This window comes from Aminobacter sp. MDW-2 (assembly GCF_014250155.1).
GTDB lineage: Bacteria > Pseudomonadota > Alphaproteobacteria > Rhizobiales > Rhizobiaceae > Aminobacter > Aminobacter ciceronei.
The window spans coordinates 5488347-5545820 of sequence record NZ_CP060197.1 but is presented as its reverse complement, the minus strand read 5'-3'; the positions used below and the strand labels follow the sequence as shown (position 1 = coordinate 5545820).

51 protein-coding genes (2 of these 51 running past the window's edge) are annotated in these 57474 nt (G+C 62.7%); 24 read left to right on the top strand and 27 right to left on the bottom strand.

Annotated features, from left to right (window positions below):
* From H5P29_RS27325 to H5P29_RS27315, 3 genes are all read left to right on the top strand, one after another.
* Positions 1-740: the 3' portion of a tyrosine-type recombinase/integrase gene (locus H5P29_RS27325; protein ID WP_154385294.1), read on the top strand. It extends 775 nt beyond the left edge of the window; 740 of the gene's 1515 nt are visible here — the last part of the coding sequence; the start codon falls outside the window, past its left edge; its stop codon occupies positions 738-740.
* Between the two features lie 34 nt (positions 741-774).
* On the top strand, positions 775-1080 hold the full coding sequence (locus tag H5P29_RS27320; RefSeq protein WP_154385295.1) for a hypothetical protein: 306 nt from the start codon (positions 775-777) through the stop codon (positions 1078-1080).
* Positions 1081-1236: 156 nt separating this feature from the next.
* The gene (locus H5P29_RS27315) at positions 1237-2253 is read left to right on the top strand and encodes a hypothetical protein (RefSeq protein ID WP_154385296.1); all 1017 of its coding nucleotides are present in this window, start codon (positions 1237-1239) and stop codon (positions 2251-2253) included.
* A 333-nt stretch (positions 2254-2586) separates the two neighbouring features.
* On the opposite strand, the gene H5P29_RS27310 is transcribed toward H5P29_RS27315, so the two are convergent.
* From H5P29_RS27310 to H5P29_RS27265, 10 genes are all read right to left on the bottom strand, one after another.
* Complete coding sequence (locus H5P29_RS27310; protein WP_154385297.1) at positions 2587-3393, bottom strand: HEPN domain-containing protein; 807 nt, start codon at positions 3391-3393, stop codon at positions 2587-2589.
* Positions 3371-4621, bottom strand: coding sequence for a DUF262 domain-containing protein (locus H5P29_RS27305; RefSeq protein ID WP_185910211.1), 1251 nt, complete (start codon positions 4619-4621; stop codon positions 3371-3373). The genes H5P29_RS27310 and H5P29_RS27305 overlap by 23 nt, the downstream gene beginning before the upstream one ends.
* Before the next feature lie 123 nt (positions 4622-4744).
* Positions 4745-5431, bottom strand: coding sequence for a recombinase family protein (locus H5P29_RS27300; RefSeq protein ID WP_154385299.1), 687 nt, complete (start codon positions 5429-5431; stop codon positions 4745-4747).
* A 495-nt stretch (positions 5432-5926) separates the two neighbouring features.
* Positions 5927-6283: a hypothetical protein gene (locus H5P29_RS27295; protein WP_154385300.1), complete on the bottom strand. Its 357-nt coding sequence runs from the start codon at positions 6281-6283 to the stop codon at positions 5927-5929.
* A gap of 301 nt (positions 6284-6584) precedes the next feature.
* A complete protein-coding gene (locus H5P29_RS27290) occupies positions 6585-8327 on the bottom strand; it encodes a hypothetical protein (protein ID WP_154385301.1) in 1743 nt (580 codons plus the stop codon).
* A gap of 92 nt (positions 8328-8419) precedes the next feature.
* The gene (locus tag H5P29_RS27285; RefSeq protein ID WP_195763185.1) at positions 8420-12064 is read right to left on the bottom strand and encodes a hypothetical protein; all 3645 of its coding nucleotides are present in this window, start codon (positions 12062-12064) and stop codon (positions 8420-8422) included.
* Positions 12065-12753: 689 nt separating this feature from the next.
* Positions 12754-13128 carry a MarR family winged helix-turn-helix transcriptional regulator gene (locus H5P29_RS27280; protein WP_154385302.1) on the bottom strand — a complete coding sequence of 125 codons (375 nt, stop codon included), beginning with the start codon at positions 13126-13128 and terminating at the stop codon, positions 12754-12756.
* 78 nt (positions 13129-13206) lie between these two features.
* A complete protein-coding gene (locus tag H5P29_RS27275; RefSeq protein ID WP_154385303.1) occupies positions 13207-13410 on the bottom strand; it encodes a hypothetical protein in 204 nt (67 codons plus the stop codon).
* Positions 13411-13644: 234 nt separating this feature from the next.
* The gene (locus H5P29_RS27270; RefSeq protein ID WP_154385304.1) at positions 13645-14619 is read right to left on the bottom strand and encodes a DUF535 family protein; all 975 of its coding nucleotides are present in this window, start codon (positions 14617-14619) and stop codon (positions 13645-13647) included.
* Positions 14620-14849: 230 nt separating this feature from the next.
* Positions 14850-16400, bottom strand: a complete 1551-nt coding sequence (locus H5P29_RS27265; protein ID WP_154385305.1) for a phospholipase D family protein — start codon at positions 16398-16400, stop codon at positions 14850-14852.
* A gap of 172 nt (positions 16401-16572) precedes the next feature.
* On the opposite strand from H5P29_RS27265, the gene H5P29_RS27260 reads away from it, so the two are divergent.
* The 3 genes from H5P29_RS27260 (at position 16573) to H5P29_RS27250 (ending at position 19283) form a co-directional block, all read left to right on the top strand.
* The gene (locus H5P29_RS27260) at positions 16573-17409 is read left to right on the top strand and encodes an endonuclease/exonuclease/phosphatase family protein (RefSeq protein WP_083948692.1); all 837 of its coding nucleotides are present in this window, start codon (positions 16573-16575) and stop codon (positions 17407-17409) included.
* Between the two features lie 207 nt (positions 17410-17616).
* Positions 17617-18474 (top strand): CoA transferase subunit A, encoded by an 858-nt coding sequence (locus H5P29_RS27255; RefSeq protein ID WP_067965297.1) that lies wholly within the window; start codon positions 17617-17619, stop codon positions 18472-18474.
* Positions 18471-19283, top strand: coding sequence for a CoA-transferase subunit beta (locus tag H5P29_RS27250; RefSeq protein WP_067965295.1), 813 nt, complete (start codon positions 18471-18473; stop codon positions 19281-19283). Before H5P29_RS27255 ends, H5P29_RS27250 begins: the two co-directional genes overlap by 4 nt.
* Positions 19284-19338: 55 nt before the next feature.
* On the opposite strand, the gene H5P29_RS27245 is transcribed toward H5P29_RS27250, so the two are convergent.
* Positions 19339-20190, bottom strand: a complete 852-nt coding sequence (locus tag H5P29_RS27245) for a sulfite exporter TauE/SafE family protein (protein ID WP_067965293.1) — start codon at positions 20188-20190, stop codon at positions 19339-19341.
* Positions 20191-20471: 281 nt separating this feature from the next.
* Between H5P29_RS27245 and modA the strand changes: the two genes are divergently transcribed.
* The 4 genes from modA (at position 20472) to H5P29_RS27225 (ending at position 23535) form a co-directional block, all read left to right on the top strand.
* Entirely contained in the window at positions 20472-21272 is an 801-nt protein-coding gene (modA, locus tag H5P29_RS27240) for a molybdate ABC transporter substrate-binding protein (protein ID WP_067965292.1), read from the top strand.
* A 100-nt stretch (positions 21273-21372) separates the two neighbouring features.
* Complete coding sequence (modB, locus tag H5P29_RS27235; RefSeq protein ID WP_067965290.1) at positions 21373-22068, top strand: molybdate ABC transporter permease subunit; 696 nt, start codon at positions 21373-21375, stop codon at positions 22066-22068.
* On the top strand, positions 22068-23180 hold the full coding sequence (gene modC / locus H5P29_RS27230; RefSeq protein WP_371818593.1) for a molybdenum ABC transporter ATP-binding protein: 1113 nt from the start codon (positions 22068-22070) through the stop codon (positions 23178-23180). Before modB ends, modC begins: the two co-directional genes overlap by 1 nt.
* 13 nt (positions 23181-23193) lie before the next feature.
* Positions 23194-23535 (top strand): winged helix-turn-helix domain-containing protein, encoded by a 342-nt coding sequence (locus tag H5P29_RS27225; RefSeq protein WP_067965287.1) that lies wholly within the window; start codon positions 23194-23196, stop codon positions 23533-23535.
* Here H5P29_RS27225 and proC read toward each other — a convergent pair whose 3' ends face one another.
* The 6 genes from proC to H5P29_RS27195 all read right to left on the bottom strand — a co-directional run bounded on the left by proC (position 23536) and on the right by H5P29_RS27195 (position 29133).
* Positions 23536-24351, bottom strand: coding sequence for a pyrroline-5-carboxylate reductase (proC, locus tag H5P29_RS27220; RefSeq protein WP_067965285.1), 816 nt, complete (start codon positions 24349-24351; stop codon positions 23536-23538).
* Between the two features lie 65 nt (positions 24352-24416).
* Positions 24417-24581 (bottom strand): hypothetical protein, encoded by a 165-nt coding sequence (locus tag H5P29_RS27215; protein ID WP_154385306.1) that lies wholly within the window; start codon positions 24579-24581, stop codon positions 24417-24419.
* Positions 24582-24723: 142 nt separating this feature from the next.
* Positions 24724-25617: a hypothetical protein gene (locus tag H5P29_RS27210; RefSeq protein WP_154385307.1), complete on the bottom strand. Its 894-nt coding sequence runs from the start codon at positions 25615-25617 to the stop codon at positions 24724-24726.
* Between the two features lie 13 nt (positions 25618-25630).
* Complete coding sequence (locus H5P29_RS27205) at positions 25631-26062, bottom strand: hypothetical protein (protein WP_154385308.1); 432 nt, start codon at positions 26060-26062, stop codon at positions 25631-25633.
* 790 nt (positions 26063-26852) lie between these two features.
* Positions 26853-28166: an O-antigen ligase gene (locus H5P29_RS27200; RefSeq protein ID WP_154385309.1), complete on the bottom strand. Its 1314-nt coding sequence runs from the start codon at positions 28164-28166 to the stop codon at positions 26853-26855.
* Complete coding sequence (locus tag H5P29_RS27195; RefSeq protein ID WP_154385310.1) at positions 28135-29133, bottom strand: glycosyltransferase family 2 protein; 999 nt, start codon at positions 29131-29133, stop codon at positions 28135-28137. Before H5P29_RS27195 ends, H5P29_RS27200 begins: the two co-directional genes overlap by 32 nt.
* A 167-nt stretch (positions 29134-29300) precedes the next feature.
* Here H5P29_RS27195 and H5P29_RS27190 point away from each other — a divergent pair, with 167 nt between their 5' ends.
* Genes H5P29_RS27190 through H5P29_RS27180 form a run of 3 tightly spaced genes read left to right on the top strand, consistent with a single transcriptional unit; the run spans position 29301 to position 32130 of the window.
* Complete coding sequence (locus H5P29_RS27190; RefSeq protein WP_154385311.1) at positions 29301-30476, top strand: glycosyltransferase family 4 protein; 1176 nt, start codon at positions 29301-29303, stop codon at positions 30474-30476.
* A 2-nt stretch (positions 30477-30478) separates the two neighbouring features.
* Positions 30479-31243 carry a WecB/TagA/CpsF family glycosyltransferase gene (locus tag H5P29_RS27185; protein ID WP_154385312.1) on the top strand — a complete coding sequence of 255 codons (765 nt, stop codon included), beginning with the start codon at positions 30479-30481 and terminating at the stop codon, positions 31241-31243.
* Positions 31244-31254: 11 nt separating this feature from the next.
* A complete protein-coding gene (locus H5P29_RS27180; protein ID WP_154385390.1) occupies positions 31255-32130 on the top strand; it encodes a DUF6492 family protein in 876 nt (291 codons plus the stop codon).
* 1 nt (position 32131) lies between these two features.
* On the opposite strand, the gene H5P29_RS27175 is transcribed toward H5P29_RS27180, so the two are convergent.
* Entirely contained in the window at positions 32132-33427 is a 1296-nt protein-coding gene (locus H5P29_RS27175) for a lipopolysaccharide biosynthesis protein (RefSeq protein WP_154385313.1), read from the bottom strand.
* A 161-nt stretch (positions 33428-33588) separates the two neighbouring features.
* Here H5P29_RS27175 and H5P29_RS27170 point away from each other — a divergent pair, with 161 nt between their 5' ends.
* From H5P29_RS27170 to H5P29_RS27145, 6 genes are all read left to right on the top strand, one after another.
* Positions 33589-35868: a GNVR domain-containing protein gene (locus tag H5P29_RS27170; RefSeq protein WP_154385314.1), complete on the top strand. Its 2280-nt coding sequence runs from the start codon at positions 33589-33591 to the stop codon at positions 35866-35868.
* A 111-nt stretch (positions 35869-35979) separates the two neighbouring features.
* Positions 35980-36876, top strand: coding sequence for a bifunctional methylenetetrahydrofolate dehydrogenase/methenyltetrahydrofolate cyclohydrolase FolD (gene folD, locus H5P29_RS27165; RefSeq protein ID WP_154385315.1), 897 nt, complete (start codon positions 35980-35982; stop codon positions 36874-36876).
* 71 nt (positions 36877-36947) lie between these two features.
* Positions 36948-37910: a GlxA family transcriptional regulator gene (locus H5P29_RS27160; RefSeq protein ID WP_067967057.1), complete on the top strand. Its 963-nt coding sequence runs from the start codon at positions 36948-36950 to the stop codon at positions 37908-37910.
* 73 nt (positions 37911-37983) lie between these two features.
* Positions 37984-39633: a VWA domain-containing protein gene (locus tag H5P29_RS27155; protein WP_154385316.1), complete on the top strand. Its 1650-nt coding sequence runs from the start codon at positions 37984-37986 to the stop codon at positions 39631-39633.
* Positions 39634-40087: 454 nt separating this feature from the next.
* A complete protein-coding gene (locus tag H5P29_RS27150) occupies positions 40088-41617 on the top strand; it encodes an ABC-F family ATP-binding cassette domain-containing protein (RefSeq protein ID WP_154385317.1) in 1530 nt (509 codons plus the stop codon).
* Between the two features lie 83 nt (positions 41618-41700).
* Positions 41701-42051 (top strand): MliC family protein, encoded by a 351-nt coding sequence (locus H5P29_RS27145; RefSeq protein WP_154385318.1) that lies wholly within the window; start codon positions 41701-41703, stop codon positions 42049-42051.
* Between the two features lie 40 nt (positions 42052-42091).
* Here H5P29_RS27145 and edd read toward each other — a convergent pair whose 3' ends face one another.
* The 4 genes from edd to H5P29_RS27125 form a co-directional block, all read right to left on the bottom strand.
* Positions 42092-43915, bottom strand: a complete 1824-nt coding sequence (gene edd, locus H5P29_RS27140) for a phosphogluconate dehydratase (protein ID WP_154385319.1) — start codon at positions 43913-43915, stop codon at positions 42092-42094.
* A gap of 153 nt (positions 43916-44068) precedes the next feature.
* Entirely contained in the window at positions 44069-44770 is a 702-nt protein-coding gene (gene pgl, locus H5P29_RS27135; RefSeq protein ID WP_154385391.1) for a 6-phosphogluconolactonase, read from the bottom strand.
* A gap of 5 nt (positions 44771-44775) precedes the next feature.
* Positions 44776-46245 (bottom strand): glucose-6-phosphate dehydrogenase, encoded by a 1470-nt coding sequence (gene zwf / locus H5P29_RS27130; RefSeq protein WP_067965256.1) that lies wholly within the window; start codon positions 46243-46245, stop codon positions 44776-44778.
* A 225-nt stretch (positions 46246-46470) separates the two neighbouring features.
* The gene (locus tag H5P29_RS27125) at positions 46471-47817 is read right to left on the bottom strand and encodes a hypothetical protein (protein ID WP_154385320.1); all 1347 of its coding nucleotides are present in this window, start codon (positions 47815-47817) and stop codon (positions 46471-46473) included.
* 224 nt (positions 47818-48041) lie between these two features.
* On the opposite strand from H5P29_RS27125, the gene H5P29_RS27120 reads away from it, so the two are divergent.
* Both H5P29_RS27120 and H5P29_RS27115 read left to right on the top strand, forming a co-directional pair.
* Positions 48042-48728, top strand: coding sequence for an SDR family oxidoreductase (locus H5P29_RS27120; RefSeq protein WP_246670781.1), 687 nt, complete (start codon positions 48042-48044; stop codon positions 48726-48728).
* Between the two features lie 109 nt (positions 48729-48837).
* Positions 48838-49962: a beta-ketoacyl-ACP synthase III gene (locus H5P29_RS27115; protein WP_154385321.1), complete on the top strand. Its 1125-nt coding sequence runs from the start codon at positions 48838-48840 to the stop codon at positions 49960-49962.
* Here the strand turns inward: H5P29_RS27115 and H5P29_RS27110 are convergent.
* The 3 genes from H5P29_RS27110 to H5P29_RS27100 are packed head-to-tail and all read right to left on the bottom strand — an operon-like array spanning position 49959 to position 51629.
* The gene (locus H5P29_RS27110; RefSeq protein ID WP_154385322.1) at positions 49959-50654 is read right to left on the bottom strand and encodes an RNA polymerase sigma factor; all 696 of its coding nucleotides are present in this window, start codon (positions 50652-50654) and stop codon (positions 49959-49961) included. The two genes, H5P29_RS27115 and H5P29_RS27110, sit on opposite strands and share 4 nt — an antisense overlap.
* A 28-nt stretch (positions 50655-50682) precedes the next feature.
* A complete protein-coding gene (locus tag H5P29_RS27105) occupies positions 50683-51210 on the bottom strand; it encodes a plastocyanin/azurin family copper-binding protein (protein ID WP_185910209.1) in 528 nt (175 codons plus the stop codon).
* On the bottom strand, positions 51207-51629 hold the full coding sequence (locus tag H5P29_RS27100; RefSeq protein ID WP_154385323.1) for a DUF5602 domain-containing protein: 423 nt from the start codon (positions 51627-51629) through the stop codon (positions 51207-51209). The genes H5P29_RS27105 and H5P29_RS27100 overlap by 4 nt, the downstream gene beginning before the upstream one ends.
* Before the next feature lie 269 nt (positions 51630-51898).
* Here H5P29_RS27100 and H5P29_RS27095 point away from each other — a divergent pair, with 269 nt between their 5' ends.
* The 3 genes from H5P29_RS27095 (at position 51899) to H5P29_RS27085 (ending at position 54515) form a co-directional block, all read left to right on the top strand.
* Positions 51899-52282: a hypothetical protein gene (locus H5P29_RS27095; RefSeq protein WP_067965241.1), complete on the top strand. Its 384-nt coding sequence runs from the start codon at positions 51899-51901 to the stop codon at positions 52280-52282.
* 86 nt (positions 52283-52368) lie between these two features.
* Positions 52369-53043: a response regulator transcription factor gene (locus tag H5P29_RS27090; protein WP_067965239.1), complete on the top strand. Its 675-nt coding sequence runs from the start codon at positions 52369-52371 to the stop codon at positions 53041-53043.
* Positions 53040-54515: a HAMP domain-containing sensor histidine kinase gene (locus tag H5P29_RS27085; protein ID WP_154385324.1), complete on the top strand. Its 1476-nt coding sequence runs from the start codon at positions 53040-53042 to the stop codon at positions 54513-54515. Before H5P29_RS27090 ends, H5P29_RS27085 begins: the two co-directional genes overlap by 4 nt.
* Positions 54516-54717: 202 nt before the next feature.
* Here H5P29_RS27085 and H5P29_RS27080 read toward each other — a convergent pair whose 3' ends face one another.
* Both H5P29_RS27080 and H5P29_RS27075 read right to left on the bottom strand, forming a co-directional pair.
* Positions 54718-56004: an FAD-binding oxidoreductase gene (locus H5P29_RS27080; protein ID WP_154385325.1), complete on the bottom strand. Its 1287-nt coding sequence runs from the start codon at positions 56002-56004 to the stop codon at positions 54718-54720.
* 113 nt (positions 56005-56117) lie between these two features.
* Positions 56118-57474, bottom strand: partial view of a glutamine synthetase family protein gene (locus tag H5P29_RS27075; protein WP_182574789.1) — the 3' portion only. It continues 80 nt past the right edge of the window; 1357 of the gene's 1437 nt are visible here — the last part of the coding sequence; its start codon lies beyond the right edge, outside the window; the stop codon is at positions 56118-56120.

Here is a 57474-nt window from a genome sequence, read left to right as displayed (position 1 = left end):
TGGTCTCGGCCGGCGAGATCGGCAATCGGTCTATTGCAGACAGGATTGTCAGCCTAGGGACCATCATCAATTGGGGGAAGCGCCAACGCGAGCACCGGGAGGCCATGGCGTCGGCTGAGAGCGTATCTGGTCGCGTGGAACTGCCCTCGTATGTCGAGAAGCCCGCAAGTGACACCTCCTATACCCTTGAGGAGGCCCGTAAGGTCCTGCAAGCAGCCCGCAACGAGGAGGACGCCAGCAAGCGGTGGTTACCCTGGGTTTGTCTATATGGCGGCCTACGTATCAGTGAGGCGGAGGGCCTGAGGGGGGAGGACTTCTTCCAGGCGGAGGGTGAATGGTTTTTCCGGGTGACGAGCGCCGGCAAGCGTTCCCTCAAGACGGCAAACAGTGAGCGAGTGGTCCCTGTCCATCCTGCCCTAGTCGCGGAGGGGCTCATGGAGTGGCTTAAGGGGCGGCCCAAGGGCCAACTGTTCCGTCCGTCGGCGTATTCCTATATGGGGCGTTGGGTTCGCTCCAAGTCGGTCGGGATCATCCGCAAAGGGGTCTCGCCCAACCACGGCTTGAGGCATCTGTTTGTTGCGTTGTGTCGCCGCTATGGCGTGAACTCGGAAGCGGCGGAATACCTTGCGGGCCACGCAACCGCGAAGGTTCACGCCAAGTATGGCTCGACGGAAGTCATGTTGCCGGGGCTTGCGGTGGAGATGCGGAAGATTCAGGCCTTGCTGCCGTTACATATTTGACTAGGCTGTGGAGCTATTGAGCTTGGGGGATTCAATGCCAGCATACGAACTTGGTCTGGCCGCCGCTACGGCGGCTTGCGCAGCGGCAGGTGAGGTCACGATCAACCAGGACCTCGATCCATTGAGTGCCGAGGATGTCGTCAACTGGGTCAATGGCGTCATCGACGGCGTTGCTGCCACAGGGCGAGCGATTAAGGGCATTCGCGTAGAGACGCCGACTTTTCATGCGTTGGGGATTCATCGCGATGTTCAGAACAGCGGGCGCTACAGGGGGATCATTGTCGTCGAGACGATGCTCGGCGCTATTGGCACGCCTGTCGAAGTAGTTATCGCGGCGTAGGCCAGATGGGCTGGGCCTGCACGGCTGAGCTTCCATGCGTACCGCTTTCCGTAGCTGGCCTTTGGTTCGCTCGTAGTTCACAGGCTGGAGGGGGGGTCTCGACCACATCCCTCTACTGTGAAAGCTGGGTCTCGGTTTGCTGGGTGGGAGGATTGAATGGCTGAGTCGAAGCTTGCGGAGACTGGAAATTCGCTGGCTCGCGTACAGAGTTTCCCGACTGAGACTTTGGCCCGCCAAACTGCGTTGGGTTCTGAGTTTAATTTTTCCGAAGCGATTGAGCCCGCTGAACGGCTTGTCGGACTCTTCAAGCAGATACCGGCCCAGTATCTGGGTGAATTGCCCGAAAGCAAAATTGAGGTAATTCGCTCGACCGCAGATGCCACCTTTAGCCTTTTCCAACAAGTGGATCAGTTTGACCCCAAGCAGACAGACTCCTTTGCGAAGCGGACAACGCTGATCGATACCATTAAGGCCCAGTATGATCCGCTATTCAGCCAGCTTTCGCCTCTAATTGCATTTACCTCTTCGCGGCTTCGGGACTTTGGAGCCCTTGAGCGGGAGGCTCGCGCCGCTGTGCAAGTGGCAAAGGACCGGGCTGACGAGGCCACGAGCCAACTGCAAGCTCAGAGGGACGACGCTGAGCGCATACTAGATGAAGTTCGCCGGGTCGCAGCCGAACAGGGCGTATCACAGCAGGCCATATACTTTCAGACGGAGGGAGCCACCCACGAGGAAGAGGCCAAGACCTGGAGACGGTACACAATAAACGTCGCAATTGGTCTCGGAATTTATGCGGTAGTCTCGACCTTGTTTCACAAGGTGCCGTGGTTGGCTCCAGCCGGACCTTATGAAGCCTTCCAACTGGGACTCAGCAAGGTCCTCATTTTCGGCGTAATCGCCTATATGCTTCTGCTCTCAGCCAAGAATTTCTTGGCCCATAAGCACAACGCCATTGTGAATCGACACAGGTATAACGCGCTGCTCACCTTCACGGCGCTTGCTGACGCCGCAAAGGGTCCGGAGAGCCGTGACATTGTTCTGACCCACGCGGCGGGATGCATCTTCGCTCCACAGGATACGGGCTACACCAAGGGCAATACGCAGCCGGAAAGCGTGGCGAACATCATCCAAAGTTTGCCACGGGCGCTGACTCAAAGCGGCACCCAAGGATGACCAAACTGCTGTTCCGCCAAGCGAGTGAAATTTGCGTTACACCAGTATGATCGCTGCGGCGAGTAGTGCTGTGCTGCCAATAATAAGGAGAGCATTGCGGACAATCGCATTCTCAGCCTTCCTAAGGTCTGTCTTGGTGGCAGGTTCGCGCATTGGCGTGGCCTCTACGATGTTGCTGCGAACTATGTGCTTACTGGCACGAGTGTTTGCAAGCTGCCCGCTCGCGCTTGCCGCGAAACCCCCATCCGCTAGTCCGTGATCCTCCTGGTCTGGCGCAGGATGATCCCTGTATAGGGACACTGCCGCGTTTCAACCTGCCACCAGCGGCCTTCATCAAGTTCCTGCTGAAGCGAGTTTTTCTTTGTTGCGCTTGATCCTGTCAGCAAAGTCCACGTAACACGCTTCCACGGCGTCGGCAAACGCAACAGAGAATGTCTTGAAAAAATCGATCCAATGTCGGAATATAGTTGGACCAATTCCAGACGATTGTGAAATAGAGTGAACTATTTCGTTCCGCATGGTATAAAACTCATTCAATCGCAAGCGTATGGCAGGCGCAAATGCGTCCTTCTTCGGGTTCCCAATCTGTGCCTTTAGCGCCGAGGACTTAAACAGCTTGTCTGCTAGTTTTTGCGCTCCAACACGGGCGGTTAGTTCAGTAATTGTGTCCCAGCGCATGTTGTTTTCGTGTTCTGCAAGCATGCCCGCGATAAAGGCTGAGATGTTTTGCCGGATGGGATATTCGAGGAGTTGAAGGAGCAGCCGTTGTGCCCCACTTGCCCAGGCAGGGTCACCCTTGGGTCGAATTCTCCCCATTCGCCCTGAGCCGGCTCTCCAATAGTGATCTACAAGTTTCTCTTGCTGATCACGGTCCATGTGGGCGTACTCGGATATTGTTGACTTTGCGAATTCCTCGATCTGCTGACGGATATATTCCTCAAAGTGCGCAGCAAGGAGCACTACGGCTGCGGCAGCCATTGTGTTCTGGCCTCCGGGGGGCAGGGGCTCAACTGGCTTGCCGGCAATTACTGTGGGACTGGTCTCGTCCTGCTGGCCGACCAACTCTATTGTTTCCAAAAGAGCCTCTAATATTTGAGCCTGCCGGCCGAACTCTGCTTCAGCCAGCTTGAAGTCCGCCATCTTCGAGTACCTTGCCAAACAGGGAGGTCATGGCTGCAATTCGCCTGCGAACATCCGCCGCGGTGTTGGCGCGGCCGCTAAATTGCTCAATCTTTTCAGGGGTATCCAGCGCCTTCCAATATCGCTGCTGTACTTTCGAACCTGCCTCCAGCAGCCTATGACGATTGGCCCAGTGCCGATCTACAGCCACCATTACGGCGTCGTACATGCTCTCCGAAGGCTTGTCGGTTTCGCCCTGCGTCAGGCGGAATGGCTTTTTGCCGAAGAGATCGTACGCCACTTGAAGTCGCTCGTAATACTCCTTCTCGGCGGCCGTGGCCTCCTCATCGGACATCGACATACCTTCTTCCATGCGATCATCTAGTATGGAGCGCATGGAGCCTTTGATGCGGTCTTCGTCACGCAACGCGAAGTACCTAAGAACAATTTGGCAGTCTCCCATAGTTTTGTAGAGGTTATTCTTCTTTCGCTCGGGACTTTCGTAGTCGGATTCTCCAGTGTTGGCATCGTATGGGGGTATTCCCCATATAGTGGTGAATAGTTGGTTCTTTGCTATCCGGATGATTAGATCATTGAATTTCCCGGAGTAAATAGCATTGCGTATTTCTTGAGCATTCAACTGTTTTCCGCCGGTATTAAGTCGTTCGAAGACGAATTTCTTAAGCTCCAGGACCCGGCTGGTATTTGAATCGCGTAGCGCGGCGCGAGACTCTTTCAGTAAGACTATCGCCGAAAGTGAGGCTCGTTCCAGAGTTCGCTTTGTCCGTGGCGGTAGGAGGGCAAATGTTCGCCCATTTAGCGGTGAGAGAACTGTCAAAGAGGACAGCTTGAATTGGTTCGTCAGGAACTCGCGGATTGCCAATAGTCTTTGCTGTCCATCCATAACTTCATAACGTGCAAAGTCGCCTTCAAACAAAAAGATTGGCGGAATAGGTATGTTAAGTATAAAAGATTCTATAAGAAGAGATTTCTGCTTTGTTGTCCACCTAGAGCGTCGCTGGTATTCTGGGCGAAGGTTAACGGTCCTAGATTCATCTAATACATCAATGACCTGTGGTAATAGAAAATTGTTTGTCTGATAAATTGCCCTAAAAGGCGTCTCGACGATTGATTTCTCAATCTCCTCAACGGACTTGAAGGAAATTATCTGAAAATCATCGTCCCCATTGACTGCACCGGTTTGATTGTCAGTCTGGTTGGGGTCTGGCTGTTCAGGGCTAGCTACCACGGTACTTCCTCTTCCGGCGCGGGAGTTGGCGGCTCCAACTGTCAAGAGCCTCGCAACATTCTCGGTCCAAGTCGTTCTTGTTTCGGAACACTGTCGTATCTGCCTGCTGTGCGTAGCTCAAGCCTATGAAGTGCCATGCAAAGTGTCTAGCATTCGGAGGCCGCTTACTCTGTCCAAGACCCTCTTGACCTGCATAGGGGTCCACTGGCCGCCCCTTGATGTGTCCACATTCATGGCGTTCAAGGCGTCTGCGATGTTGGCGAGCGTCTGTCCTGCCTCGCGCATAGGCCCGGCTAACCGATAGACCTTCTCGGCCTCCCGCTTGGCTTTGGCCTGGATGGCCTCATTGCGTTTCAAGGTCGCATCCCGGAGGCCGCCGAGCTTCGTGCCGCGGGCCTTTGCTGCTTGGAGTGCCGCCTTGGTGCGTCTTCCTATGGCCTTGCGCTCCTCCTCGGCCAATGCCGCATAGATGTGCATTTGGAAGGGGTCGGCCTGGGGCATGGTCGCCACGCGGATTGTGGCCTGCTTCATGGTCCTGGCTATGAACTCAACGTCGCGACTGAGGCGGTCCAATTTGGACACCAAAAGCTCCGCCCCCTTTGCGCGGGCCATGCGGAGGGCCTCAGTGAGTTGGGGCCTGTCGCCATCGTTGCCGGATAGGATGTCGCGAAACTCCCCCAGGACTTCCCACGGGATGTCCGAGTGGTGGTCCAGATAGTGCTTGATGTCCCGCTCTTGGGCCTCCAGGCCCAGGCCGCTGCGGCCCTGCTCCTTGGTGCTTACCCGAGTGTAGACCACGTATCGCTTCATCACCTTGTCTGCCTCTGGATGGCTTCCCGATGAGTCTACGCAGGCATTTATCTAATGTCAATGTTGGTTGTGGCTGTTATGGGCACGTTGAAGGGCTGGATCGATGGGGATGGCGCATCAGTGCGCTGTCGGTGGGTGCCGAATGCCTCCGCCAAAATCCTGGAGCCCCACCAGGGGGGAAGCCGCGCAACTGTCGCGTATATTCAAGCGCTCGCGTGAGGCACCCTTGCAGTGTTCCGGGAACCTATTGGAGCGGACGTGTCGCCCTTCAAGTGGGAGGGTCGGCCGGCCTGACATCCAGCCTCATATGTGCCCCTCGGGAATAGCCAAAGCTAACCGCCCTCACTGCTCTGCCTAGCTTCTCCTCAAGCTCCGCATTGGCCTCAAGTAGCGCCTTAACCGCCTGCCTTGGATTACCATCATACGCCTTGATAGCCTCCTCGGTCGCTTCCTCCAGGGAGTCGGCATGGGTCTTCGTAGCGGATATTGCCGAAGTCATGCCGCCAGCCGACCTATCTGAGGGCCAATGCGCTTATGGTGGCGCGGGTGGACCGCTCTCTGACGACGATACTCGGAGGCGAACCTGTCGGGGTCAATGCAGCGGACAGCCAGGAGGGGTTCCAAGCTCCCCTCAAAGAGCCACCTTTCCGATGCGCTGAGGTCATCCAAGGTGCGAAACATGAGGCTCTGCGCGAGGTGGTCTTCAGGCCTACCCTCACTGAACAGACCCTCGTCCACCAAATCGCGGATGACATCAAGGTAGTCCATATGGAACTGCCACTCCCAGGTGTCGTCGTGAGGGAACAGGGGCGCGGCGGCCTGGGCTTCGTACTGGACTTGGCTGGTCGGCATGCTGGCCTCCTCAACGTGTTCCCGGTATAGAACAAAAAGAGAACATAAGAGTCAAGGGGCAACGCCTAGCAGGCTTGGAGACACGAGAGAGGGAGGCTATCGCTTCATCCCCTCCCTATCCCGATGCAACTCTGTCCGGTGTCTTCACGGTCACCTTAAGCACTAATAGTCAGGACGCCGGCCTAGGTGGGCATCATGTACGGCCGATGATGAGGCGGAGCCTCGGCCAGTCATCCAAGCTTGAAGCCGGCCCCAGAGGGCCACCCGTAGGCCATATAGGGGCGAGTTATGGCCTCGACAGTCAGATGTCTTTGCGGACCACCGGTAAAGCCGTGCCGACAATCAGCATTGAGCCTCTCGCCATTGCCCGCCGCGCTGCTGCTTCTTGGGTAGCCGCCATCATGATTCCGTCGTGCATCGGGAGCACCGGTATGCCTTGCCCGATGAGGATGCGGAGTGTTGCCAGCATGATTTCGCTTTCGGTGAACATGAGGCGAAGCCCGATGCCAACGCCGAAGAGATGCGCGATGGCCGGATGGCGCTCCCGAATGGCGGCCTCCACCTTGCGACCGGTCCACTCGGGGTCAACTAGCTGGCGGAGGTCTGAGGGCAGGCGGACCATAGCCCCCTGTCGGCACAGGAGCGAGGCGACGGCCTTCTTGACGGCCTTGCGGGGTAGCCCGTCGATGTCGCCGTATGGATCGCTGTTCGGTATGGCCGCGCCAGCATGAAGGTAGGCGAGTTGCACGAACATGGCGGCAAAATCCAAATCCGCCACCGGCTCCCCATCAATCCTGAGCAGATGCCGTCTGGCCTTCGGGAGCGACTGCCAGAAGCCGCCATATAGCCGTCCATGCCGGTCGAATACGTGAGGGGCTTCGGGGCAATCGATCTGGAAACGGCGGGTGAGGAATACGGGGACCAGCGGACGCTCCTCGCCAAGCCGGATGTCCGCTTTGGAAAGAAGGGTGTTAAGGGCCTCCATATCTTTGCGCATGGCCCTCGTGCTGTCGGTATCGGCATAGTTGATGAGGAGCTTTGGGCCATCGCTACGGGTCTTGGCCTTGAGGATAATCGTTTCGGCCCCCGCCCGCCGAGCCACCTTAATCGGCCCTCGGTGCCGCGCCTCCGCAATGCGCCCTACTAGGACGGCGGTAGGAGCGATTGTGGTGCGCCACTGGCCGCGACTGCCGGTATGCACGACGAGGAGGCCAAGCTGTTCCATTGCCCTACAAGCGCCGCTGAGAACATCAACGGGGAACTTCGGGCGGTCATATCGGGTCGCGCCGTCCTTCCGCGCGGACAGGGACAGCAGTGTCCCCTCGGGGTAGTGGGCTACAAGGCAAGCGATGTTCGCCAGGAGGGTTCTAACCGCCTCCCTGCGGCGCTCGGTGGCGTCCCGGCGTTTCCGTCCATTTGCGTGGCGTAGGCTCTCAGTCCCCTCAAGTATGGCGTCCGCGAGGGTCACGAGGGAAGCGCTCGCGGGGACCAGGAAGGGGCTGAAAGGGATGTTGCGATGACATTCGACCTTCTCACCATCATGGGAGGGTTCCTCGGACGGGGACGCTGGGGTAGCTTGGGGGATGCGGGCCATTCCGCGCGGAGTGTGGGGGATGGGCTTGCTGAGCTTCTCCCGGAGTTCCAGATGCAGCCGCTTTTCATCGATGGCGCGGGCGACCTCGGAGAGCGGCTTGAAGCCGTGGTAGTTCCTGGAGTTGTTGCGGCGGACGTATCCGTCCCTTGGTGCGACGTGCTTCCAGAACTCCTTGTGGACATGCGCGTGAATGACGGTTGGACTGGGGAACCTGATGAGTAGCCGTACAAGCCCTTCGGCGATGAGGGGCTCAGGGTTCCGAGCGAAGCCTCCGCCCCACAAGGTGCCCACGTAGCCTCCCCCTGCCCAGGTGATGCCGTAGGTTCCCATGGGCTCAAAGAAGCCTCCAGCCTTCTGGTTGGGTTCCTTCCAGGTCTCCACAAAGGCCGTAATGCCTCCAGGGTTATCTATATGCTCGGCGGTGAAGCCGTATGTGGAATTGTATGCCATTTGCATGGTCCTCTGGTATGGACGAGCGCGGGCCGGCACCGGGGACACTGCCCGGTACTGGTGCTCGCTCATGATTGCTTTGGTGCCTAGCGCTACGGCTGGAGCATCTCTGAGAAGGTCGCAGGGACATCCCCCTCACGCTGCCGGCGCTTCTCCAAGCGGGCCGCGCTGGCCTCCCGTTGACGAGCCCCAATCAGTTTTCGGAGTTCGACATTTTGGATGACGAGATACTTTCGGGCCGCCGTGCGGTACCTTTCGGCTTGAGACCCCAAGGCCCACAACCGAGTCCCCTTCACGTCTGGGTCCCCATCCGGCATGTCCTGGTAGGCCTCACTTTCGATGATCCCGCCCAGAACGTACTTAAGGCTCGGCTGCCCAGGTATCTGCGCGGAAAGCTCCTGGAGCACCTCATAGGCGTTCCGCCCCTCGTTTGGCCCCTCGGTGAGTGTTATGTCTCGTAGGTCGAGCCCTTCGAACGTAGGGCGTGGCGAACCGATGCCCGCCTTACCCGTCTCCAAAATCATACGGTTGTGTTCGGCCTCTACCGTCCATGAGACATCGCGGGTGATGAGGCCCACGCGGCGGAATAGCGGCTCCCCGAAGACATCGCGGCGGGCTGGAAGGGTCTGAGAGTAACCAGGAACATCCTTGAGGGCCGTGTCTATGACAGAACGGGCCTCCCTGAGATATGGGTCGGGATTGGTCCCTCGGAGAAGGCTGGAAGCCGGCACTAGGTTCCCCAGCGTATTCCCCACCCACTTTCCGCCGCGCTTCTCGGGATCGCTGAGAGCCTGGACGGCCCGGTTGACGTTTGCCAGGAAGGTGCGGTCTGCGAAGTTCCTCGCTAGGGCATAGCCTAGCGCCGAAATGGGAACCTCCATGTCGGCCTCGGGGTCCACCTGCATGGCCTCAACGATGGTGGCGACCATGGACAAGGAAAGGCCCACTGGGTCCGCCTTGCTTATGGGTACGTAGGTGTGGGTGCCTTCCTCGTTCTCGATCACATAGCTGAAAGGTTGCCAGCCGGAGGCCGTGAGGTGCGCCCGAAGTTCCGGGTCCGTAGGGCCTGCCCCGGTGAGCTTACCGGAGAGTGCGAGGGTTGCTGCGAGCCCCATAAAGATGCTGCCAAGGGCCATCTGACCGACCGCTTGAGCCTGTGCTTCCGGCCCTGCCGCACCCCGTATCGCGCCAAGATATTCCTTCTGGATGAGGTTCAAGCCGGGGGTCATCTTGACGCCGTAGCGGAGCACGTTGATGGGCGTCTTCACGAACGGCAGCACTAGGTGGAGCAACGGGTGGCGGGAGCGTACCTGTTGAACGGTGGCCCCAAAGGTTTGCGGCAGAAGCTCCTGCTGGAAAGTGGTCACCTGGGCCTCCCGGAGCGCCCGCTCGTCCAGCGCCCTCCCTGTCGCCGGGTCTATGGCGTCCTCTAGTCGCCTTGCTATGAAGGCCTGATAGTCCTTTCCAGTGAGACCTCGCTCCGCCGCCTCCACCGCTGCCTCGGCCTGCACCACTGCCCTATAGCGAAGTGTCTTGAAGAACTCGTCCACTGCCCCAAGAGTGCGCGTGGGGAGGCCGACAACGTGCCGGTAGTTGGCTGCGTTGAAAGCGTTCTCAACAAAGTCGGAAACCGTCTTAATGGGCTTCCACTGGATGCGCGGTAAGGTGGTTCCTAGGGAGCCGCTCTGAAAGACTTCGGTGTTATGGGGACTGAGGAGCGAGTCGCCCCGCTTGAATGCCTCCACCATGGCCGTCCAGCCGTCGCCCAGAGCCGCTACTGTCGCGGAGTATTCCTTAAGCGCTTGACGGCGCATGATGTTGCCCGTTTGGGGACCCACGGCGAAGGAGCCTATCAGCTTCTCGGTAGGTCTGCCGACGATCATCATAGCGGAGCTGGTGATGTTCATCAGGTGCGTAGGCCAGAGCCAAAGGAGATTGTTGGACAGTAGGAAGGCTCCCTCATCCATCACCCTCCTGAGGAACCCCGGACTAACCGCCTGGGCGAGCTTTTTGGGGTCTCCACCCGTAGCATAGAAGACCTTGGCGAGTTGCTCGGGGTCCATCGTCTTCACCTTTGCGAGGTCCCCGGAGGTGATCTTGAAGCCACCCCGCATCCGCCTCAACGCCCGCCCACTGTTGGACGATATGGACCGCGCGGATGCGAGGAGGGTCATCGAGGTGAGCACCTGGGAGCGAAGCGTTTCAGCCGCCTTCGCAGTGTCTCCACCCCATTCCTCCAGAAGCCCATGCCGTAGCTTGGTGGCTGTCGTGTAGGCGTCCTGTGTCATGGCATTGGCCGTCAGGTAGCCGGCCTCCATCCTGGACACCATCTGAGCGGCCCCCGCGCCAGCCTCGGTGATCTGGCCAATGAGGATGTCCGGTTCGTCCCCGAAGTAGTCGGCCATCTGGCGGACCTTGGCGTTGACCGCGGCGTCCGACATGATCGCGCCGCCCTTCGCCGCGTCCATCTGATCTCTGAGTGTCTGCTCTGCGTTGGTGAGGAACGCGCGTAAGCCCTCGGTGGTGCGGAGCTTCTGCCACGGAAGGCGATTGCCCTTGGTCAGGACCTCGCCGGCCTCGGCGGCGGCCTCCCGACTGCCGTACTTCGAGATCGCAGCTACATCAGATTCGGTGCGCTTCAGGATTGTCTCCATGTCCACGGTGGAGGCTTCGACGGGCGCGGTGGGGCGGTGAGGATCGTTCGCCCCTGGAGCCTCGCTGGCCGGCTTAGGCTCAGGTCCGGTTGGCACCCCCTCCTCGGCGCTGGACGCCCCCGGGCGAGTCACTGTGGGCGTTGCAGGGGCATTGGGAGCCGTTTGGCCGGGGACTCTGAGGGCCGTAGCCGGTTCGTCCCTCGATGCGGACTGCACGGTCGGCGTGAAGTCCATCCCGAACTCGTTCGCGTTCGCCTGCCGTGCCTTGTCTATGTCCGCCTGCTGCCGAAGCGCTGCCTCGTCGGGGGGAGACCTCTCGGCAAAGTCCATACCGAACTCATCAGCGTTGGCACCTCTGGCCTTCTCCAGCTTGGCAAGCTCTCGGGTCGCCATTTCCTCTTGGCCACTGCGAAGGAACTTGATGACCTTGACGGCACCTATCAGGGCGAGATCGGCCCCAATGCTCTCCAGGGCGTTCTTGAGGCGGCCCTCGGCGGCGGTGTCATCAGGAGCGGCGGCAAGGAATGCCGTCACGGGGTTCTGGAGGTCCGGGAAAGACTCGATGAGGTTGGACAGGCGCTCCTCGTGAGGGTCCAGGACGATGCCGCCAGCGACAGCACCACGCCCCACCTCAAAGGCCGAGGCTGCGAGCTTACCGCCCTGCTGAAACTTCTGGGTTGCCCTGAGCGGAGCCATGAGCTTGCCTGCCCCGATGAGCCCCACAGCAAGCTGAGAGACCCCTGAAGCGAGCCCGTAGCCGGCGCTCTTGCGATCTAGCGCCCGGTCGGCGGCCTCTATGGACCGGCGCATGGGGGACTTTTCGGCCTCGGCGGGCTCCCCGAAGAGGAAGTCTTTGGTCTCGAAGACCGCCTTGGCCATACCACCGCCGATGGACTGCTGTGCGTTGTCCATGAAGTCGGGCATCAGGCTGGCCCCATTGAGGTTCTGAAGCACCGCCTCGTCCTTCTGGGCCTGTCCTGCGGCCAAGTCTGCGTCGGCTGCGGCGATGGCTCTGCGGAGCCTGTCTTGGTCTATCTGTGGGGCGGCCTGTGCCTCTGGCGTCTGCGTGTTCAAATCTTCCAACTGAGTATCCTCTCTGCTGGTAAAGGTCTGGACGTGCCTCGTCGTTCTCCGAAAGGCGGCATCCAGATTTGATGAATTGGGATTGGTCGCGCCCGGTCACATATGCGGGCGGATTACTCACGGGTCTCGTGAGTGGGTTTGCGTCCGTTCTTATCCTCGTGCGACTTCGCTCTTGCTGCGCACTCCGACACGGTTCGCGGGTCGGGCCATGGTGTCCCACTCCGCCACGCTAGCGGCAGGGATGCCATGGACACATATTCACTCTTTCAAAGAGCCCGAGGCACGGCCCGTCAGCCACGTCGCTCGCGCCCGCAAAGCGGGCAAACATTGAGGGTTTGGGGAGGGTTGGGTGGTCCGCCCGTTCATCCGGTGCGGGGCATACGGTGCTTTGACCGTCCGTCTCTTTCACCTGCCCTATGTGGGGCAATTAAAAGTTCCAGCCGAAGCCGGAAAGACGCCACACACCTACGATGAACGTGAGCATTCGTCAATAACTATATTGAAAATTGCAAGGTAAAATTGATTGATCCTATCAGCCTATTCCGGATGATCCCATCAAGTTCCTTTATGGTGTATTGAGGTTACTCAAGGAATCACAACAAGGGACCTCAACGAGAACTTCACGGTACCCCCACTTAGCCCGCCTATTGCACTGATACGGGGGCAGTAGGGGTACCGCTTGGGGCTGATCACCTCTGCTGCGAGCACCCATGGGCCAAGATGGTCTCCACCTGGACCATCAGGGCATGGCCGCGCGGCGTCAAGACGAAGGTCTTCTTGCGGCGGTTGTCGAGGTTCTCGGAGGTGCGCACAAGGTCCAGACCTGTCAACCTATCCCTCAACCCGTATCCAAGATAGCGCATGTGTTGTGAGACCGTAGAGGGCGAGACATCGAGACGCGCCGCTAGGTCTTCAAGCGTCCAGGGGGAAGGTTCGTCGGCCTCGTTGCCCCATAGAGCCACGCCTAGAAAGGTTCGCAACATGCCTAGGGGCATATCTCGTGCTTCTGTGATGATGGTTTGATTGGCCTGAAAGTAGGCCTGGGTGATCGGATTGCGGTTCATACTCGATACCTGTGGAACTGAACTACCCGAGAGGTGAAGGCGAAATGGCGATTGTGTCTCCCCGCCGCTCCGATGCTGCTATTCGGTAAACATCGCGCGGTCTTCCTCCAGTTCCTTGAGCCACCCAGAGACATCTTCTCCTTTCGCCCATGCCTCCAGGAACCTAAAGGCAACACTTGGAACGGAGAATGCATCCCGCGCGAACGTCACGGCGGTCAGCTTGTCAGCCAGTTCCTCACGACTGGGGATGGACGGGAGTGCGGTAGAGAAATCGGTGGTCATTGATTCGACTCCATAGGTTGAAACCTGTTGCGGTTAACTGCTATGGTTTTCGAATAGTCGGCCTTGAAAAGCTCAATGTTTTCAACGCTTGGGCTGCGCTTTGAGGAACTTCAATCCTCTCTGGCAGCACCATTCTCTCCAGAAGAAAAATCTTCGGTCTTGCTTGCGCACAAACGGCTGCGCGCCGTGGCCTTTGCGACCACAAGCGCGCAATGTTGCGGATGCGAGCGAGTGCTACGCTTCGGCGAGCGGCGATCTTGCCAGGGCTCTCAGGCTAGACAGCCGGCAAATCCCGCTGCCGATATCCCAGAACGCCCGTTTGCTCTGCTCCCTGCGATTTGGGCTGTCGATTTGAGGCGCCGGCGGCGCGGGCAGGCGGAAGCCGAATGGTTCGGCCGGCAGGCCACCGCGTTCGGTCCAGTAGCCGTCGAGGTCGGCCTGCATCAGCTTCCGGCGCTTGCGGCGGCGCTGGTTGATGACGTGAGTGGCGTTGGACACCGCCATGATATCAAGCGCGGACACCAGTCCGTGCAGGGCGAGCAGCATGGCGTCCTTGGGGCGCAGGCCGCCGAGGCAGCGGGTGGCTGATATGACGGCGCGCTTGGCGTCAGCGCCTTTCGGACCCTGCATGCCGCCGATCGCCAGGCTTGGACTGCCGTCCTCGCCGCGGATGAAGACGAAGCTGGCCGTCCACAATGTGTAGTCGTCGCTTGCCCGCGACAGCTTGATGGCAAAGACGCCTTCATGACGGCAGCCGCAGTGGTCGGCCAAAAGCATCTGCACGCCGTAGCTTTCGTGACGGCCGGGGACCGTGCCCATGTCGAGGCGTTCGCCGCGCCAGAGGGCGGCGAGGTCGTCATGGCGCAACAATTCGGCAGCTACCTGGAAATGCGTCTTCATCAGGCCGAGGCGAACAGGACTCGAAATACCGGTGACGAAAAAGACGTCGAGCGACTTGCGCAAAAGGTCGTCATGCGGCCGGCCCAGCGCCTGTTTCAGGGAAAAATCGCCGAGAAAGCGTATCCAGCCGAAGCTGCTGACCGGCCGGCAGGCGAATCGCAGGCAGAACACCGCCGAGCGCTTGAGCGAGATGCGGGCGCCGAGGCTGAGCATCTGCAGGAAAGCCGATGATCGGCGGCTGTCGCGTCTCGTCGGCGACTGGGGCAGCAGGCTGTGCCGGTCCAGCTCCGGTTTCCATCCGTGTCGCACGTGACGGCTCCTTCAGACTGCGTCCGCCGGCCCGGGATCCAGGGCTGGCGGAGCGATCTAAGGGGCGCAACGCATTGCGCCTGCATTGCAAGACGGGCGTGTGCCGGCCGCGTTGATTCGAAATCTTCGCGGGAAACGGCCGGAAACGTAAGGAATTGTAGGTGAATAGTAGGGTTTTGTTGCTGGAGTGACGGCAAGCCGTCGAAATCGCGGACCGCTTGGCGCCCAGCTTAAAGCTGTGATTCGATCGGCAGGTAGCTGATCACCTTGGCCACCAGGCGCCGCCGCAGGCTGGCCTGCGGTTCGTGGCCGAGCTCGCGTGGCCCATTGTCGCCGCTGTCGGTCCAGCGCAGCTTGCCGCCATGGAGCGACAGCCTGAAGGCGCTGCGCGGCGATGTCTGCGCCGAGATCACCGCCTCGACCTCGCGCGCCAGCTCCTGCTGTCTGAACAGGACGCCCATCTCGGTGTTGAGCGCGGCCGAGCGCGGGTCGAAATTGAACGAGCCGACGAAACCGGCCGCACCGTCCGATATGAACGCCTTGGTGTGCAGGCTGGCACCCTTCGAGCCGAACAGCGACATGTCGGTGCGGTCTTCGTCGGGCTTCAGTTCGAAGATGCCGACGCCGTTTTCGAGCAGCGGCTTGCGGTAGCGCACATAGGCGCCGTGGACGGCGGCGACGTCGGTGGCGGCGAGCGAGTTGGTCAAGACGGTCACCTCGACGCCGTTCCTGGCCAGCGCCGTCAGTTCACGCGTGCCGGTCTCGCCGGGAATGAAATAGGGCGAGACGATGCGCAGTTCCCGCCGGGCCGAGGTCAGGATCGGCCGGATTGCCGTCATCAGCCAGCTGTCCTGGCCGGCACCCGATGCCTTTTCCGGCGGATCGGAGGCGACTGTCGCCTCGCTGGTCCAGCGCAGCCTGCCCATGCCTGACGACGACCATTCCCGGCTCTCCTCGGCAACGCGATGGATGTAGGGCTCCGCCAGGCCGGTCGTTGCCGTGCGCTCCAGCCGCTTGCGCAGGGCGGGAAGGTCGCCCCTTGCCATGCCGGTGACGTGGCGGATCGGCAGCACCGCCTCGCTGTTCCAGAAGCGGTCGAAGATGGCCTCCGTCTGGTCGACAACAGGACCAGCGAGCAAAAGGTCCATGTCGCGGAAATTGGCGTCTTCCGAGGCATCGAAATAGGCGTCGCCGACATTGCGCCCGCCGACGATCGCCAGCCTGCCGTCGGCGACCCAGGCCTTGTTGTGCATACGCCTTGTGCTGCGCATGACGCGCAGCACAAGCTCCAGCCCGCGCTGCAGGCCAAAGGCGCGTGCCCAGCTCGGGTTGAACAGGCGAACCTCGATGTTGGCGTGGCTGTCGAGGGCGAGATAGTTCGGGTCGTAGCCCTTGGCGTTGATGTCGTCGAGGATCAGCCGCACGCGCACGCCGCGGTCGGCGGCGCCGAGGACTTCGCGAGCCAGCAGGCTGCCGGTCAGGTCGTCCTTCCAGTAGTAATATTGCAGGTCGAGGCTGCGCTGGGCGTGGCGCGCGGTGTAGGCCCTGATGGCGAAGGCATGCAGGTTGGACGACAAAAGCGCCAGTCCGCTCTGGCCGGGATGGTCGGCAAGCAGCGGGGTGATCAGCCGGTCGAACGGGGTGTCGCTGTCAGCCGTCGGCGATGCGCGGGAAGAAATGCCCTGGGCGCGCTTGGCGAAGCGGCCATAGGCATAGACCGCCAGCAGCGAGGCAATGACCAGGAACCCGACAACTGCTATGACGACGGCCACGAGTTTCATGTGTCAGGCGGCCCAAGACCTTTCGATGGGAACCTTGTGCCGACGACAGCATTTCGGTGGAAGGCCATCGTGACGCATGTGGTAAACCTCGAATAGCTCGACCATATAGGTTACTGTTGGCGAAACGCCTATCGCAACTGAACACGAATTTCCCAGAGATTCCAGACGAGTGATGGCTAGCAGACCAGGCTTTGAGATTTCAGCAGAAGCAGGTGCCGCGCACCGGTCCTCGACGCTGGAGCAGGGCGATACGTCGTTGCCGCCTGAGGCCGGCGCGCACAGCGAGATCGTCGTCGCCTCCTACAACGTCCACAAATGTGTCGGCCTCGACCGCCGTTTCGATCCGCAGCGCACGATGCAGGTCATTTCCGAGATCGGCGCCGACGTCATCGCCTTGCAGGAAGCCGACCAGCGCTTTGGCGACCGGGCAGGGCTGCTCGACCTGGAAGCGGTCGAGCGCGAGACTGGGCTTGTTCCGGTGCCGCTGGCCGGCCGGCGCAAGAGCCATGGCTGGCACGGCAACGTCGTCATGTTTCGCAAAGGTTCGGTCAGTTCGGCGCGGCAGATCGTGTTGCCCGGTGCGGAGCCACGCGGTGCCGTGGTCGTCGACCTCGAGCTCGAAGCCGGGCCGCTTCGGATCATCGCGGCGCATTTCGGCCTGTTGCGCCATTCGCGCAAGCTGCAGGCCGGAACGCTTCTGACCGCAGCCGAACTGCACAGCGACAAACCGACGGTTCTTGTCGGTGACCTCAACGAATGGCGGTTGGGCAAGCGCTCGTCGCTGCGCAGCCTGGAACCGGCTTTCGGGCCGATGCATGCCATCGTTCCGAGCTTTCCCTCGCGTTTCCCGGTGCTGGCGCTGGACCGCGTCATGGCGCGGCCGCACAGCCTGCTCACCGAGCTCGAAGCGCATGACACGGCACTGGCGCGCATCGCCTCGGATCACCTGCCGATCAAGGCGGTCATTCGGCTAAACGCCAAGGGCAACGGCCTCGCCGAGGCCGCCTGATCACTGCCCGACGAAGAAATCGCTGATCTGCGCCGCCGGTTGTCGACCCGCTTCGGGCGATCGTCCTTTGCCTGACGGCAGACAGCAGCGACGGCACAGTCCGGCAAGACCTGCTGTCGACGCCGATGATGCGCGACCGGGACGCGTGCGCTACATGATGTCGGACAGATGCCTGCAAATGAAGTTTCGACGTCAGGGACGAAGCGCATGGCCCAATTCTTACCCCTGTCGCGGGCGGTCGCCGACAATCTCAACAGTGGCGACACCGTGGCCTTTGAAGGGTTCACGCATCTCATTCCCACCGCCGCCGCACATGAGGCGATCCGCCAGGGCTTCAAGGACCTGACGCTGGTGCGCATGACGCCCGACTTGATCTACGACCAGATGATCGGCATGGGCATGGCGAAGAAGGCCATCTTCTCCTACGCCGGCAATCCCGGCGTCGGCCTGCTGCGCCGCCTGCGTGACGCTGTCGAGAATGGTTTTCCGCATGCGCTCGAGATCGAGGAGCACAGCCACGCCGCCATGGCCAATGCCTATGAGGCGGGCGCCGCCGGCCTGCCTTGCGCCATCTTCCGCGGTTATCGCGGTGCCGAGCTCACCAAGGTCAATCCGAACATCAGGTCGGTGACCTGCCCGTTTTCAGGCGAGGTGCTAGCGGCGGTTCCGTCGGTTCGGCCCGACGTCACCTTCATCCATGCCCAGAAGGCCAACCGGCGCGGCGACGTGCTGGTCGAGGGCATCATCGGCATCCAGAAGGAAGCAGCCCTTGCTGCCCGGCGCGCGGTGGTGACCGTCGAGGAGGTGGTCGACAATTTCGACGACCTGCACCCCAACCTGACAGTACTGCCCAGATGGTCGGTGACGGCGATCTCGGTCGTGCCGGGTGGGGCGCACCCGTCCTACGCGCATGGCTATTATGTCAGGGACAACGCGTCTTATCTGGAATGGGACGAGATCTCAGCCGACCGCGACCGTTTCCGCGAGTGGATGCAGACGAACGTCATCGAAAAGACCAGCGACGATTTCGCGGCCCGCGTCGAACATCTGAGGATCGTCGCATGAGCGTGACAGGCTTCAGCCCCAACGAAATGATGACAATTGCCGCTTCGCGTGCGCTCAAGGGCGACGATGTCTGCTTCGTCGGCATCGGCGCGCCCTCGGCGGCCTGCAATGTCGCCAGGCTGACCCATGCACCCGACATCACGCTGATTTACGAATCCGGCACCATCGGCACGGCACCCCAAGTGCTGCCGCTGTCGATCGGCGACGGCGAATTGTGCGACACCGCCGTCACCACAGTTTCGGTGCCGGAAATGTTCCGCTACTGGCTGCAGGGCGGGCGCATCTCGATCGGCTTCCTGGGCGCAGCCCAGCTCGACAAGTTCGGCAACATCAACACGACGGTCATCGGCGATTACGCTCATCCGAAAACCCGCCTCCCCGGCGGCGGCGGCGCACCCGAGATCGCGACGTCGTCGAAGGAAATCTTCATCACCATGGCCCAGTCCAGGCGCGCCATGGTCGAGAAAATCGACTTCTACACCTCGTTCGGCCATGGCGACGGCGGCGACCATCGCCAGCGCCTCGGCATCGACACCAAGGGGCCGACATTGCTGATCACTGACCTGGCGATCTGGAAACCGGACCCCGTCACCAAGGAATTCACCGTCGTTTCGCTGCATCCTGAGGTGACCCGCAACAAGGTGCAGGAGACCTGCGGCTGGACTGTCAAGTTTGCCGACACGCTTGAGCAAACGCCCGAACCGACCGAACTGGAATTGACGACGTTGCGTGACCTCAAGGCACGCAGCAGCGGTGCCGCCCACAAGGGCGCGGCTGTCGGCGCGAGGCAAGGATCGAAGGATGGCTGAGGCCTGCGTCCGCCGAACATGAAAACGCCCGGCATTACCGGGCGTTTTGCTTTGCTCAGCCGATCAGGCTGTAAAGAAAGCGCAGGCTGATCAGGAGCAGGAAGATGCCGAAGGCGACCTCGAGCTTGCGCTTCGACAGCGCGTGCGCGAGCCGCGCACCCAGAGGCGCGGTCAGCACGCTGGTCGGCACGAACAGGATCAGCCCGACGAGCGAGACATAGCCGAGCGACAGCGGGAACTGCAGCGCCGCGACATCGGGATATTCGGCGGCCCGCGGCCAGCCGGCATAGATGTAGCCGAGCGCGCCGGGGATCGAGATCAGCACGCCGAGGCCTGAAGAGGTGGCGACCGCCTGGTGGATCGGCCGGCCGTAGAAGGTCATGAACAGGTTGGAGAGCTGGCCGCCGCCGATGCCCATCAGGCTCGACAGCACGCCGATGATCCAGCCATAGATGTTCATGACGATCTTGCCCGGCATGTCGAGGCCGAGGCGCCACGAATCCTTGCCGAACAGCAGCCGGATCGCCGAAATGCCGGCGACCACCACGAACACCGCCTTGAACAGGTCGGCCGGCGCGTAGCGGGCGATCACGCTGCCCATGGCGACGCCGATGATGACGGGGATCGCCCACTGCTTCAGGATCGCCATGTCGACGGCGCCCTTGGCGCGATGCGCGTTGAACGAGCGGATCGAGGTCGGGATGATGATCGCAAGCGAGGTGCCGACGCAGAGCGGCATGCGCACCTCTTCCGGTACGCCGACGGCCTGGAACAATTCGTACAGCACCGGCACGATGACGGTGCCTCCGCCGACGCCGAAGACGCCCGCGAGCAGGCCGGTGATGGCGCCGGCGCCGAGCAAGGCTACGGCGAGCCAGATGATTTCAAACGTCGATATGCCGGCCATGTAGGGGATCTCTTGGCAAGTGCGGAAGGTGCGAGGAGGGGGCCTCGGCACGAACTGCCCCGGCTCACCTCGCGAATGACGTTGCGACATATGACATGAAGAGCCGGACCAGTCTCCCCCTGAAAACAGGGCCAGCGGCGAGGCCAATCTCGGGCGAAATGACGGAACTGTTTCGCGCAAAACCACCTGGATGGGTAGTTGCCTGCCAAGTGTTGTATCCGTATGAATATAACGAATCCGTGGCCCGCGACGGGCTGGGCTAGATGGTGGAGGGAATTCTGATGTTCGCGCGTAGGAGTTTTGGGGTGCGGCTTGCCGCCATGGCGGGTGGTCTCGCCGCCGTACTGGCGCTTGGCCTGCCGGCGGCGCGCGCCGATGGCGACGTCGTGGTGTTTGCGGCCGCCAGCCTCAAGAACGCGCTCGACGCCGTCGACACGGCCTGGAAGGCCGAGGGCGGCAAGACTGCCACCGCGTCTTATGCCGCGAGCTCGGCGCTGGCCAAGCAGATCGAAGAGGGTGCGCCGGCCGACGTGTTCATCTCGGCCGACCTCGACTGGATGAAGTATCTCTCAGACAAGAAGCTCATCAAGGACGGCTCCGAGGTGAAGCTGCTCGGCAACCGCATCGTGCTGGTGGCGCCGAAGGATTCGGTTGCCAAGGCTGACATCGCGGCGAATTTCGACCTCGCCGGCCTGCTCGGCGAAGGCCGTCTCGCCATGGGCGACGTCAAGGCAGTTCCTGCCGGCAAGTATGGCAAGGCAGCGCTCGAGAAGCTCGGCGTCTGGGCCTCGGTCGAAGGCAAGATCGCCCAGGCCGAGAACGTGCGCGCCGCCCTCAAGCTGGTGTCGACTGGCGAAGCGCCGCTCGGCATCGTCTACCAGACCGACGCCACCGCCGAGCCGGGCGTCAAGATCGTCGGCCTTTTCCCGGAAGAGACGCATCCTCCCATCGTCTATCCGGTTGGCGTGACGGCGGGCTCGAAGAACGCAGACGCCGAGGCGTATGTGAAATATCTTCAGTCCGCCAAGGCCAAGGAGCTGTTCGAGGCTCAGGGCTTCACCGTGCTGGCGCCGGTCCAATAGCGACTGGTTTACCCCTGTCGGTTAGGCTCTATCTTTGTGACTGATGTCCCATTCCGCATCGCGGGGTGGGACGGATTTTTTGAGGGGATGCGAGCGGGGAATGCTGGACCTCACTCCTGACGAATGGAACGCGGTCCACCTGTCGATCAAGGTCGGGCTGTGTGCGATGGCTGCCAGCCTGCCATTCGGCATCGGCATCGCGCTGTTGCTGGCGCGCGGCAATTTCTGGGGCAAGTCGCTGCTCAACGGCGTCGTCCATCTGCCGCTGGTGCTGCCTCCCGTCGTCACCGGCTATCTGCTGCTGCTGAGCTTCGGGCGCCGGGGGCCGATCGGCTCCTTGCTCGACCAGTATTTCGGCATCGTCTTTTCGTTCCGCTGGACCGGTGCCGCACTTGCCTGCGCGATCATGGGCTTCCCCTTGATGGTGCGAGCCATCCGCCTGTCCATCGAAGCCGTCGACCGTCGTCTCGAATCGGCCGCCGGCACGCTGGGCGCCAGCCCGCTCTGGGTGTTTGCGACTGTGACGCTGCCGCTGATCCTGCCCGGGGTCGTTGCAGGCATGATCCTGTCCTTTGCCAAGGCGATGGGCGAGTTCGGCGCCACCATCACCTTCGTTTCCAACATCCCCGGCGAGACCCAGACGCTGCCCTCGGCGATCTACACCTTCACCCAGGTTCCCGGCGGCGATGCAGGGGCGATGCGGCTGACGCTGATCTCGATCGCCATTTCGATGATCGCGTTGGTCGTCTCCGAAATTTTCGCCCGCCGCATCGGCCAACGCGTGGATGCCGGCTGATGCTGTTCGTCGACATCCACCATCGCCTCGGCGCGTTCGACCTTGAGGCAAGCTTCCAAAGCGCCGGCCGCCTGACTGCTCTGTTCGGGCCGTCAGGGTCGGGCAAGACCTCGATCATCAACATCATCGCCGGGCTGATCCGCCCGGACAGCGGGCGCATCGTCATCGACGGAAAGACGCTGGTCGACACGGCACAGCGCAGCTTCGTGCCTGTCCACAGGCGCCAGGTCGGCTTCGTCTTCCAGGATGCGCGGCTGTTTCCGCATCTCAGCGTGCGTTCGAACCTGCTCTATGGCCGCTGGTTCACGCCACAGGCAGAGCGTTATGCCGAGTTCGGCCGGGTCGTCGAGATGCTCGGCATCGGCCACCTCCTGGCGCGTCGACCGGCGCTGCTGTCGGGCGGTGAAAAGCAGCGCGTCGCCATTGGCCGTGCGCTGTTGGCAAGCCCGAAGCTGCTGCTCATGGATGAGCCACTGGCTTCGCTCGACGACGCACGCAAGTCTGAAATCATGCCTTATCTGGAACGGCTGCGCGACGAGACGAAGATTCCGATCGTCTATGTCAGCCATTCCATTGCAGAGGTGGCGCGGCTTGCCACCGACATCGTCGTGATGACCAACGGCAAGCTGGCAGCCAGCGGCCCGACCGGCGAGATCATGCGAAGGCTCGACCTGTTGCCGCCGGAAGAGGTGGGCGAGGGCGGCGCCGTGCTCGACATGAAAGTGCTCGGCCACGACGAAGCCTTCGGCATGACAGTGCTCGGCACCCGTGCCGGCGAAATGCGCGTGCCGCGCATCGACAGGCCGCTTGGTGCCGCCGTGCGTGTCCGCATCCGCGCCCGCGACGTGATGATCGGAACCGAACGGCCGAAAGGTCTCAGCGCGCTCAACATTCTTCCTGGTCGCATTGCCGAAATCAGCCAGGTCGACGGTTCCCAGGTCGACCTCAAGCTCGACTGCCATGGCGACATCCTGGTGTCGCGCATCACCCGCCAGTCCTTCCAGACGCTGCACCTTGCCATCGGGCGCGAGGTGTTCGCCGTCATCAAGACCGTTGCTTTCGACCGCGCCAATCTTTCTCCGGGGGCGCCGCTTGTGCTAACCAGCGACTGACTGGAGCGAGCCGATGCCATCTCTGACCTTGCGACTTTATCTCGACCCGACGGGACGTCTCGGTCCGGGCAAGGTCGAACTGCTCGAGCAGATCGCCGCCACCGGTTCGATCTCGGCTGCGGCCCGCGCGATGGAAATGTCCTACAAGCGCGCCTGGGACCTGGTCGAAGAGATGAAGGATATGTTCGGCAAGCCGCTGGTGGCCGCCAAGACCGGCGGCAAGCATGGCGGCGGCGCAGAGCTTACGCCTGTCGGCGAAGACGTCGTGCGCCGGTTCCGCGACATGGAGCGCGCGGTCCACGCGGCGGCAGCGCCCTATGTCGAGGCGCTGCAGGCCGAAGCTGACGCGAAGTAGCTATTTGCCGAGTTCGATCGAGCGCAGCCGGGCCGCTTCGACAGCTTCGGTGAGCAGGGTCTTGAGGCGATCGTCACCCATCAGCACGCCCAGCGCCGCCGCCGTCGTGCCGTTCGGGCTGGTCACCTGGCGGCGCAGCACGGCCGGATCCTCGCGGCTTTCGGCGGCTAGGCTCGCCGCGCCATAGACGGTCTGCATGGCCAGAAGCGCTGCCGTCTTCGGTGGCAGACCGGCATTTTCAGCCGCTGCCGTCAGGCACTCGATGAAATGGAAGATATAGGCCGGGCCCGAACCTGAGACGGCGGTGACCGCATCCATCAGGCCCTCGTCGGCGATGGTGGCGACTTCGCCGCTGGCCGACAGAAGGTCGCCGACAACTTCCTTGGCCGCTTCCGAGACGTGCTCGTTGGAATAGACAACCATCATGCCCTTGCCGATGGCTGCTGGCGTATTTGGCATGCAGCGCGCGATCGGCGTATGGCTGCCGAGGATGTCGGCGAAGGTGGCCACCGGCGTGCCCGCGGCGACCGAGACGAAGGTCGCCTTGCCGTTGCCGAAGCGGCGATAGCCGGCAGTGACTTCGCGGATGACCTGCGGCTTGACGGCGATGACGACGATCCCAGGATCCGCATCGGCGGGAACGCCACCGACTTCCGAGGCGACACGGCTGCCGAGATCGGCGGCACGGGCGCGCAGCTCCGCATTGGGCTCGACAACGAATGTTTCCTCGGGCGCGAGCTTGCCCGAGTTGAGCCAGCCCGTGAGCATGGCGTAGCCCATGTTGCCGCAGCCGGCGAGGATCAGTCTGATGGTCATGCAAAGCCTCCGAACAGAACTGACATAGACCGTCTTGGAGCCATGCGGAAGGGTGCAACGCCACTTCAGCGTGTGTGGTCCAGCACCCTGGTGAAGGCATTGGTGAAGGTGATGCCGCCATGCAGGCCGGCTTCGGCGGGGGCCACGTCCATGAAGGCGTCGGTGACGCGCACAAGCGCGCAGGAGTCACCTACGACATGGTGAAGCCCGGACAGGACCTTTTGATCCAAGCGGGCAAGGTATCGGCCACTCAGCAAGCTCCAGTCGGGACATTTCCCGCGCAGTAGGTTTGCGACGACATCAGCCACGGGTGCTCTGAGCTGAAAAGAAAGCTTAGCGGCGTCGATCAATCAGCGAGATCGAAGCCCTTCGTCATTTCTTCTTTTTTGGCTTCTTCAGTGTGCAATTCAAGTCGATGTAACCGCCCCTGTCCATTTTGGAACACTGCGTATGTGGGCAATCAAGGTAGCCGTCCAACCTCAGAGTTACGTAGGTCTCAGACAGATTTGGCAGCGTCACAGTTCGATTGGTGTTTCCTTCATGCCCATGTTGGGTGAAGATGGTAGCGCCGACAGGTGTGGAGGTGATTTTCCAGTCTCTCACCTCATAGGCAGGCGGTGGCCAAGAAGCCCGTAATGCTGTGCTGTAAGACCCAGACCAGGTTGTGGCGGTGTCACCGATTGTCTGCGACAAATGCAATATCCCTGACTGCTTGCTCATGTCGTTGACGTCTGGGATGGCCTCGATCCAGTTTGCACTGGTCGAGTTGAGGCCAAACTTCGCAAGGGTCTCGGAGAAACCAGCGTAAGGCATAGCCGGAAGTGTGATCTCAAACTCCCCAGTTTCGGCGCGCCGGAGAGGAACATCCTCTTTCACGTTGGGATGTATGAGGACGTTTGTCCAAACTTGATCGGGACTTCCGTCCTTTGATGCGTAAGTAGTCATGACAACGCTTACCAGCTTCTTCTCGATTTGCTCGGGGCCAATTTTGAAGCTGTACAGCGGCTGTCGGGCTTGAGGTAAGCCAACCTCTATAACGGATTCAGATTCGCTCGGGACAGATGTCAAGCCTTCAATGGCGGCAGCCAATGTTCCGTTCACGAATACAAGCGGAGGAAGTTTGTCCACCTGGACATTGGGATCGATCTCTACGCGTAAGGTGTCAAAAGCTTCTTGGGCATGGATCAGGCGCGGATTTGCCAAAAGCATCAATAAAGCCACGATTATCCATGTGCGAGGTCGTCCTCGAGCGGGAGCACTGCTCATTGATGCACCTCTTTCAACTGAATTTGACACTAACGATTAGCAATATGGCGACAACCAGAGTGCCGAGAAGGTTGCGCGCTTGGGATGCGATGACGTCATGGACTCGTGAAATCAGGAAATAGCCATCCGACAGCTGGATAGCGATCATGCCGTAAGCGTCATATGCATATTGCAGGCTTCGAACGATGAAGAAAACGGCAATAGAAGAAAGGACAAGATTGGTGGCCTTTCGTAGTGGCTTGCTTCCCAATCCATCTTCGATAAGAAAAGTGATAACTGCCGAAAGTGCGAATGTAAGACTTACAAGGTACGATACGGTCTCTCTCGTAACCTCAGCAGAGGCGATTCTGACCTGCAGGTCACTTTCAGCAATCTTATCTCCACGAACATCAGGAAGAGCTGATGTCGGATCGTGGTTCAACACAGAATATAGCGTGTAGGTCACGACAATAATCGCGATTGCTATTGCAAACGAGAATATACGGTCCGAAGTCTGAGGCCTCACCTGTTGCGCTCATAGCTAAGTTCCCTGCACTTGTTCAGGAAACATACCATGTAACAAGGTTTCACGGTAGCATCAGGCTAGCGTGGTAAAGTCGGCTCAACACCACGGGGACAGCCCCATCGGTCGCACTTCGCACCAACGGTCTGTAATGCGTGCGCTGAACAGTCCTTTTTCAGTTCGTTCACGCTACGGTCCGGCATGGCAAACGCCAGGGTAACGCTGTCGGATGCGCTGAAATCAAATAACAGCTATAGTGGAAGAGCGTATCCGAATGCTGACAAGAGGGGTAAACATGAAGTTTTTTATCATGGTTTTGCTTCATCTTCAGTTGACTGTTGGACTGGTTCAACTCAGTCGCGTGGAAGCGTTCGCGGCCGACGGCGCTTTTCAGCTGGCTCAGAGCAACGAGCAGAGACGGCAAGCGGAAGAGGCAAGAAGGCGGGAGTGCGAGCGCAACAAGGCTGACACGCTGGCTCGTTGCTTAAGCAATGCAAGTTCAGGATTCTCTGCCTGCGAAAGTGGTTGTAGTTCGAGTACCGACCAATTTGGCTGTCGTGACCGATGCAGGTCTACAGAGAGTTCAAACAGGAGTAACTGTCATAGCGCTTTGAGCAGCATGACCTGCTATTAGGCTGGCAACAGGCTGCGTAGTGTCATTGCAGGCGCGATTAATCCAACATCATACCATCTCCGAATGGCGTGGCCGCCGGAGCGGAGCAAGCGCGTTCCGTCAGCCGGTGTTCTTGTGGATGACCATGCGCGAGACCATGCGCAGCCCCAGGACACCGAAGACGAAGAACATCCAGACCGGGTCGATGCGGCGGAAGAAGAAGCTTTCGAGGAAGGCATTGAGCGCGGTGAACAGCACCACCATCATGAAGAAGTCGCCGAGGAAGACGTTCTCCTTGTAGAGCGGGATGCGCATGTAGTCGCGCAGCGGCGCGATCAGGAAGACATAGACGGCGGCGGCAAGCGCGGGCAGGCCCATGGTCACTGCGATGTCGATATAGCCGTTGTGGCCGTGCACGATGAAGCGGATGTCCCAGCCCTGGTCGTAGGCATGGCCGATTCCGGTCACCAGCGGCGTGCGCCAGAAGCTCTCATAGCCGTATCCAAACCACGGCTTCTTGGCGATCATCTCGCCAGCGAAGGCCCAGACAGTCGTGCGCCCGGTGTAGGTGAGTTCGGGAAAATGGTGCGCGGCAAGCTGCTGCAGCGGTTCGATGAAGACGATGCCGAGCGTGGCGAATGCCGTGCCGACGACGGCCAGCGCAAACAGCAGCGGCGTGCCGAGCCGCATGCCGATCATTCCGGGCAGAAGCACGAGCATGATCGACAGCGGCACCAGCCCGGCCGTCGTCTTCGATCCGGTGTGCACCATGAAGAACATCGACATGGCCAAAAGGATGTAACCCGACCAGCGCCAATGCCTTCGGATCAGGTAGATGCCGGCGAAGCTGAAGCAGGCCATGACGGGCGCTGCGATGTTCTTGTGGCTGAAGGCGCCGCGCCACAAGCCGGAATGCTCGGGCTCGAAGCCGTCGGCGCCGTGGATCGCCACGCTGGGATACAGGATGACGCCGGCGTAGCTCAGCCCGACGATGAGAAAGCCGGCGACAATCAGCACGGTCGAGAAGGAATCGCCATCGCGCGGCAAGGCAAGCACGGTTGCCATGGCGGTGATGCCGATGAGGGTGAAACTTGCCGCCCGGAACGCTGCATTGGGGTCGGCGGCTTCACCGACCGATATCAGGAAGAAGCACAGCAGGACGATCCAGGGCAGCCCGACAATGGCGCGCAACCGGGCCGGATTGGCCATGGTCACCAACGCAAACATGGCGAAGGCGCCGAGCGATCCGAAGCCCAACTGGTTGACGATGTCGCCGCCTTCGATCGCACCGGCGCCCGCCGGCTGGAACGGCCTGAACGAAACGATGACGATGGTCAGCACCATCGTCGCGATCGCGGTGGCGACGCCCGATGCCGTGAACGCCGCCGTCAGCGGCGGCGCGTCAGTTCTTCTCGGGCTGACGATACTGCTCATTGGCATAACCAAATTCGGCCATCACACGGCCAAGCGCCACATGGATCGGGTACACGGCGACCGATGGCGATCCGGTCTCGATAAGGCGCTTCATTGCACGTAATGGCGAGGCGCCAAGCAGCGCCAGGCTTTTCAGGAAGACGCGTGTGTTGGCGAACGGCGTGCCGGCATATTTCTTCTTGGCGACGAGCGTCGAGATGACGCCGTTGCGCAGGCCGCGTGCCCGGATCCAGTCGGCCTCGGTGCGCCGTGCCGGAACCGTCTCGAACAGCTTTGCTTCCGCGCACCAGCCGAGCTTGAAACCCTTCTGTGACGAGCGGCTCAGGAAATCCGAGTCGCCGCCGCCCATGAAGTTGAAGCGCAGGTCGAGATGGGGTGGGCCCATGGCCAGAAGCACGTTGCGGCTGACCAGCAGGTTTCCCGAGGAGTAGAGCGCGCCGACCTCACCGGTGACGGAATAGGGCGGGGCAAACACCGGATGTGTCGCCCAGACCTGATGCCCGGGATCTGAAAAGACTGGCACCTGCGGCCCACCGACGATGTCGACGCCGAGGCGTTCGGCAGCCAGGCACATGGTTTCGAGCCACATCGGATCGGCCAGCTCGTCGTCATCGATGACCAGCAGCCGCGAGAAATTCGGAAAGCGCAGCAAGGCGGTGTGCCAGCCGGCATTGTAGGCGCTGCAATTGCCGCGTTCATGTGCGACGATGACCAGCCCGCGCATCGCCCCGCTTTCAAACAGCGGCAAGGCAGCGTGCATGCCTTCGTTGCCTTCGTCGTCATTCTCCATGACGATGACGGCGAACCGGCGCGTGGTCTTTTGCCTGGCCAGCGAATCGAGCGTTGCCAGAACTTGCTGTGGCCGGCGAAAGGTTGGCAGCGTGACCACCACCTCGACGTCGTCCACTGCCAGTGCAGGCGAAGTGCCGGCAATGGTCACGGACTTGAGTGGAGGTATAGCATTCATGACAAGCTGCCGGTTATTGATGCCTCTTCGCTATCATGGGCGCCATAACGGTCAGTTAAACACGCCGGAAGCAAACTGCGGATTGTCGGGCAGGTTCCACAAGCGGCTGAAATTGCTTAATGAAGACTTCACCGCGCTTTGTTAGGGCATAGGCAGGAACTGTCGTGATGCATCTGCTGTTTGCCACATCCATCGTGCCTGACGGAGCACTCTCGTCGGGCTACGAGATCGCCAACCAGGCGATCATCGATGCGCTGCGCCGGGCCGGCGTGCGCGTGACCGTGCTTGGCTTCGGCTGGCCGGGCAAACCGCCGTCAGACCCCGAAAACACGATCCTGCTCGGCTCGCTCGACGTGCGCACCGATGTCGCCCCCTTGCAGCGCAAGCTGGGCTGGCTGGCGAATGCGGTTGCCTCCGGGCTGACTTTCGCTTCGGCCAAGCTGCGCATCGTCTCCGATGAGACGGTGCGGCAGGCGATCGCGGCGGCGGGACCGTTCGATGGCTACATCCTCAATTCGGTCCAGATGGCGGCGGCGTTCGAAAGCCTGTTTCAGGACCGGCCTTCGATCTTCGTCGCGCACAATGTCGAATTCCGCTCGGCCGCCGAGAACGCGCGTGCCGCCAACGGCGCGTTTCAACGCCTGCTGTTTCGCCGCGAGGCAAGATTGCTCGAAGTCATTGAAAGGCGTCTGTGTCGCAATGCGCGCTTCGTCTTCACACTCGCCGACGAGGATCGCGCCGAATTGGGCGTTGCCTCCGACACACGCTCGGTGGCGCTGCCGCTGGTCACTCGGTCACAGCTTCCGGCACACCAGGGCAAGCGCGACATCGACTGCGATGCAGCGCTCATCGGTACCTGGACCTGGGAGCCGAACCGCATCGGCCTCGACTGGTTCCTCGGCAAGGTCGTGCCGCATCTGCGCAATGATTTCCGCATCCATATTGCCGGCAGTGTTCCCGCAGGTGTGTCCTCGGCCCATCCCGGCGTCACATTTGTCGGCCGCGTGCCGGATGCCCAGGCCTTCGTGCGCAGTGCTGCCGTCATCCCGCTCGTCAGCACCTCGGGCAGCGGTGTCCAGCTCAAGACGATCGAGACGTTCGAACTCGGCCTGCCGTCGGTGGCGACAGCGCATTCGCTGCGCGGCATCGCCTACAAGCCGGCCAATTGCACCATGACCGACGATCCCGTAGCCTTCGCCAGGGCGCTTGAACGAACAGTCGATCAGAAGGTCGCCGATGTCGACGGTTCGGACTTCCATCGCCGGCAAATAGCAGCACTCGACCTCGCTGTGGCAGGTGGCCTCGCCCGGCTTGGTGTGGGCGCATATGAGGTGGCGGCGTGAGTATGACGATTTCGAAAGCGGCCGCAGCCTACCGCAGCATTCTTGGCATCCGGGTCGCCAGCTTGCGGCGCGACGAGGCGATCTCGCTGCTGACCGGGAAGATCAGGGACAGGCGTTTCACCAAGGTCAGCTTCCTCAATGCCCACAACGCCAACATCGCCTGTTCCGACAAGGATTTCGCCGCCGTCCTGAACGATTTTCTCGTCCTGGCCGACGGCATCGGTGTCGACATCGCCGCGCGCTGGCTCTATGGCGCGCCGTTTCCTGACAATCTCAACGGCACGGATTTCGTCCCCGACCTCTTGAAGGCGAGCGACAGGCCGCTGACCGTGGCACTCCTTGGCGCCAAGCGTGCCAATGCCGAGCGGGCGGCTGCGCGGCTTGGCCAGATCGCCCCGCAGCACAAGTTCGTCGTTGTCCATGACGGCTTCTTCACGCCTCAGGAAGAGCCCGGGATCGTTGCTGCCATCGGCGACCTGCGCCCCGACATCCTGCTTGTTGCCATGGGCGTCCCGCGCCAGGAAATGTGGATCGCGCGGCACATGCACCCCGAACATTGCACATTGCCGATTGCCGTCGGCGCGCTGCTCGATTTTCTCAGCGGCTCGGTTCCGCGCGCACCGGCCTGGATGCGACGGCTTCGCCTGGAGTGGCTGTTCCGTCTGCTTCTCGAACCGGGCCGGCTGTGGCGGCGCTATGTCGTCGGTAACCCGCTGTTCCTGTTCCGCGTGCTGCGCCAGAAGCTCGGCGGGGGAGGACGTTCTTGAACGCCAAGGCCATGTCTCCGGCCCCGGACGCAGCGCTGATCACGGCGAGCTACGCCGCCGATTTCGAGCGCTGCCGCCTGCTGTGCGAAACCGTCGACCGCCATGTCACCGGCGCCTCGCATCACTATCTCCTGGTCGAGCACCGCGACGTCGCGCTGTTCCGGCAGCTCGAGGGCAAGCGCCGCACCGTCATCGACGAGCGGGAGCTGTTGCCGTCCTGGTTGCGCGACATTCCCGATCCGACGAGCCTGTTCAAGCGCCGCATCTGGCTGAGCCTCAAGGCGCCCCCGCTGCGCGGCTGGCATGTGCAGCAACTCAGGCGCATGGCGATCGCTGAAAGCATCGAGCAGGAAACGCTCGTTTACGTCGATTCCGACGTGGCATTCCTCAGGCCATTCGATTGCGCCCGGTTCTGGCTGGGCGGCAAGCTCAGGCTGTTCCGGCGTGATGGTGTTCTGCTGAAGCCTGGCCACGACAATCACCGCATCTGGTCGGCCAATGCCGCCGCGGTGCTCGGCATCACAGCACCCGAGATTTCTCCGCACGACTACATCTCGACCCTGATCGCCTGGCGCCGGTCGTCGGTACGCGACATGCTCGCCCGTATCGAACAGGTCAGCGGGCGGCACTGGGTCGAGGCGGTGTGCGCGCGACGAAAGTTTTCCGAGTGCATGATCTACGGCCGCTTCGTCGACGAGGTCGCCGGAGGTGCTGGACATTATGTCGGCGCGGAAGAGTTCTGCCGTGTTCACTGGACCGGCACGCCGCTGACCGACGCGCAGTTCGAGGCCTTTGTCGCCGCCATGTCGCCCGAACAGGTTGCGATCGGCATGCAGTCCTTCATCGGCACCGATCTCGGCCGTATCCGCAGGCTGGTCGTCGCCTGATCTAGATCGCCTTGGCGGGGCGCCGCAGCGCCGTGTAGGTGACCGCGGCCGAGGCGAGATAAAGCAGCGCGAACATGCCGTTCAGCATCCACACCAGCGTTTCGGTGTCGGCGACACGCAACAGCAACAGCGACAGCAAGGCCGCCTTGAGGCCCGCCAGCATGGCGAGATTGGCGGCGCGGATCAGCGTCTGGCCGCGCGCGAACAGAAGCTCTGCGTGATACTCGACGAGATTGCGCAAGGCCGGCACGAACAAGGCCAGCCCGACCAGAGGGGCTGCCTCGGCGACGTTTCGGCCGAGGAAGTTGGGATAGAAATACAAGACCACGGCGAGGAACAGCAGCGCCGAAGTCGAGACGATCAGGATACCCGCCTCGATACCGATCTTGACCTTCAGCCTGGCAAGCATCTCCGGCATGCGCATCATGCGCTGGACCAGCATCATCGAGAAGGTGCGGATCGGGATGGCGGTCAGGTCGACCAGCCGCATGACGATGGCATAGATGCCGGCGAGATGCGGCCCGCCCATGGCCAGTACCAGCAGCTTGTCGAATTCCATCTGCAGGTAGAACAGCACTTCGGCGCCGGCGACATAGATCGAGTCCGACAGCCGACGCCAGTACAGGTCAGGCGTCAGCCTGAGCCGCTGGCGCGGATAGAAGAAGCCGAAGGCGAGCGCCAGGGAGACGAGGTTCGAGCCGATGTAGAACCCGGCCCAGGCGCCGACCGTATGGCTTGGCCAGAAGATGAACAGGGCAGCAGCGGCGGCCTTGATCGCGGCGGTCAGGATCGCCAGAACCGCAGCCCGGCCGAAGCGGCCGAGACCGTTGTTGACGATCATCGCCACTTCGACCGGTCGCCACAACAGCGCCTCGGCAAAGATGACGGCGGCAAAGATGGCGGCCGGCATGGATGTCGAAAAGAACAGGAACCAGGTCAGCGCTGAGGCGGCCACCAGCACCGGCAGCGACAGCGCCGCAAGCATCAGGAAACCCGCGGTGTAGCTGCCGATCAGCCGCGGCCTTATCGTTGCCGTGCGATAGAGTGCCGAGATGAAACCGAAGGCCAGCGTTCGCGACAGCATGACGCCGGCAGCGGAGGCGGTTGCGAACAGGCCGAAATCGGCGATCGACAGCGTGTTGGCGAGCGCGATGAAATAGACAAGCGAAAACACCAGCCGGCCCATCGAGCCGCTGATCGCCGAGAAGTAGTCGCGCAGCACCGCCTGCCGCTGCACGACGAAACTGCCGATCCGCTGGCGCAACGTTGTGCGCGATATGTCGTTCGCCTTGGTCATGATCCAGTTGAACGATAAAAGCCAAAGCTTAATGTGCCGTTCTGTGAGGAAGCTCTATATACTGCCGCCAGGCAGGAATTAACGTTTTGTTACCCATGTCTGTTTAGCGTGGCTTAACGACCGGACAGGTGATCCGGAATAGACTTTTGGAAGTTGCCCGCATGGCCGAATCTGGAAACCGCGAGGACTGGAGGCGCAAGCGCTCGTTGCTTGCGCTGGACCGGGACGACGCCGATCCGAAGCCGCGAGGCTCGTCGCTGCTGTCGATGTCAGCGGAAGATGACATTGGTCACGAAGATTTCCAGGATCCTGCGACCCGCCATCGCATGGCGCGTTTCCGGCGCGAGGCCGAACGTGCTGCCCGCGAGCAACTGGCCGAAAAGCCGGCCGCACCGGAGGCACAGCCGGTTGTCGCACAGCCGATGGAAGCCGCGTCCGCATTCGCAAGCGACAAGCCTGCTCCGACTCCGTCTTCGATGATCGGCACCTGGCGCGACAGGGCGATCGGCTCAGTCGCTCCGGAGCCGCTTGCTGCCATGCCTCAGCCCTCGGTCGAGCCATCCGCACAGCATGGCGATCACGACGACGTTCGCTGGCAGCCGCTGATCGACCCGATGGCGGTCATCGGCGGCATCACCCGTTCGAAACTGCTGATCGCCTCGACGACGCTCGCCGGCGCGCTGCTGGGCGTCGCGCTCGCTCTGTCGACGCCCAAGAAATATGAAGCCTGGACCGAGATGATCGTCGATCCGCGCAACCTCAGGCTTTCCGACAAGGAGCTGACCGTCGGCGACCTGCCGTCGGACGCGACACTGGCGGTGGTCGAAACCCAGGTGCGCAGGCTGACCTCCGGCTCGGTGCTGGTCAAGGTGGTCGACAAGCTCAATCTGGCCGATGATCCGGAATTCAACGGCAAGGCCGGCGGCGGCTTCAGCGTTAGCGGTTTCGTGCGTTCACTGATCTCGTCCAACCAGCAGACAGGCGATGATCCCGGACGGCGGCACGCGCTGGCCGCCGAACACCTCTATGAGGCGTTGTCCATCCAGCGCGACACCAACACCTTCGTCATCTCGGTCGGAGCAAAGACGCAGGATCCCGAGAAGTCTGCACTCATCGCCAACACGATGACGGATGTCTTCATCCAGACTTTCGGCGAGTTGCAGGCCGGAACGGCAGGGCGCGCGACCGAGGAGCTGACCCGCCGCCTCGACGACCTGCGCAAGTCGGTCGAAGCGGCCGAGCGCAAGGTCGAGGCGTTCAAGGCCGAGAACGAACTGATCAATCCGCAAGGGCGGCTGATCACCGACGACGAGATCCAGCGTGTCAATGACCAGCTGACCGCAGCGCGAGCTCGCACGCTCGAACTCAACGCGCGTGCCGCCTCGACCCGCGACCTCGGTGTCGATTCGGTGCTTGCAGGCGCCTTGCCCGAAGCGATCGGCTCGCCTGCCATCACCGAACTGCGCGCGCAATATGCGGCGCTGACCCAGGAAGCCGACCGGGCCGCCGTCAGGCTCGGCCCGCGCCATCCCGAGCGTCTGGCTGTCGATGCCCAGCTCAGCGGGGCACGCGAGCGCATCGCAAACGAACTGCGCCGGGTCGCCGGCTCCATCCAGGTCGACCTCAAGCGTGCCGTGCAGACCGAACAGGAGCTCGCCGCCCGCCTTGCCCAGCTCAAGGTACGCCAGAGCGAAGTCGGCGGCGAAATGGTCACGCTGCGCGAGCTCGATCGCGACGTTGCCGCCAAGCGCGCCGTCTACGAGGCCACCCTGCTTCGCGCTCGCGAGACCGGCGAGCAGAGGGACATCAATTCGGGCAACGTGACAATCATATCGCCGGCATCGCCGCCGCTGCAGTCGACCGGCCCGTCGCGGGCGATGATTGCGCTGGGCGGCATGCTGCTCGGCTTTGCCTCCGGAGTCGGCTTCGGCGCCATGCGCGGGGCGCTGCAAAGCCTGCGCAGCACGGCGAGGCGGCGCAGCCGGGCGAAGCCCGAAACGCGCGGCGAACCGGTGACCGCGACCAGCCAGCCGGACAACCACGTCGAGGTTGCTGCGCCAAGGACCGAGGTGGCCCCGGTGATGCAGTCGGGAGGTGCTGTCGCCGCTATGGATCCGATCGTGGAGAGCCGGCAACAAACTCAGACCTGGCAGGCGCAGCCGATGCAGCAGCAGCCCGGCTATCCCGCGCCAGCCTATGCGCCACAGCCGCAGCCCGGCTACGACGAGCCGCCGCTGCCGCATCCGGACTACGCAACACCGCAGCAGTATCGCCCGTCCTATCGGCAGCGGTCGTCGGACCATTACTCCGCGCCGCCGCCAGCGCCCCATGCTGATGCGCCCGCGCCGCAGAGCCAGATCGACGAGATCAGTGAAAGCCTGCGTGAGGTTCGCAAGGAACTGAACCTTCTCAGGGAGCGGCGCTCGCGCCGCTACTTCTGAAATTCTTCCAGGCGGTTTCGAGTTTACGGCACCGGACGCCGCAATGACGAGGTTGCGGGTCGAAAATTTGATGACAATGCGCCGCAAAGCATGCCGCAGACGGAGTAAGCCATGGCTGAGATCATTGACGGAAAGAGTGTCGCAGCCGAGGTCGTCGAAGGCGTCAAGAAGTCAGCGGCCGCACTTGCCGGCCATGGCGTAAAGCCGGGGCTGGCGGTGGTCATCGTCGGCGAGGATCCGGCGAGCCAGGTCTATGTCGCCAACAAGTCGCGCACAGCAAAGGAATGCGGCTTCCATTCGGTCCAGCATACGCTTGCCGCCGAGACTTCCGAGGCCGATCTCGTCGCCCTTGTCGAGAAGCTCAACGCCGATCCCGCGATCCACGGCATCCTCGTCCAGCTGCCGCTGCCCGGCCATATCGACGCCGGCAAGATCATCCAGACGATCGCACCCGACAAGGATGTCGACGGCTTCCACTTCATCAATGTCGGCAAGCTCGCCACCGGCGAGCTCGACACCGCACTTGTGCCCTGCACGCCATTCGGCTCGATGCTGCTGATCGAACGCAAGCACGGCAAGGACCTGTCCGGTCTCAATGCGGTGGTCGTCGGACGGTCCAACATCGTCGGCAAGCCGATGGCCAACCTGCTGCTTGCGGCGAACGCCACCGTGACCATCGCCCACAGCCGCACCAAGGATCTGCCGGCCTTGTGCCGCACTGCCGACATTCTCGTCGCTGCCGTCGGCCGGCCCGAAATGGTCAAGGGCGACTGGGTCAAGCCGGGCGCCACCGTCATCGATGTCGGCATCAACCGCATTCCCGCACCCGACAAGGGCGAAGGCAAGTCCAGGTTGGTCGGCGACGTCGAGTTCGCCTCGGCCGAAAGGAGCGCGGGCGCCATCACGCCGGTTCCCGGGGGCGTCGGTCCGATGACCATCGCCATGCTGATGGCCAACACGCTGGTGTCGGCCTATCGCCACGCCGGCCTCGAACAACCGGGCTTCTGAATGATCGCGGCGTTGTGGAAACCGGCGCCGCTTCCTTGCTCAACCCGGCGCGTTCTGTAGATTTGGTCGCGATGTCAGAGCCCCACCCCGAAGGCCGCCAGTTCGCTTTCCTGCTGGTCGACAAGTTCTCGATGTTCTCGCTGGTGGCCGCCATCGACACCTGTCGGTCGGCCAACCGCCTGCTTGGCCGCGATGTCTATGGCTGGACCACGGTGTCGGCCGACGGCGAGGCGGTGATCGCCTCCAATGGGCTGCCGCTCAAGGTCGACTATTCCGTCGCCGACGTGCCCGCCGTCGACATCATGTTCGTCTGCGTCGGCGTCGCCACCGAATTTCCCGGCAAGAGCAAGGTGCTCGGCGCGCTTCGCTCCTGGGGCCGGCGCGGTGCTGCCCTGGGCGCGCTGTCGGTCGGCTCCTATCTTCTGGCCGAAGCCGGCCAGCTCGACGGCTACCGCTGCACCATCCACTGGGAAAACCGTGCCGGTTTCATGGAGAAATTCCCTGACATCGAGTGCACCAACAACGTCTTCGAGATCGATCGCAAGCGCTACACCTGTGCCGGCGTTACCACCTCGATCGACCTGATGCTCGAGATCATCAAGCGCGATTTCGGCGCCAACCTCGCCAACGAGGTCGCCAACCAGTTCCAGCACGAGCGCATCCGTTCGGCCGGCGACCGCCAGCGCGTCGGTCCCGAGCGCGACCTCACCGGCAAGTCCGACAAGCTCAAGCGCATCGTCGAACTGATGGCCGACCATCTCGACGAGCCCCTGTCGGCAGTGCAACTGGCAAAGACGGCCGGGCTGTCGGTCCGCCAGGTCGAGCGCCTGTTCCTGCGCCATCTCAACGTGACGCCGGGCCGCTATTACATGCGGTTGAGGCTCGAGCGCGCGCGTGAACTGCTGCGCCAGACCAACATGCCGATCCTCGACGTGGCAATCGCCACCGGCTTCACCTCGCACTCCTACTTCGCGCAAAGCTACAGGTTGCAGTTCGGCCGTCCACCAAGCGAAGAACGCCGCACCACCTATTGATCAGCCTCAGGGTTGTCAGCCCAATGGCCGTTGTTTAGCTTCGCGTCATTCAACTGAATCGGCGAGGGGCAGCATGAAGGCGTTTACACGAGGCATCCTGGCGTCTGTCCTCATGCTGTCGGGAGTGGCAAGCGCCAATGCCGCCGACCGCGCCATCATCGTACTCGATGCCTCCGGCTCGATGTGGGGACAGATCGACGGCAAGCCGAAGCTGGAAATCGCCCGCGAGGCGCTGCGCTCGGTGCTTACCACCATTCCCGCCGACACCGAACTCGGGCTGATGGCCTATGGCCACCGCGAAAAGGGCAGCTGCACCGACATCGAACTGGTGGTGCCGCCGGCGTCAGGCTCGGCAAGCGCCATCACCGTTGCCGCCGACAGCATGAAATTCCTCGGCAAGACGCCATTGTCCGCTGCCGTCAAGCAGGCCGCCGAGGACCTCAAATACACCGAGGACAAGGCGACAGTGATCCTGATCACCGACGGGCTCGAGACCTGCAACGCCGACCCTTGCGCATTGGGCAAGGAACTGGAGCAGTCGGGTGTCGATTTCACCGCCCATGTCGTCGGCTTCGGCCTGACGGCGGAAGAGGGCAGGCAGGTCGCCTGCCTCGCCGAAAACACCGGCGGCAAATACATCCAGGCAACCGACGCCAAGGGTCTGGAAGATGCGTTGGTGCAGACGGTTGCCGCGCCGGCCCCGGCCCCGGAACCTGCGCCTGCGCCGGAACCGGCCAAGCCGGAGTTCAACTTCGCTCCCGAGCTGACGCTGGCCGAAGGCGGCGCGCCGCTGAAGGATGCCGGCAACGCCTGGGAAATCTACAAGGCCAATGCCGACGGCTCCAAGGGCGAGCGCCTGACCACCGAATACAACAACTACAAGGGATCGCTTGAAGCCGGCGACTACATCATCCGTGCAACGCTCGGCGAAGCGGCTGTCGAACAGCCGCTGAAGGTCGAGGCCGGCCAGGCCTACAAGCCGCTGTTCGTGCTCAATGCCGGCACGCTCGTCGTCAGGCCACGCCCCAGCGAAGGCGCCGACATCGTCGATGGGGCGGCCGTCGTGCTCGACTTCCCTGGTGGCGACCACCCGGCGACCTATTACGGCCAGACCAAGGTGGTGCTGCCTGCCGGCGAAACCAGGCTGAAGGTCACCATCGGCCAGGGCGAGGCCAATGAGACGATCCAGCTTGCTGCAGGCCAGACCGTCGAAAAGGACATCATCGTCGGCGTCGGCCATGTCGTGGTCAATGCGATCTATGCCGAGGGCGCCGACAAGGTCGACGCCGGCGGTCTCGACGTCAGGGTCTACAAGGCCAGGAAAAAGATCGACGGCACCCGCGACCAGGTCACCTATGGCTACGGTCCGGACAACAAGTTCGACCTGCCCGCCGGCGACTATGTCCTGGTCGCCCGCATGGACCAGTCCGAGGCCGAACAGCCCTTCAATGTCCGGGTCGGCGAGCAGGGCCAGGTGACCGCCGTGCTCGGCGCCGGCGTGCTGGCGATCGATGCTCCCGGCGCCAAGGAAATCCGCGTCTTTGCGGCCAAGAAGGACATCCAGGGCAATCGCCAGGGTTTCGGCTACGCCTACGACCAGAAGCACCAGACGACCTTGCCGGCAGGCGACTATGTTGTCGAGGTCGATCGCGGCGACGCCGGCAAGAAGGAGGCTTCGGCGACCGTCAGGGCCGGCGAGCGCAGCGAGCTGACGATCCAATAGGCCGGAGCGCAGCGAGCTGACGATCCAATAGGCCGGAGCGCAGCGAGCTGACGATCCAAGAAGTCGGAGCGCAGCGAGCTGGCGGTCCATGGGCTTGCAACGGAACGAGGTCGCGGCTATTTAGAGCGCGCAACTCGAACAACAAAGGAGGGCTGCGTGTACACGTTTTTTCGTCACCACCGTCAGCGCGGCCCTGTCCACGCCCTGCAGATGCGTTTGCAGGGCTGACCTCGGACGACGCGCCAACAGCATCGACCCCAACGATCAGTTACGATTTTTGGACAGTATGATGCGGCATTCGATGTTGCGTATCTCTCTCCCGGTCTGCCCTCAGTGGTGATGCGGCCTCGAGCCTTGGGCTCGTCCGCATCTGGACAATCACCGGACCCGGTTTCCCAAAAGCATCTCGTATGATCGGATGCGGGCGAAGGTCCGGCCAGACCAGAGAACTGATATGGCTTTGATCAATCTGAGGTCGCTCGGCGTCACGCTCGGTGCACCGCTCTTCTCCAATCTCAACCTGTCCGTCGAACCGGGTGTCCGGCTTGGCATCGTCGCCGCCAATGGTCGTGGCAAGTCCACGCTGCTGCGCGCGATCACGGGCGCCTTCGAGCCGACATCAGGCGATATCACCCGTTCACGCGGCCTGCGGGTCGGCCATGTCGAGCAGGACGTGCCGGCAAGCCTGATCGACATGGCGTTCCATGACGCCGTCCTTGCAGCGCTTCCCGCCGATCAGGCTGAGAGCGAGAGCTGGCGCGTCGACATCGTTCTCGACGATCTCGACGTGCCCGAGGAGATGCGGCAGCGGCCCTTGTCGAAGCTGAGCGGCGGCTGGCAGCGGCTGGCCCTGCTTGCCCGCGTCTGGGTGACCGAGCCCGACATGCTGCTGCTTGACGAGCCGACCAACCATCTCGATCTGGCACGTATCGCCCAGCTCGAGACCTGGCTGAACGCACTGCCGCGCGACGTGCCGGTGGTGATCTGCAGTCACGACCGCGCCTTCCTCGACGCGGTGACCAACCGGACGCTGTTCCTCAGGCCGGAGAACTCGCAGGTCTTCTCGCTGCCCTATTCCAGGGCGCGAGAAGCACTCGACGAGATCGACGCCTCGGAAGCACGCCGCTTCGAAAAGGACATGAAGACCGCGCAGCAACTGCGCCGACAGGCGGCCAAGCTCAACAACATCGGCATCAACTCGGGCAGCGACCTTCTGGTGGTGAAGACCAAGCAGTTGAAAGAGCGGGCCGAGCGGCTGGAGGATGCGGCGCGGCCGACCCATCAGGAGCGTTCGGCTGGCACCATCAGGCTCGCCAATCGTGGAACCCATGCCAAGGTGCTGGTCACCTTCGACGACGCGCCCGTCACCACGCCAGATGGAACGCTGCTGTTCCGTACCGGCAAACTGTGGCTTCGCCAGGGCGACCGCGTCGTCCTTTTGGGCCGCAACGGCACCGGCAAGACCCGGCTGGTCAACATGGTCAGGCAGGCCATCGGCGCACCGGAAAACGCCAGGGACGTGGTCAAGGCGACGCCCTCGCTGGTGCTGGGGTATGGCGACCAGGGCCTGTCCGATCTCAGGGACAAAGACGCGCCGCTGTCGATGCTGACGCGTCGGTTCGAGCTTGGCGAGCAGCGTGCCCGGACCTTGCTGGCCGGCGCCGGCCTGACCGTCGAGATGCAGGGCAATCCGATCGGCCGCCTGTCCGGCGGCCAGAAGGCGCGGCTCGGCATGCTGGTGCTCAGGCTGACAAACCCGAACTTCTACCTGCTCGACGAGCCGACCAACCATCTCGACATCGATGGGCAGGAGGCGCTGGAGGATGAACTGCTGAAGCACGAGGCGAGCTGCCTGCTCGTCTCGCACGACCGCAGCTTCGTCCGCGCCGTCGGCAACCGCTTCTGGCTGATCGAGAAGAAACGGCTGGTCGAAGTGGAGAGCCCGGAAGGCTTCTTTGCAGATGTGGCGAAAAACGGCGCCTAGCCGCCGTTGCGCGCCGGAGCCTTGGTTTCGGCAGGCCGTTTCGGCGTGCTATCGTCGCATGACGAGCATTTCAGGAGACCGTCATGCGCTTGAGCGTCACTGCGATCATTCTCGCCGCTGCGACCAGTGCGGCAATGGCTTCGACCGTCACGCTGGATCTGCCGGGGGATGCAGAGGTCGAGCGCAACGCGGTCGACTATGGATGCGGCGACCAGACGGTGAAGGCCGAATACGTAAATGCCGGCGACAATTTGCTCGCAGTGCTCACGCTCGGTGACCGGACGGTCGTGGCCGTCACCGTGCTGAGCGCCAGCGGCGCCAAATATGCCGGCCAGAACTATGTCTGGTGGACCAAGGGCGACAATGCCGATCTCTACGACCTGACCAAGGGCGAGGATGCACCGGCGGTGATGTCGTGCGAGGTGGTGAAGTAGCGAGAGGCTCGACCCTCGGGGTAGAGCCTCGGCTTTTGGACTAGGCCGTGCCGAAGGCACTTGCGCCGTGGTCGGCGCGGCCGGCCATCTGGCGGAAGCCGGCGAACAGCTCGCGGCCCATGCCGTGCTCGTTGCCCGAGAGGTCGCAGACCGGTTCAGGACGCAGCGCCAGATCTCCGGCGGGAACCAGGACCTCGAGCGTGCCGACCTCGGCGTCGAGCCTGACGATGTCGCCGTCATGGACCCGCCCGATCGGCCCGCCTTCGAGCGCTTCCGGCGTGACATGGATCGCCGCCGGCACCTTGCCTGAGGCACCCGACATGCGGCCGTCGGTGACCAGCGCCACCTTGTGGCCGCGGTCCTGCAGGATGCCGAGCACGGTGGTCAGCTTGTGCAGTTCCGGCATGCCGTTGGCCTTGGGGCCCTGGAAGCGGATGACAGCGATGAAATCGCGGTCGAGAAGACCGGCCTTGAAGGCGTCGTTGAGGCCTTGCTGGCTGTCGAACACCAGCGCCGGCGCCTCGATGATGCGGCGCTCGGGCTTGACCGCCGAGGTCTTGATGATGGCATGGCCGAGATTGCCGCCCAGCACCTTGAGGCCGCCGGTCGGCTGGAACGCCTTGGCGGCGGGCGCCAGCACCTTTTCGTCGCCGCTGACCTTGGGTGCCGCCTCGCGCACCACCGAGCCGTCGGCGCCGAGCTTGGCTTCGACGGCATAGGGACGCAGGCCTTCGCCCCACACAGTCTGCACGTCCTCATGCAGCAGGCCGGCGTCGAGCAGTTCGCGGATCAGGAAGCCCATGCCGCCGGCTGCCTGGAAGTGGTTCACGTCGGACAGGCCGTTCGGGTAGACGCGGGCAAGCAGCGGCACTGCATCCGACAGGTCGGAGATGTCCTGCCAGGTCAGGCGGATGCCGGCAGCGGCGGCCATGGCGATCAGGTGGATGGTGTGGTTGGTCGACCCGCCCGTGGCGTGCAGGCCGACGACACCGTTGACCACCGAGCGCTCGTCGATCATGCGGCCGACCGGTGTGTAGGCGTTGCCGAGATGGGTAATGGCGAGTGCCCGCCTTGTCGCCTCGCGGGTCAGCGCATCGCGCAGCGGTGTTCCAGGATTGACGAAGGAGGCGCCTGGCGTGTGCAGGCCCATGATTTCCATCAGCATCTGGTTGGAGTTGGCGGTGCCGTAGAAGGTGCAGGTGCCCGGTCCATGATAGGACTTGGACTCGGCTTCGAGCAGCTCGGCGCGGCCGACCTTGCCTTCGGCATAGAGCTGGCGAACCTTGGCCTTCTCATCGTTCGGCAAGCCTGACGTCATCGGTCCGGCCGGCACGAACACTGCCGGCAGGTGGCCGAAGGTCAGCGCCGCGATCACCAGGCCCGGCACGATCTTGTCGCAGACGCCGAGATAGACGGCGGCGTCGAACATGTTGTGGCTAAGGCCGATTGCGGCCGACATGGCGATGACATCGCGCGAAAACAGCGACAGCTCCATGCCGGGCTGCCCTTGCGTGACGCCGTCGCACATCGCGGGAACGCCGCCGGCCACCTGGGCGATGCCGCCGGCTTCGCGCGCCGCGTCCTTGATCAGCTGCGGATAGGTCTCGAACGGCTGATGCGCCGACAGCATGTCGTTGTAGGAGGTGATGATGCCGAGATTGGCGACCTTGTCGCCGCCGAGCGCGACCTTCTCCGAAGGGCTGCAGACGGCAAAGCCGTGGGCGAGGTTACCGCAGGACAGCACGCCGCGATTGGCGGTCTTGCCGGCTGCCGCGTCGACGCGGTCGAGATAGATTTCGCGGCTGACCTTCGAGCGTTCGCGGATGCGCTCGGTGATGGCTTGGATGTCGTTCCTGGCTGTCATGGCCTCAGTCCTTTCAACGCGGGGCCCGAACCGGGAGGAATTTCGGGCTGGCATGGACCGGCAGACGGCGCAGCCGATTGCGCCGGACCATGCTCGATTTCGGCATTCGCGGCGCCGCGGCCCCTGGTGGAGCTCGGCGCGGCCGGGTCCCGATCAGGGGGCCCAGTAGATCTCGGCGGCGCGCGGCGCCCGGTCGATCACGGTGCGGATCGGCAAGGCCTTGTCGGTGGCCAGTGCCGCCTCGATGACGTTGCGCTTTTCCGCGCCCTCGATATGGACGACGACCAGCCCGGCGCCCACCAGCGCAGGCAGCGTCAATGTCAGCCGCGGCTCGCCGGCGCTGTCGGAATGAACCGGCATCACCAGCCGGGACGTAGCCGGGTCGAGCAGGGCGTCGAGCCCGACAGCATCGGGGAAGAACGAAGCGGTGTGGCCGTCGCCGCCCATGCCGAGGATCGCCGCATCGAGCGGCCAGGGCAGGGTCTTCAGCGCGGACTCCGCAAGGCGCGCGCCGTCCTCGACACTCGTTGCCTCTTGGAACAGCGGCGCGAAACGGGCGGCGGACGCCGCGTTCTGCAGCAGGTTAGCCTTGGCAAGCGATGCGTTGGAACGTGATGAAGTCTCTGGAACGAAACGCTCGTCGACAAGCGTCACCGTTACCTTGCCCCAGTCGAGCTCTTCGCGCGACAGAGCTGCGAAGAACCGGCCGGGCGTCGAGCCACCGGAAACGGCCAGGAACGCTTCGCCGCGCCGCGAGATCGCCGCGCGCAGAGTGTCGGCGACAGCAACGGCCAGCGAAGCTGCCAACGCGTCGCGCGTCTCAAACTCGTTCCAGTGGGGCGCAATGCCAGCCATGGCGCTCAATTGCTCTCATGCCAGGTGCGACCGTCACGCTCGATCAGCGCGATCGACGCCGACGGACCCCAGGTGCCGGCGGTATAGCCCTGGGCTTCCTGGCGGCTGCCTTCCCAGGCGTGCTGGATCGGGTCGATCCACTTCCATGCCGCCTCGACCTCGTCGCGGCGCATGAACAGCGTCTGGTTGCCGCGCACCACGTCCATGATCAGGCGCTCATAGGCATCCGGCGCGCGCCCGTCGAAGGACTGGGCGAAGCTCATGTCGAGCGGGATCTGGCGCAGACGCATGCCGCCCGGGCCCGGATCCTTGATCATGATGAACTGCTTGACGCCCTCGTCGGGCTGCAGGCGGATGACCAACTGGTTGTTGAAGATCGGACCGGCGCTCTCGCCGAAGATCGAGTGCGGGATCGGTTTGAACTCGATGACGATCTCGGAGACACGCGAGGCCAGCCGCTTGCCGGTGCGCAGATAGAACGGCACTCCGGCCCAGCGCCAGTTGGCGATCTCGGCCTTGATGGCGACGAAGGTCTCGGTGTTGCTCTCCGCACCCAGCTCCTCGATGTAACCCTTGACCGGGCCACCGGCCGATGCGCCGGCGCGATACTGGCCGCGCACCGTCTGCTTCGGCGCCTCGTTGCCGTTGACCCGCTTCAGTGCATTGAGAACCTTGAGCTTTTCGTCGCGGACGGCATTGGCCTCCATCGAGGCCGGTGCCTCCATGGCGACGAGGCAGAGCAACTGCAGCATGTGGTTCTGCACCATGTCGCGCAAGGCGCCGGCCTTGTCGTAATAGGTGACGCGGTCTTCCAGGCCGACGGTTTCGGCCACCGTGATCTGCACGTGGTCGATATGGGCCGAGTTCCACAGCGGCTCGTAGAGCGCGTTGGCGAAGCGCAGCGCCATCAGGTTCTGCACCGTCTCCTTGCCGAGATAGTGGTCGATGCGGAAGATCTGGTGCTCGCCGAAATCGTCGCCGATGATGTCGTTCAGCGCCCTGGCCGACTCGAGGTCGCGGCCGATCGGCTTTTCCACGACGATGCGGGAATCCGAAGTGACCAGTTTGTGCGCCTTGAGGTGGTCGGAGATGTCGCCGAACAGGCTAGGGGCCACAGCGAGATAGAAGACGCGGATGCGCTTGCTGTCGGCAAGCGACTTCTTGAGTTCGGCAAAACCGTCGCCCGACTTGGCATCGACGGTGACGTAGCTCAGCCGGTCGAGGAAGGTCGCGAGTTCCTTTTCCTCGATATATTCGGGCTTCACGTGATCCGAGATCGCCTTCTTGGCGAAGGCCCGGAACTCCTTGTCGTCCATCTTGGTGCGCGACGCCCCGATGATGCGGGTCGGCTCGGAAAACTGGTGGTCGCGCTGGCGGTGATAAAGCGCCGGCAACAGCTTGCGTTCCGACAGGTCGCCGGTGCCCCCGAAAATGATGAAGTCGAAAGGATCGACGGGGATGATCTGGCTGGTCATGATCGTTCCAATTTCAAGACGGTCGTCGCGTCGCCGCCTGATATAATCTAATCGATTTAAAAGCGCCAGCCCAAAAGCCAGTGCCACGGTGTCACACGCGAAGATTTGATAGTGGTCCAGACGAAGCCGTGGCGCCAGCCGAAGATAGGTTGTTTCGGGCTGCAAGGCATGTACCCGATGCCGGAGATGCTGCCGTGCATCCCTGCCGCCATGTAGCCCGGCTCACTATCTGATCGGCTCCAGCAGGGCGTCGATCGTGTCGTCGCGATCGGCAAGCGCCGGTCCGGTCGAGAGGCCTTCGGGGCCGCCAGCCACGACAGCAGGAGGTGTCGGGCAAACCGGCGGGACCGGGACCGTGCCGTCATTGAACGGCGCCTCGCGCGCGGTGACCGTCGCGCACATGCGTTCGATGCCGACCTGCAACTGCAGCGAGTAGTCGAGCGGCCGCGCCAAGACAGCTGTCTGCGTGCCGAAGTAGCGCGACTCGCCGTCGAACACGCCGCCGGCGAAGATGTCGCGGAAATACTCCAAGAGCCGGCGCTGGTAATCGACCGGCGTCGCCGGCTGCCGTGGCAAGTTGCCGAAATCGTCGCTGCGCGGATATTGCGCCGAACCATGGCACGAAACGCAGGAGCTGATCTGGTTGTCGGCCGGGCCGTTGACGCGCCCACCCCAGCCAAGCTCCTTGCGCCCGGCCCAGCCATAGATCTTTCCCTCGAGCGTTTCGTTGAGCACGTTCTGGCGCAATTGTCCCGGCGGCGGCACGAAGCGGTCGTTGCCCCAGCTCAGCCCGACCGGCACCAGCTTTTTCCACGGATCGGTGCCGGGTACGCTGCCCTGGTAGACGAAGGTGCCGAACACCCATCCAGTTTGCAGCGAGCGCGGGTCGCGCACGGCGATGTCGATCTGATAGAGATGCAGCTTACCGATGCGGTTGGGCGCCCGGCCGATGTCACCTTCCCATTCCGGTGCGCCGGCGAGATAGGGGATGTCAGTTGCCGTGGCGGTGGTGAACAGCAGCTTGAACGTCGTCGTGCCGATGGGAAAATAGATGTCGTCGATCTTGGGGCTGCACGGGTCGTTCCACACCTTGGCGAAGGTGGTGGCGCCGAGCGCATTGTAAAAGCCGACCGCCCATGTATCGAAGGACTTGGTCACGCCCTCGGCGAGCTGTTCCGGGTCGGTGGCGCGTTCCTTGGTCAAGCCGTGCAGGAATTCCCGTCCCGAATTGCCCGGATGCATCCAGAGCGCATGATACCAGTTGCGCACATTGTTGTCGGCAACGTCGAAGTCGACGGCGATGTTGCCCTCGAACGAATAGTCGAGCACCGCCTGGATATAGGCGCGCCAGTCCTGGGTGAAGTCGATCGACAGGAAGGCCGGAAGTGGTTCACTGGTGCTTGCGGGGAAGTCGAAGCGGCCCTTGAAGCCCTGCGCCTCGGTGAAGCCGGGCGGTATGCCGCGCTTTTGGTTGTAGCTCGGCACCATGCAGGCTGCATTCGCTGCTTGCTGGAAGCCGATGAACAGACCTGCACTTGCTGAAAACAATGCAAATAAGAAACGAAGTTTCATGCTTGCGTCCCCACCCAGAGGCAGACATTTACTTTAGAATTGTTTGAAGTGTGCCGCAAGCCGAGCACTCCGCGGCAACTGCTTGTCTGTTGCTGACCGAGGCGTTTTCGTTTTCGATGAGTGGCTGGTGACAGGGTTCGATTCGAAAGGGGCGTAACGTGGCGGACAGGCTCAAGGACAAGGTCGCGATCATCACGGGCGGTGCCGCCGGTTTTGGCGAAGGCATGGCCAGGCGCTTTGCCGAGGAGGGCGCGAAGGTCGTCGTTGCCGATCTGAACTCCAGGGAGGCCGAGCGGGTCGCGGTCGAGATCGGCAATGGCGCGATCGCAATCACAACCGACGTGTCGCAGCGCTCCGAATTCGACGAGCTGGTCTACGCCACCAAAAGTGCCTTCGGCCGCATCGACATCATGGTCAACAACGCCGGCTACACCCACCGCAACGGCGATCTCGTCGATGTCGAGGAAGACGTCTTCGACCTGATCACCGCAGTCAACATGAAGGCGATCTACCATGCCGCGCGCGCGGTCGTGCCGATCATGGAGCGCCAGGGCGGCGGTTCGATCCTGACCACTGCCTCGACCGCAGGCCTGAGACCGCGCCCGGGCCTGACCTGGTACAATGCCTCCAAGGGCTGGGCGATCACCGCGACCAAGTCGATGGCGGTCGAGCTCGCGCCCAGGAACATCCGCGTCAACTGCCTCTGCCCGGTCGCTGGCGAGACAGGCATGCTGGAAAAGTTCATGGGCAAGGACACGCCCGAGATCCGCGGAAAGTTCAAGGCGTCGATCCCACTCGGCCGTTTCTCGACCCCGCTCGACATTGCCAACGCCGCCCTGTTCCTGGTCTCCGACGAGGCCTCTCTGATCACCGGCGTGGCCATGGAAGTGGATGGCGGGCGCTGCATTTGAGCATTTCTGCCGCGAGGTAACCGCGCTTTCGACCTGAAATTGTGGTCGCAAAGCTTGACCGCTGCTGCCTGAACCCTATTCCAATGGCTTAAAACCAATGGGAAACGCCATGCACAGGGTTGCGATCAGCGGGACCGGCATCTTCACGCCGGAAGAGGTCATCACCAACGCCGAGTTGGTGGCCTCCTACAATGAATATGCCCACCGCCAGAACAAGCTCCACGCCGACGCCATCGAGGCGGGCGAGCGCGAGCCGATGGCGATGTCGTCGGAAGAGTTCATCGTCAAGGCTTCGGGCATCGAGCGCCGCCATGTCGTCTCCAAGTTCGGCATTCTCGATCCCGGCATCATGCACCCGGTGCTGCCTGAGCGCGCCGAGGACGAGCTGTCGCTGATGGCCGAGATTTCGGTCAAGGCGGCTGATGAGGCGATGAAGAAGGCGGGCCTGACCGCCGCCGACATTGACGCGGTCATCTGCGCTGCCTCCAACCACGAGCGTGCCTATCCGGCTGTCGCCATCGAGGTGCAGCAGGCGCTCGGCATCAAGGGGTTTGCCTTCGACATGAACGTCGCCTGTTCGTCGGCGACCTTCGGCATTCAGCTTGCAGCCGACATGATCCGCACCGGCTCGGCCCGGGCGATCCTGATGGTCAATCCGGAGATCACCTCCGGGCATCAGGAATGGCGCGACCGCGACTGCCACTTCATCTTCGGCGATGTCTGCACGGCCGTCGTGCTGCAGCGCGCCGACGAGGTGAAGGCGGACGATGCCTATGAGGTGCTGGCCACCCGTTGTCTCACCGAGTTCTCCAACAACATCCGCAACAACAACGGCTTCCTGCGCCGCACCCGCGAAGGCCACATGGCCGATCGCCGCGACATGCAGTTCCACCAGGAAGGCCGCAAGGTGTTCAAGCAGGTGGTGCCGATGGTGGCCGAACTGATGCTCGGCCATCTGGCGGAGCAGGGCATCGAGCCGCAAAACCTGTCGCGGCTGTGGTTGCACCAGGCCAACAAGGGCATGAACGACCTGATCGGCTCGAAGGTGCTGGGTCGCGAGCCGAGCCGCGAAGAGCAGCCCAACGTGCTGCAGGACTACGCCAATACCTCGTCCGCCGGCTCGATCATCGCGTTTTCGAAATTCTCCGACGACCTGCCCACTGGCAGCCTCGGCGTGATCTGCTCTTTCGGCGCCGGCTACTCCGCCGGCAGCGTGATCGTCAGGAAGCTTTAAGCCTCGCCGCGCAGCCGCTCGACCACCCGGTCGGCCATGCGTTCGCAGCGCCAGCCATTGAACGGGAACAACTCGGCAAAGCCGCTCGACAGGCGTTTTTCGATCTCTGCCCGCATCAGCTTGCGGGCGCGGAACAGCCGCGTCTTGACCGTCTCGGGCTTGAGCGCCAGCTGTGCCGCGGTCTCGTCGATGCTCATCTCCTCGACGTCGCGCAGGATGAAGACAATGCGAAAGGCCGCCGGCAATTCTTCGATCGCCTGTTCGAGCAAGGCGCGTACCTGCCCGCGACCAAGCTCGGCATCTGCGCCCGGTGGTGTCAGCGATGTCGAGAACATGATCACCTGGCCTCCATTGGCGGCTGCATCCAGTTCGTCCAACTCGGCGGACGGCCGTCGCTTGCGGATACGCGTGATCGCCTCGTTGAGCGCGATCTTCGTGAGCCATGTCGAAAACAGCGCCTCGCCCTTGAAGCTTTCGAGCCGGGTAAAGGCCCTGACATAGGCCTCCTGCACCGCGTCCTCCGCCTCTGCGTCGTCGCGCGTGACGGCACGGGCAATGCGGAAAAGCCGCTGGTTGTTGCGTTTGATGAGCGCGCGGATGGCGTTCTCGCCACCTTGACGCGCGAGTGCCACCAGTTCCTCGTCGCGGTACCTGTCGAGGTCGACCTGTTTCCGCAAGGTTGCCAGTTGCATGTTGTCGCTCCAGTTTCCGGCTCGCCGTTCACGCCTTGCGGACGATGCCCTTGGCGATGATCTCGTCCACCGGCGGAAACGCGTCCAGCGCGATGTCAGGCAGCGGCGTCGGTGTCTGGTCTGCCGCTGCTGCCGTCTTGACCGGTGCAGGCGGCACGCCGACCACGATCCGCCCGACCATGCCGGCGTGCTCGTGCGGCACGCAATAATAGTCATACACCCCAGGCACCGTCAGCGTTACCGAGAAGGTCTCGCCCGGCATCAGAAAGTCGGAATTCCAAGGCTGGGCGTTGACAGGAATGCGCAGCGGCCGCTCGAACATGTCTGGGTGATACGCCGTCACTGTGTGCGAATTGCCGGGGTCGCGATTGGTCCAGCGGATGGTCTGGCCGGGCTCGATGTGAATGCCGATCGGATCGAACCAGACACGCGCTCCATCATCCTTGCCATGCATCTCGACGTCGACTGCGCCGGCCGAGAGCGCCGGCCTTGCCAGAAGCGCGGCGAGGAAAAATCCCCCGCCGGCTTCGATCATGCGTCTGCGCGTGACGATCATTTCGCCACACGTGCCTCGTCGGCCTTGGCCACATGCCACAGCACGACATGGGCATGCGGCTCTTCCACCCCGGGATGGCCGGCATTGTAGTAGACGCTGACGTGGTCGACATTGCCGCCCGGTGAAGCAAGATCGTCGAAGCGCTTGTCGGGATTGAGATCCTTGATCGGCAGCATGTAGATGGTGCTGACCAGCTTGCCGTCATGGTCGTAGGCGAGGAACGGTCCGGCCGGCAGCGACGCGGGATCGACGAACAGTTGGCCCATGCCGGGCAGGAAGTCGGGCAGCTTGACCAGGCTGCTGACCGCCTTGAAGGCGCCGGCCGGCGGCGACTTGGCGACATCGGCGGGAATGTCGTGAGCAAGCGCGGGCAGGGCACTCGCGAGCACGAGGGAAAGTGCGGCGGAAACCAGTTTCATCTAGATATCTCCTGCTGGCGCCAACGCATTGTGCGGTGGCTTCAGTCATTGGATGTCAGCGATCGAAAAAGGTTCCCGTGAATGTGCGGCCGCCTGCCCATGGTGAAGGCAGAGGTCATCATCGATGATGCTCGGGGAACGCATCGCGTAAAATTCCAAGGACAAGGGAGATTCCCGATCCCGGCCGCGATCGCCGGGACCGCTGCAATGTAGATGCAATCTTGGCGGCGTAGCTGCCCGGGAACATCATCCACAAACTGGGATCAGACATGTCTCTCAGCACTGCACGCCGCGCTGTCGGCACACTTGCCGTCGCCGCCGCGATCTTCCTGGCCGGCTGCCAGTCGGACGTCATGAAGGGCTATATCGGCCAGCCGCTCGAGTCGGTCATCATCGACTACGGCCCACCCACCTCGGTGATCGAACTCGGCCGTGGCCAGCGCGCCTACCAGTGGAGCAAGATATCGACAAACGCCGTCGCCGGCTCGACCAGCGGCGAGTATCGCGACACCAGGCGCGGCACGCGTTATGAGGAATACACCACGCCAGGCTATGTCGAGCAGCAGGAGTGCTTCTACACATTCTACGCCACAAGGTCCGAGGGGCGCTGGTACATCACCAACTTCCGTAAGCCGAAGCTGGAATGCGAGTAACCGCTTGAGGCTGTGCCGTGCCGGTGGCGGGCCAATGCCCCTACCGGCTTTGGCTAGGCCCGGGGATTGATCGAAGGATTACGTGCATGCGCATTTTGCTGCTTGAGGACGAGCCGGAGATGGCCTCGGTGCTCAAATCGGCGCTGGCACGCCGCAACGTCATCGTCGATCACGTTGCCACGCTTGCCGATGCCGAGGCTGCGGCCGAGTTCGGACCTTACGATGCCATCGTGCTCGACCGCCGCGTGCCGGATGGCGAAGGCCTCGACCTCATTCCCAAGCTGCGCGCCTTGCGTGTCGATGCGCCGGTGTTGATGCTGACGGCACTCAGCGGCCTCAACGACAGGGTCACCGGGCTCGACGCAGGCGCCGACGACTATCTGGTCAAGCCGTTTGCCATGGAGGAGCTGATGGCGCGCCTGCGGGCGCTGCATCGCCGCCCTGTCGCGCTGCGCTCCGAGCAGACGGTGGTCGGCCGGCTCACCTATGATTTCCACCATCGCGAGGCGAGCGTCGGCGACAAGCCGCTGGAGCTGTTGCGGCGCGAGCAACTGGCGCTTGAAGCGCTGCTGCGCCGGCCCGGCCGCACCGTGCTGCGCGCGACGCTCGAAGAATCGGTCTACGCCATGGACGACGAGATCGGTTCCAACGCGCTCGATTCCCACCTCTCGCGGCTGCGCCGCAAGCTCGACGATGTCTCGGCCGGGGTCGAGATCAGGGCGATCCGCAATCTCGGCTATCTCTTGCGCGCCGTGGCATGAAGAAGCTGCGCCCGACTTCGCTGCAATGGGTCCTTGTCCGCCGCCTCATTCTCCTCCAGGCGGCGACGCTGATTACCTTCATCGCGCTCCTGTGCGCGGCGTTCTTCATCGCCCAGCCCCGACTGATCATCGATACTGAAGTGGCAGCCGGACTTGTCGCCGAGGCGATCGCGCGGGACGCGCAAGGTCGTCTCGTCATCGAGGATACCGATGACCTTCGCAAATTCCGGGAAGAGTTCCCCCACCTCTGGTTCGTCGTCCGCGACGAGAAGGGCGAGGTGCTCAGGGAAGGGGATGTTCCCGAAGCCTATGCAAAAGGCACGGGCGAACTTTTGTGGGGCGTGAACAAGGCGACCCTCGGTTTCAATAAGGAACTGCGCCTTCCCGAGGCGACGCTGATGAACGCCGACACCCGTACCGGCCGCATGCAGATCATCGCCGCGACGGTGGCCTCGCGCGACCAGACCGATGGCCTCGATATCAACGTCGACCTCGATTTCGACGTCGTCCGCTATCCCGACGGCCAGCCCATCTGGGTCCGGATCATCCCTATCCTGGCGCTCGTCGTGCTGATCATGCTCTCGCCGGTCATCATCGTCATGGGCGTGACGACGCTGGTCACCACGCCGGCAGTCGTGCGCCGCTCGCTTGCCGGCCTGGTCGCCACGGCGGGACAGGCCAAGCGCATCGACATCGACAATCGCGCCGTGCAACTGCCGACCGAGCAGGTGCCGACCGAGATCGCGCCGTTGGTCGAAGCCTTCAACAACGCGCTGTCACGCCTCGGACAGGGTTATGACCAGCGCAACCGCTTCCTGACCGACGCGGCGCACGAGCTGCGCACGCCGATCGCCATCCTGCGCACCCGCGCTGAACTTCTGCGCGAGGATCCCGAAAGCGCGCGCCTGCTGACGGACATCGAGCGTCTGTCCAACCTTGCGCAGCAGCTGCTCGACCGGCAGGTGCTCGACCAGTCGGCAGGTGCCCGCGAGGTCGTCGACCTCGTCGCATTCGCACGCCACCTCGCCGCAGATTTCGCGCCGCTGGCGCTCGGCGCCGGCTACGACTTTACCTTCGAGCCGTTGGCCACGAGCGTGCTGGTCAACATCCAGCCGTTGCAGATCCAGCAGGCAGTCACCAACCTCTTGCGCAACGCCATCGATCATGGCGGCGGCGAGGGCACCATATCGGTGGTGGTCGACGGCAGGGGTGGGGTGGAAATCCACGACGAGGGTCCGGGTATCCCCGACGACGAGCATGAGCGTGTGTTCCAGCCCTTCTATCGCCTGCGCCCGCGCAACAGCGGCGCCGGCCTCGGCCTCAATCTCGCCCGCGAGATTGCCCGGCTGCATGGCGGCAGCGTCGAAATCCTTGTTGGCCCGTGGGTCGGCGCCCGCGTCAGGCTACAGCTGCCGCTGTGGCAGCCGACGACGTCGGGCGCAAAGCCGCAGGCTGCGAGGCAGACCAGCTGAAGGCTGCGCCGAGCCATCTGCGCCGATGGAGTTTCGATCTGGACCTTGCCGTGCCCTTCAGCGGTCGACGCCCAGGGCCTAGCCATCGAACAGCGGCATGCCGCTGAAGCGGAGCGGAAGCGGCGATCATCGCCTTAAGCGTCGATGATCCGGGACAAAGGCCGCTTCGTAGATACGATCGACCAACTCGTCCGCCATGGCACTATATCCTGTCCCGCAGCGCGAACCAGTTGAGGGCGAGGAAAAGGAGCGGCGTCCGGAAACGCCGACCGCCGGGGAAGGGCGGGATCTTCAGCTCCTCGATCAGCTTGAGGCGGTCGCGGTTGCCGGCCACCGCCTCGGCGTAAAGTTTGCCGAAGAAGTTCGACAGCATCACCCCGTGGCCGGAGTAGCCGCCCATCGAGATGACGTTCGGCATCACCTCGCGCACGAACGGCTTGCGCGGCACGGTGATGCCGACATAGCCGCCCCAGCCATGGGTGATCTCGACATCCTTCAGTGCTGGGTAAATCTCGGTGATCTGCTTGCGGATGTGGATGTGGATGTCCTTGGGGTCGTTGACGCCGTAGATCTCGCGCCCGCCGAACAGCAGCCGCCCGTCCCGCGACTTGCGGAAGTAGCGCACGACGAAGCGGGAGTCGTCGACCGACTCGCCGCCGGGGATGACCTTCGAATCCGCGCCCAGCGGCACCGTGGCGCCGATGAACGAGCCGATCGGCATGATATGAGCGGCACTCACCGGCTCCAGCTTGCCGCCATAGGCGTTGACCGCGATCAGGCATTTCTGTGCCGTGATCGTGCCGCGCGGCGTCGTCACCCTGACCTTGCCGCCCTGTGAGGTGATGTCGGTCGATGGCGTGTTTTCGAAGAGGTGGGCGCCGGCGGCGGCCGCGGCGCGCCCCGTGCCGATCACCAGCTTGAGCGGATGAATGTGGCCGGTGCCGGTGTCGCGCGTGCCGCCATAGTAGTGCGTCGAGCCAAGCCGCTCGGCGGTTTCGCTCGCGTCCATGAAGCTGACATGCGGATAGTTGAAGCGGCTGGCCAAGATCTCGGCATGGGCCTTGTAGTCGTCGACATAACGCGGCTTGTGCGCCACCGACATCTGGCCCGGCATGTAGTCGATGTCGATGCCGTTGGCGGCGGTGAAATCGAGCAGGTGCGCCTTGGCCTCCTCGGCCAGGTCGAACAGCGCCTTGGCCCGGGTGAAGCCAAGCTCGCCTTCGAGCTCCTCGGCCCAGGCGCGCTGGCCGGTGCCGAGCTGGCCGCCATTGCGCCCCGAGGCGCCGTCGCCGAAGCGATGCGCCTCGATCAGAACGACATTGGTGCCCGCCTTGGCAAGATGCGTCGCTGCCGAAAGCCCGGTGAAGCCGCCGCCGATAATGACGACATCGGCCTGACGATCGCCGTCAAGCGCCGGATATTCGGGGCGGGGGCCAGCCGTGTCCTCGTACCAGGAGAAGCCGGGGGAAATAGGTGACTGATAGAGCATGATACGGAGATGGCTCCGGGATTTCGGGCGATGGGAGCAAACAGGGAATCGTGAGTAGCGAACAGGGAAATGAGCGCTTCTATTCGCTATTCCGCTGCTCGCTATTCGCTTCGTCACACGTTCAGCAACAAATACTCCCGCTCCCACGGACTGATCACTTCCATGAAGGTTTCGAACTCGGCGCGCTTGATCGCCGCGTAGGTCGAGGCGAAGGACTTGCCGAGCATCGTTGCCAGTTCGTCGTCGCTTTCGAACAGGTCGACGGCCTCAAGCAGGCCGCGCGGCAGGTCGATCTCGTCCTCGTTGGCGGTGGTCAGGATGGGCGGCTCGGCCACAAGCTTGTTGTTCATGCCGATCAGGCCGCAGGCGAGAGATGCCGCGAGCGCCAGATAGGGATTGGCATCCGAGGACGGGATGCGGTTTTCGACACGCCGCCCCGCCGGGTCCGAACGCGGCACGCGGAAGGCCGTGGTGCGGTTGTCGTAGCCCCACTTGTTGTTGACCGGCGCCGAGGCCGCCTGCGTCAGGCGGCGATACGAGTTCACGTAAGGCGCCAGCATCACCAGCGCATTCGGCACATGCTGCTGCATGCCGCCGATGAAGTGGAAAAACGCATCGGTTTCCGTGCCATCCTCGCCGGTGAAGATGTTCTTGCCGGACTTCCTGTCGACGATCGACTGGTGGATGTGCATCGCCGAGCCCGGTTGGCCCTGGATCGGCTTGGCCATGAAGGTGGCGTAGGTGTCGTGCTTCAGCGCCGCCTCGCGGATCGTGCGCTTGAACAGGAACACCTGGTCGGCGAGCTCGATCGGGTCGCCATGACGCAGGTTGATCTCGAGCTGGCCGGCACCTTCCTCGTGGATCAGTGTGTCGATCTCCAGGCCCTGCGCCTCGGAGAAATGGTAGATGTCGTCGATGAGTTCGTCGAACTCGTTGACGCCGGCGATCGAATAGCCGGCACCGCCGCCGATCGGGCGGCCGGAGCGTCCGACGGGCGGGGTCAGCGGGTAATCGGGATCGGGGTTCTTGCGGACGAGATAGAATTCGATTTCGGGCGCGACAACCGGCCTGAGGCCGACCTTTTCGTAGGCCGCCACCACGCGCTTCAGCACGTTGCGCGGCGTGAACTCGACGGGGCGGCCGTCCTGGTGGACGAGATCGCAGATCACCTGGGCGGTCGGATCGTCTTCCCACGGCACCACTGAAAGCGTCGAGAGATCCGGCACCAGCTTCAGGTCGCCGTCATCCTCCGGGTATTCGAAGCCGTTGCCATCTTCGGGATAGACGCCCGAGATCGTCATCATGAACGGTGCCGACGGCAAGGCCAGCGAGGTGTTGGAGGTGAACTTGCTGGACGGCATCATCTTGCCGCGGGCAACGCCGGCCTGGTCAGGCGTGATGCACTCTATGTCCTCGATACCGCGCCATTCGAGCCATTCGGAGGCTTCCTTCCAGTTCTTCACACCACGC

Excerpts from the sequence above, each read along its gene's own strand:
- H5P29_RS27175 (WP_154385313.1), bottom strand. The coding sequence starts at position 33,427 with ATGACCAAGGCGAACGACATATCGCGCACAACGTTGCGCCAGCGGATC.
- H5P29_RS27300 (WP_154385299.1), bottom strand. The coding sequence starts at position 5,431 with ATGAAGCGATACGTGGTCTACACTCGGGTAAGCACCAAGGAGCAGGGC.
- proC (WP_067965285.1), bottom strand. The coding sequence starts at position 24,351 with ATGACCATCAGACTGATCCTCGCCGGCTGCGGCAACATGGGCTACGCC.
- H5P29_RS27190 (WP_154385311.1), top strand. The coding sequence starts at position 29,301 with ATGCATCTGCTGTTTGCCACATCCATCGTGCCTGACGGAGCACTCTCG.
- zwf (WP_067965256.1), bottom strand. The coding sequence starts at position 46,245 with ATGACCAGCCAGATCATCCCCGTCGATCCTTTCGACTTCATCATTTTC.
- H5P29_RS27260 (WP_083948692.1), top strand. The coding sequence starts at position 16,573 with ATGGCTAGCAGACCAGGCTTTGAGATTTCAGCAGAAGCAGGTGCCGCG.
- H5P29_RS27295 (WP_154385300.1), bottom strand. The coding sequence starts at position 6,283 with ATGCCGACCAGCCAAGTCCAGTACGAAGCCCAGGCCGCCGCGCCCCTG.
- folD (WP_154385315.1), top strand. The coding sequence starts at position 35,980 with ATGGCTGAGATCATTGACGGAAAGAGTGTCGCAGCCGAGGTCGTCGAA.
- H5P29_RS27110 (WP_154385322.1), bottom strand. The coding sequence starts at position 50,654 with ATGCAACTGGCAACCTTGCGGAAACAGGTCGACCTCGACAGGTACCGC.
- H5P29_RS27125 (WP_154385320.1), bottom strand. The coding sequence starts at position 47,817 with ATGAAACTTCGTTTCTTATTTGCATTGTTTTCAGCAAGTGCAGGTCTG.
- H5P29_RS27275 (WP_154385303.1), bottom strand. The coding sequence starts at position 13,410 with ATGACCACCGATTTCTCTACCGCACTCCCGTCCATCCCCAGTCGTGAG.
- H5P29_RS27105 (WP_185910209.1), bottom strand. The coding sequence starts at position 51,210 with ATGATCGTCACGCGCAGACGCATGATCGAAGCCGGCGGGGGATTTTTC.
- H5P29_RS27195 (WP_154385310.1), bottom strand. The coding sequence starts at position 29,133 with ATGAATGCTATACCTCCACTCAAGTCCGTGACCATTGCCGGCACTTCG.
- H5P29_RS27080 (WP_154385325.1), bottom strand. The coding sequence starts at position 56,004 with ATGCTCTATCAGTCACCTATTTCCCCCGGCTTCTCCTGGTACGAGGAC.
- H5P29_RS27315 (WP_154385296.1), top strand. The coding sequence starts at position 1,237 with ATGGCTGAGTCGAAGCTTGCGGAGACTGGAAATTCGCTGGCTCGCGTA.
- H5P29_RS27120 (WP_246670781.1), top strand. The coding sequence starts at position 48,042 with ATGGCCAGGCGCTTTGCCGAGGAGGGCGCGAAGGTCGTCGTTGCCGAT.
- edd (WP_154385319.1), bottom strand. The coding sequence starts at position 43,915 with ATGACAGCCAGGAACGACATCCAAGCCATCACCGAGCGCATCCGCGAA.
- H5P29_RS27185 (WP_154385312.1), top strand. The coding sequence starts at position 30,479 with ATGACGATTTCGAAAGCGGCCGCAGCCTACCGCAGCATTCTTGGCATC.
- H5P29_RS27290 (WP_154385301.1), bottom strand. The coding sequence starts at position 8,327 with ATGGCATACAATTCCACATACGGCTTCACCGCCGAGCATATAGATAAC.
- H5P29_RS27225 (WP_067965287.1), top strand. The coding sequence starts at position 23,194 with ATGCCATCTCTGACCTTGCGACTTTATCTCGACCCGACGGGACGTCTC.
- H5P29_RS27150 (WP_154385317.1), top strand. The coding sequence starts at position 40,088 with ATGGCTTTGATCAATCTGAGGTCGCTCGGCGTCACGCTCGGTGCACCG.
- modB (WP_067965290.1), top strand. The coding sequence starts at position 21,373 with ATGCTGGACCTCACTCCTGACGAATGGAACGCGGTCCACCTGTCGATC.
- pgl (WP_154385391.1), bottom strand. The coding sequence starts at position 44,770 with ATGGCTGGCATTGCGCCCCACTGGAACGAGTTTGAGACGCGCGACGCG.
- H5P29_RS27115 (WP_154385321.1), top strand. The coding sequence starts at position 48,838 with ATGCACAGGGTTGCGATCAGCGGGACCGGCATCTTCACGCCGGAAGAG.
- H5P29_RS27145 (WP_154385318.1), top strand. The coding sequence starts at position 41,701 with ATGCGCTTGAGCGTCACTGCGATCATTCTCGCCGCTGCGACCAGTGCG.
- H5P29_RS27255 (WP_067965297.1), top strand. The coding sequence starts at position 17,617 with ATGGCCCAATTCTTACCCCTGTCGCGGGCGGTCGCCGACAATCTCAAC.
- H5P29_RS27095 (WP_067965241.1), top strand. The coding sequence starts at position 51,899 with ATGTCTCTCAGCACTGCACGCCGCGCTGTCGGCACACTTGCCGTCGCC.
- H5P29_RS27090 (WP_067965239.1), top strand. The coding sequence starts at position 52,369 with ATGCGCATTTTGCTGCTTGAGGACGAGCCGGAGATGGCCTCGGTGCTC.
- modC (WP_371818593.1), top strand. The coding sequence starts at position 22,068 with ATGCTGTTCGTCGACATCCACCATCGCCTCGGCGCGTTCGACCTTGAG.
- modA (WP_067965292.1), top strand. The coding sequence starts at position 20,472 with ATGTTCGCGCGTAGGAGTTTTGGGGTGCGGCTTGCCGCCATGGCGGGT.
- H5P29_RS27210 (WP_154385307.1), bottom strand. The coding sequence starts at position 25,617 with ATGAGCAGTGCTCCCGCTCGAGGACGACCTCGCACATGGATAATCGTG.
- H5P29_RS27265 (WP_154385305.1), bottom strand. The coding sequence starts at position 16,400 with ATGAAACTCGTGGCCGTCGTCATAGCAGTTGTCGGGTTCCTGGTCATT.
- H5P29_RS27180 (WP_154385390.1), top strand. The coding sequence starts at position 31,255 with ATGTCTCCGGCCCCGGACGCAGCGCTGATCACGGCGAGCTACGCCGCC.
- H5P29_RS27085 (WP_154385324.1), top strand. The coding sequence starts at position 53,040 with ATGAAGAAGCTGCGCCCGACTTCGCTGCAATGGGTCCTTGTCCGCCGC.
- H5P29_RS27200 (WP_154385309.1), bottom strand. The coding sequence starts at position 28,166 with ATGAGCAGTATCGTCAGCCCGAGAAGAACTGACGCGCCGCCGCTGACG.
- H5P29_RS27320 (WP_154385295.1), top strand. The coding sequence starts at position 775 with ATGCCAGCATACGAACTTGGTCTGGCCGCCGCTACGGCGGCTTGCGCA.
- H5P29_RS27160 (WP_067967057.1), top strand. The coding sequence starts at position 36,948 with ATGTCAGAGCCCCACCCCGAAGGCCGCCAGTTCGCTTTCCTGCTGGTC.
- H5P29_RS27280 (WP_154385302.1), bottom strand. The coding sequence starts at position 13,128 with ATGAACCGCAATCCGATCACCCAGGCCTACTTTCAGGCCAATCAAACC.
- H5P29_RS27245 (WP_067965293.1), bottom strand. The coding sequence starts at position 20,190 with ATGGCCGGCATATCGACGTTTGAAATCATCTGGCTCGCCGTAGCCTTG.
- H5P29_RS27170 (WP_154385314.1), top strand. The coding sequence starts at position 33,589 with ATGGCCGAATCTGGAAACCGCGAGGACTGGAGGCGCAAGCGCTCGTTG.
- H5P29_RS27155 (WP_154385316.1), top strand. The coding sequence starts at position 37,984 with ATGAAGGCGTTTACACGAGGCATCCTGGCGTCTGTCCTCATGCTGTCG.
- H5P29_RS27310 (WP_154385297.1), bottom strand. The coding sequence starts at position 3,393 with ATGGCGGACTTCAAGCTGGCTGAAGCAGAGTTCGGCCGGCAGGCTCAA.
- H5P29_RS27250 (WP_067965295.1), top strand. The coding sequence starts at position 18,471 with ATGAGCGTGACAGGCTTCAGCCCCAACGAAATGATGACAATTGCCGCT.
- H5P29_RS27100 (WP_154385323.1), bottom strand. The coding sequence starts at position 51,629 with ATGAAACTGGTTTCCGCCGCACTTTCCCTCGTGCTCGCGAGTGCCCTG.